A 56,028-nucleotide genomic window follows, 5' to 3' on the forward strand; every position below is an offset into this window, starting at 1 on the left:
TGATCTTCGCCCGCGGTTTTGCCTATCAGGATGATCCCGAACAGCCAATCGCTCATGTTGTTGGCACGTTCATGCGCATGGGCAAAAACATTAAAGGCGCCAAGGGTTTCGGCGGCGCCATCAAGAGTGAAGGCCAATGAGCAGCGACTTCAAGGATCAATTGCAACTGGCCCACGCGCAGGGCGACTACGCGCCGTTGCTTAAGTTGATCCCCTATGCCGGTCTGATCGGCATCGAGTGCTCGCGGGTCGGTGATGAACTGCTGTTCAAGCTGCCGGCGAACAAGGACAACATTGGTAACCCTTTATTGCCGGCGATCCATGGCGGGGTGATTGCAGGGTTCATGGAGCTGGCTGCAGCGCTGCATCTACTGATTTTTACCGGGGCGCCGGATGTGCCGAAGATCATCGACTTTTCTCTCGACTACCTGCGTGCCGGGCAGTTTCGTGATACGTGGGCCAAGTGTCAGGTCTGTCGTCAGGGGCGGCGAGTGGCCAACGTCGCCGTCACCGCGTGGCAAAGCACAGAGAGCGAACCGATTGCCACCGCCCGTGCGCACTTCAAAATCGATGAGCCCTTGAAATCCTGAACACTGCCCCAAACTCAGATGACAACCCGCCGCAGACCATTCAGGTCGCGGCCAATGCCATCTGATTGGAGTTTGATGACCATGAGTGTGGAAACTCAAAAGGAAACCCTGGGCTTCCAGACCGAGGTAAAGCAGCTGCTGCACCTCATGATCCATTCGCTGTATTCCAACAAGGAAATCTTCCTTCGCGAATTGATCTCGAACGCCTCTGACGCTGTAGACAAGCTGCGCTTCGAAGCCCTGGCCAAGCCGGATTTGCTCGAAGGTGGCGCTGATCTGAAAATCCGTGTGAGCTTCGATAAAGACGCCAAGACCGTCACCCTCGAAGACAACGGTATCGGCATGAACCGTGACGATGTGATCACCCACCTGGGGACCATCGCCAAATCGGGCACCGCCGATTTCATGAAAAACCTGTCCGGCGATCAGAAGAAGGATTCGCACCTGATCGGCCAGTTCGGCGTAGGTTTCTACTCGGCCTTCATCGTTGCCGACCAGGTTGACGTGTACAGCCGTCGCGCCGGCACTCCTGCCAGCGAAGGTGTGCACTGGTCGTCGAAAGGCGAGGGCGAATTCGAAGTCGCTACCATCGAAAAACCTGAGCGCGGCACTCGCATCGTTCTGCACCTGAAAGCGGCAGAAGACGAGTTCGCTGATGGCTGGCGTCTGCGTAACATCATCAAGAAGTACTCCGACCACATCGCGCTGCCGATCGAGCTGCCGAAAGAAGTCACCGCAGCCGAAGGCGAAGAAACACCAGCCGTTGAATGGGAAACCGTCAACCGCGCCAGCGCCCTGTGGACCCGTCCGCGCACTGACGTAAAGGACGAGGAATACCAGGAATTCTACAAGCACATCGCTCATGACTTCGAGAACCCGCTGGCCTGGAGCCACAACAAGGTCGAAGGCAAACTCGAATACAGCTCGCTGCTGTACGTGCCGGCCCGCGCACCGTTCGATCTGTACCAGCGCGAAGCGCCGAAAGGCCTGAAGCTGTACGTGCAGCGCGTGTTCGTCATGGATCAGGCCGAGTCGTTCCTGCCGCTGTACCTGCGCTTCATCAAAGGTGTGGTCGATTCCAACGACCTGTCGCTGAACGTGTCGCGGGAAATCCTGCAGAAAGACCCGATCATCGATTCGATGAAGTCGGCGCTGACCAAGCGCGTACTCGATATGCTGGAAAAACTGGCGAAGAACGAGCCTGAGCAATACAAAGGCTTCTGGAAAAACTTCGGTCAGGTCATGAAAGAAGGCCCGGCAGAAGACTTCGCCAACAAAGAGAAAATTGCCGGTCTGCTGCGTTTTGCATCGACCAACGGTGACGACGGCGAGCAGATCGTCGGTCTGGCCGATTACCTGGCACGCGCCAAGGAAGGTCAGGACAAGATCTACTACCTCACCGGCGAAACTTACGCGCAGGTCAAGAACAGCCCGCACCTGGAAGTCTTCCGCAAGAAAGGCATCGAAGTGCTGCTGCTGACCGACCGTATCGACGAGTGGCTGATGAGCTACCTGAGCGAATTCGACGGCAAGAGCTTTGTCGACGTGGCACGCGGTGACCTCGATCTGGGCAACCTGGACTCGGAAGAGGACAAGAAAGCCGCAGAAGAAGTTGCCAAGTCCAAAGAAGGTCTGGTTGAGCGTCTGAAAACGGCGCTGGGTGATTCCGTGGCTGAAGTGCGGGTTTCCCATCGTCTGACCGACTCGCCAGCAATTCTGGCCATCGGCGAGCAGGATCTGGGTCTGCAAATGCGTCAGATCCTCGAAGCCAGCGGCCAGAAGGTGCCGGATTCGAAGCCGATTTTCGAGTTCAACCCGGCTCACCCGCTGATCGAGAAACTCGACGGCGAGCAGAGCGAAGAGCGTTTCGGCGACCTGTCGCACATCCTCTTCGACCAGGCAGCCCTGGCTGCCGGCGACAGCTTGAAGGATCCGGCCGCGTACGTGCGTCGTCTGAACAAGCTGCTGGTTGAACTGTCGGTTTGATCACGTTGTAGAAAAACCCGCTTCGGCGGGTTTTTTCATTCTGGTGTTTAACCAATCAGGAGTCAGAAATGAGCCAAGTCACTGTACGTTCCGTGGTCTATGAGATTGACGGTCGGCCTTATGAAGGTCGTTTGGCGTTTAATGCCGAGCACAAGGACGCGCGCCCGGGTTTGCTGATGGCACCGAACTGGATGGGCGTCAGCGCTGGGGCTGAGGAAATCGCTAAATCAGTGGCGGCCAAGGGCTACGTAGTATTGATCGCCGACGTCTACGGCCAGGCCGTACGTCCGCAAAACGCTGATCAGGCCGGTGCGGCGATGATGCCGCTGAAGGATGATCGTGCACTGTTGCGCAAGCGCATGCAGGCAGCGTTCGAGCAGTTGCAGAAGCAGGGTGAAGCGGCGGTCGATCTCTCGAAACTGGCGGTGTTCGGTTTCTGCTTCGGCGGTTGCTGTGCACTGGATCTGGCCCGTACCGGCGCGCCGGTGAAGGCGGCGGTTTCGTTCCACGGTACGTTGGACTCGCCGAATCCGGCGGATGCCAAAAACATCAAAGGCTCGGTGCTGGTGCTGCATGGCGCGTCCGATCCATTGGTGCCGAAGGAGCAGTTGCCGGCTTTCGAAGACGAGATGAACGCGGCGAACGTGGATTGGCAACTGCTGAGCTACGGCGGTGCCGTGCACTCGTTTACCGATCCGCACGCCAATGTGCCGGGCAAGATGATGTACGACGCGAAGACCGCTGCACGGGCATTCAAGTCGATGCATGACTTGCTGGATGAAGTGTTCAAGGGCTGATTGCCCTCAGATCAAAAGATCGCAGCCTGCGGCAGCGCCTACATTGATCCCGTGGAGGCGCTGCCGCAGGCTGCGATCTTTTGTTTCTAATGTTTTAACGCGGCAATTCGATCCGCTCACTTTCCCCTGGCACCGTCGGCCAATCTCCAGCCGCCCATTTGCGCCGCGCCTCATCAATCGCCGCCGGATCGCTTGCGACAAAATTCCAGTTGATCCGCCGAGGCCCGTCCAGCGGTGCGCCGCCGAATACCACGGCGTGAACGTCACTCTCGGCAAACAGGCTCATCTCTTCCCCGGCCGGCAACACCACCAACGCATGCGGCTCGACTGCTTCGCCGTTCAACTGCGCATCGCCGCTTAATACATACAACGCACGTTCCTCATGCTCGGTGGGAATCAGCAGTGTGGTCGCCGTTTGCATCTTCACTTCGGCATACAGCGTAGGAGAAAGCACCGGCACTGGTGATTCCAGGCAAAAGCCTGAGCCGGCAATCATCCGAATCTGCACGCCGAGGTTATCGCTGACCGGCAAGGTCGCCGCCGGGTGATGACTGTAATGGCCGGGGCCTTGTTCGTGATCCTTGGGCGAAGCCAACCAGATCTGCAAGCCGTGCATCGTGAAGATCTGATCCCACAGCGGTTCGGGCGTGCGTTCAACATGAGCAATCGCGCTGCCGGCGGTCATCCAGCTGACATCACCGGCGCTGACCACTTGATCGGAGCCTAGGCTGTCCTTGTGCAGGAGTTGGCCTTCGAACAAATAGGTGAGGGTCGACAGACCGATGTGTGGATGCTGTCGGATGTTCATGCCTTTGCCCGTCGGATAAACCGTCTCAAGCATGTGATCAAAAAACACGAAAGGCCCGACGCTGCGGCATTTGGCTGACGGCAGCGGTCGCAGAATCGGCTGGCCTTCGACGTCTTCGACGCGCGGGCGGATGATCAGAGGTTGCGTGTCCATGGTGCATTCCAGGCTGAGCGGGTGATGCCAGAAGCATAACCCGCCGCTGGCATCAGGATGGTTATTGGCTGTCGAAGCCTTGTGGGGCGTGGGTTTCGATGCTGACTTCGCTGGTGGTCATCAGCTTGTGGATCGGGCAACGATCGGCCACGCGCAGCAATTCTTCGCGCTGGGCATCGGTGAGCACTCCTTTGAGGGTGAGCGTGACGTGCAGGGCGTATTTGCCTTTCTGCTCCTGGCTGTTGTCGCGTTTCACTTCGACACCCACGCCGGTCAGCGGGATGTCTTTTTTCTTCGCGTACATCTTCAGGGTCAAGGCCTTGCACGCACCGAGGGCGGCGTCGAAGTAGTCGTGCGGCTCTGGCGCCGAACCTTCGCCACCGGCAGCAACCGGCACGTCGGCAAACAATTCGTGGTCATCGATTTGTACGGTGTGACGAAAACCTTCAGCGGAGACGGTATTGACGGTAACAGTCATGGGAACCTCACTGGCAGTAGGAAAAGTCGTTCGATCAAAAAAGACCTTGCAGTTATAGAGCATTCCCACCGGCGCGCGTTCCACTTTCCTGCGGGATGAACCCTTGTTGTCAGGGCGGGGTCTAGGCTATGCCTACTTGTCGGAGATTACTTGTGTCCCTGTATCGTTTGAGTCTCGCCTGTCTTTTGCTGTTTGCGGGTACTGCCAGTGCCCGCGAATACACCTACAGCGATGCACACCTGCATTACGTGGATTTTTTCCAGGAAACCGCCGGCATGCCGAAACTGCTGACGGCGATGAAAGAAAACTCCATTGAGCACGTGATGATTTCCGGCATCCCCGTGGCGAAAAAGTGGCACGAAGACGAACCCAAGCGTCCGCGCTATTACGCCGGCGATGATGCCGATGCCTATTGGTACAGCGCCACGGATGTGATCGTCGCCGATGCGGTGCAAAAACTGACGCCTGAGCAGCGTCCGTACTTTCATCCGTTTCTCTCTGGCTTCAACCCCAACGACAAGAACTCCGCCGCGCATATCCAGCGCATGCTCGATCTGTATCCGGGGCTGTGGCAGGGCATTGGCGAAGTGTTTACCCGCCATGACGACCTCACGGCGCTGACCTCTGGTGATACGCCGCGCGCCAACAACGAGGCGATGACGAAGATCTATCATCTGGCGGCGGAAAATGATCTGCCGGTGATGCTGCATTCCAACATCACTTCCAAACGTGAGAAAAATCCGTTGTACCTGAAGGAAATCGAAGAGCCGCTGCGTAATCACCCGCACACACGGTTCATCTGGGCTCACGCTGGCACTAGCGCGGAAATCCATCGGCATCAAACACAGCTGGATTTTCTCCTGCCGACCCTCACGCGCATGCTTGAGGCGTATCCGAATCTGTTCATCGACTTGTCGTGGAGCATGCTCTCGCCGTATCTGCTGGACGAACAGGACCAGCCGCGTCCGGAATGGTTGGCGCTGGTCAAACGCCACCCTGAGCGCTTCATGATCGGTTCCGATGTTGTAGGGCGGTTCAACAAGCTCGGTAAGGAAATGCACAGCTTCAAACCGTTTCTGGACACTTTACCCGAAGACGTAGCGCGCAAAGTCGCGAAAGATAACTTTCTGGCGATCTTGCCGCGAACGGAGCTTAAGTCCGGCAAAACCACGCTGAATCGTTAATGCCGAGTGTTCGAAGTATTAAGGCCTTTTGATATCACCTTTTGGTCTTACGCAAATTTCAGCCGGGCCGATACCTTCTAAAGCAACCAGCTGCAGGGTTGATGCAGCGCTTTTGGAAGGAACCAGCGCAATGAGTATCCGTAGTCTCAATATTGCCCCGCGTGCGGGCCTCGGTTTTGGCTTGTTGGCCCTGATGGTGTTTGCCCTTGGGGCGTTCGCCCTGCTGCAAATGTCGAACATGCGTGCCCAGTCCGACGAGGTCGACAACAACTGGTTGCCCAGCGTGATGGCGGTCGGCGAAATGAGTCAGGACATGCTGCGCCTGCGTGCGCTGACCATGCGCCTGTTGCTCAACCGCGATGCGCAGGCACTGCAGCAGAATGTCGCCAAGCTCAATGAACTTCGGGGTGCGCTCAGTCAGGCTCAGCAGCGTTACGACGTGTTGATCGTGCTGCCCGAGGAGCGCCGACTGTTTGATCGCTTCAAGGTCGCCGAGCACAAATATCTGGAGCTTCAGGCGCAAGTCATGCAGTTGTCTGCTCAGAACCGGGTGGAGGAGGCGGCGGCCATCCTCAATGGCGAGATGAGCCCCTTGGCCGACGAGATTGCGGTCACCCTGCGTGAATTGGTCGAGCTGAATAAACATAATGCCAATCTCGCCACCGAGGCTGCGCGGCTGGTCTTCACCAATTCGCGTGTGTGGGTCGGGGTCATGATCGGCATAACGGCGATTGTCACCATCGGCCTGGCGCTGTTGCTGACCCGCAGTATCGTACTGCCGTTGGCGCAATCATTGGGCGTGGCGCAAGTGGTGGCGGGCGGTGACTTGACCGGCGACATCAGCATTTCCGGCAAGGATGAGCCGGCGCGGCTGCTGCAGGCGCTCAAGAGCATGCAGCACAATTTGCGCGACACCATTCGGAAGATCTCGGAGTCGTCGAGTCAATTGGCTTCGGCCTCGGAAGAACTGAGCTGTGTCACGGAAGACGCCACGCGAGGGTTGCATCAGCAGAGTCTGGAGATCGAGCAGGCAGCCACGGCGGTCAATCAAATGACTGCAGCGGTGGAGGAGGTGGCCAGCAACGCTGTGGCGACATCCGAGGCCTCGCGTGAATCCGATCGTATCGCCCAGCATGGTCGTGAGCAGGTGCGGCAGACCGTGACTTCAATCGAATCCCTCGCCGAGGACGTTACGGCCAATGCAACGCAAGTCGAAGACCTTGCACAGAAGGTTCATGGCATCAGTAAAGTTTTGGACGTGATTCGTTCGATTGCCGAGCAAACCAATTTGCTGGCGCTCAATGCGGCAATCGAGGCGGCGCGGGCCGGTGACGCCGGGCGTGGGTTTGCAGTGGTGGCGGATGAGGTGCGGGCATTGGCGCATCGTACTCAGCAGTCGACGCAAGAAATCGAGCAAATGATTGGCGGCATTCAGCAGGGCACCGATTCGGCGGTCAGTTCGATGCAGCGAAGCAATGTACGGGCGCGTTCGACGCTCGAATTGGCAAAGGCAGCCGGGACTGCGCTGGAGGAAATCGCCTCGGCGTTCACCTTGATCAATGAGCGCAATCTGGTGATTGCCAGCGCCTCGGAAGAGCAGGCAGCGGTGGCGCGAGAGGTGGATCGCAATTTGATGAATATTCGTGATTTGGCGATGCAGACGTCGGCGGGCGCCAATCAGACCAGTGCGGCGAGCCAGGAGTTGTCGCGGTTGGCGGTGGATTTGAACAGCATGGTGGCGAAGTTCTCGGTCTGAGTTGATCCCTGTAGGAGCTACGGCACGCTGCGATCTTTTGATGTTGATTTGCTGATCAAGGTCAAAAGATCGCAGCCTCGTTTCACTCGACAGCTCCTACAGGTCATAGCGAAGATTGCAGACCATAAAAAGCCCCGCATTTGCGGGGCTTTTCATATCAGTCGGATCAGCTGCCTTTGACAGCCTTGCCGTTGACCGTGCCGTCCTGGAGCATGATGTTGTACTCCTTGCCGTCGGTTTCAACCTGTTGCAGGCGAACCAGCAGGTAATCCCAATCCTTGGCGAACCACAGGACGGTGATGCGCTTGCTTTGTGTCGGGTCGCGTACGCGCTCGACCTTGATTGCATCGATCTTGCCGGCCTTGGTCTCGACTTTTTCCGAGCCCAGTACGCGGAAGTCGTAGGTATCGACTTCGCCGTCATCGACCACTTGGTAGCTCATGGTTTTCTTGCCAGCGGCGACGTCATGTTGCAGTGCCAACTGATAAGTGGATTTGTCGACCATGCCACGGTTCAGCGGGATCTTCACCGCGTCGCCACGGTCGGTGCCGGTGACCATTTTGCTGTTCCAGTCAAAATCCAGATCAGCCTTCTTGGCCTTGCCCAGACCGCCACGTTCAAAGTGGTAGGACTGTGGCAGCAAGGTGTCCTTGTCCAAAGTCAGGGTGCTTTCTTCACTCAGGCTGGCAATCATCATCGAGGCCTTGAAGCTGAGTTTCCAGACACCGTTGGCTTCCTTGGTCAGGCTGCGTTCGGCGGTGCCGCTCATGGGCAGCTGCTTCCAGTCGGCGGTGTAGCTGGCGGAGAACGGTTGAAGGTCTGCCGCCTGTGCGAAAGGCAGGGCGAGCAGTGCGCAAGCGAAGAGCAGGGCGCGACGCATAATATCTCCTAGTTTCGAATCAAGTGGCCGCTGGCCGCGAGTAACTGGCCGTCCAGTGAAGCACCTTGCTCACCGAGTGCCAGTCGCCCTTCGGCAAACCAGCGTACGGCCAGCGGGTAGATCAGGTGTTCCTGAACATGCACTCGCTGCGCAAGAGTCTGCGGCGTGTCGTGCAACTCTACCGGTAATACTGCCTGTACGACCAGTGGCCCGCCATCGAGTTCCTCGGTGACGAAGTGTACAGAGCAGCCGTGCTCCTTGTCGCCGGCCTCCAGCGCGCGCTGATGAGTGTGTAACCCTTTGTATTTGGGTAGCAGCGACGGATGGATGTTGAGCAGGCGACCCTGATAGTGGCGAACGAAGTCAGCGCTGAGAATGCGCATGAATCCGGCCAGCACCACGAGCTTGGGATTGAATTTGTCGATCAGTTCGATCAGAGCAGCATCGAAGGCCTCGCGACCTTCAAATGCCTTGTGATCCAGTGAGCGGGTGGCGATACCCGCGTCACTGGCGCGTTGCAGGCCGTAGGCGTCGGCGCGGTTGGAAATCACCGCAGCGATGCGGACCGGGCTGTCGCCGGTCCGCGTGCTGTCGATCAGAGCCTGCAAGTTACTGCCGGTGCCGGACAACAGCACCACGACATCACAGGTTGCGGACATTAATGAGCCTTAAGGTTCTGCAGTTCAACCTGAGCAGCGCCTTCGGCAGCGACAGCGATCTGACCGATGACCCAAGGCTGTTCGCCGGCGTCACGCAGGGTGTTCAGAGTCACTTCAACGTGCTCCTGAGCGACGCAGATGACCATGCCGACGCCGCAGTTCAGCACGCGGTGCATTTCGGTCTCGTCAACGTTGCCTTTCTCTTGGAGCCAGTCGAAGACGGCTGGTCGAGTCCAGCTGGCCACATCAACAACGGCCTGGGCGCCTTTTGGCAGAACGCGCGGGATGTTGTCGAGCAGGCCGCCACCGGTGATGTGGGCCATGGCTTTGACGGCGCCGGTGTCTTTGATCAGCTTGAGTAGCGGCTTCACGTAGATGCGGGTTGGGGCCATCAGCAGGTCGCTCAGCGGTTTGCCGTCGAGCTGGGTGTTTTCGATGTCGGCGCCGGAGACTTCGATGATCTTGCGGATCAGCGAGTAGCCGTTCGAGTGCGGGCCGGACGACGGCAGGGCGATCAGGGCGTCACCGGTGGCGACTTTCGAGCCGTCGATGATTTCCGATTTTTCCACGACGCCGACGCAAAAACCGGCCAGGTCGTAGTCTTCGCCTTCGTACATGCCTGGCATTTCAGCGGTTTCGCCGCCGACCAGCGAGCAACCGGACAGTTCGCAGCCAGCGCCGATGCCGGTTACAACCTGGGCAGCGGTGTCGACGTTGAGTTTGCCGGTAGCGTAGTAGTCGAGGAAGAACAGTGGCTCGGCGCCGCACACTACGAGGTCGTTGACGCACATGGCGACCAGGTCGATGCCGATGCTGTCGTGCTTGTTCAGGTTCAGGGCCAGGCGCAGCTTGGTGCCGACGCCGTCAGTACCGGAAACCAGCACAGGTTGCTTGTAGCCGGCCGGGATTTCGCAGAGGGCGCCGAAACCGCCCAGGCCGCCCATGACTTCCGGACGCGCAGTGCGCTTGGCGACGCTCTTGATGCGTTCGACCAATGCTTCACCGGCGTCGATGTCTACACCGGCGTCCTTGTAGCTCAGGGAGGGTTGCTTGCTCATGATCCAGGCCTTTAGGGGGGATTCAGGGGTAACGACCGAGTCCAGCGGGGCGCCGAAGTCGATGGGGCGATTGCCTCACGCGAGTTTCGAGGTGCCCGGCTGTTGCCGGTCTGCGAAGGCGCGCGATTTTATCAGGCTTGAGGGGCCGCGGCCATCCTCACGCCGACGGGCAGGGGCATATCAGCAGAAATTTTTTGCAATTGAGGCATGTGGGTGCCTGTATAAGGTGTCGCAATTAACCGTCTATCGTTATGACTGTGCAAAAACTTACCGCCGCCGTGTGAATGTTTTGCAACGGCCGATGGTCACAGCCTTGCTCAACCGGTTCACGCGGCCTGTTCCAGCCGCTCCTGTCGACGGGAATTCTCCATGCGTTTTTGTAAATTGTTGTTTGTGGGTTGTTTGTCTGTGGTCAGCCTGGCGAGTCATGCCGAAAACCTCAAAGGCCTTTATCAAGTGCGTCAGCCGGTCAGCAGCCAAGCCCCGGAAGAGCGCGATCGCGCCACTCAGGCCGCGCTGGATACTTTGGTGCTGCGCCTGACCGGCGATCCCAAGGCGCCGCAAAATCCGGGGCTGGCGGCAGTTCGCAAGGACCCGCAGCAGATCATCAGTCAGTTCGGTTTTGATGCCGGGCCGCCAGAGGTGCTGAAAGTCGACTTCGACCCGAGCAGCACCGAACAGGCATTGCGCCGCGCCGGGTTGTCTTTGTGGGGCGCCAGTCGGCCGTCGATTCTGAGCTGGTGGCTGAACGATTCCACCGAAGGTTCCAGTCTGGTCGGTGATGGCCAGGCCGCCGCCGCGCCATTGCGTACTGCCGCTCAACATCGCGGACTGCCGCTGCGTTTGCCGCTGGCGGATCTGAGTGAACAGCTTGTTGCCACAGCACCTGCGCTGGAAGGTGCTGATCCGGCGCCGTTGCGCGGTGCGTCCGAGCGCTATAACGCTGACGCCTTGCTGGCCGTGCATGCCCGCGAAGAGGGCGGGCAGTGGCAGGCCAAATGGCGCTTGTGGCTGGGTGATCAAAAAGAGGCGGGCAGTGTGCAAGGGGCCGATCAGGCTGCCGTGGCTGACGCCGTGATGCTGGCGGTGGCCGAGCGCCTGGCGCCACGTTTTGTTGCCAAGCCGGGTGCTTCGGGTCAGCAGACCCTGGAAGTGCAGGGCATGAATCTTGAGCATTACGCCGCACTGTTGCGGTTACTCGAACCGTTTGGCGTGCGTCTGCAGAGTGTCGATGGCGATCGCATCGTGTATCGGGTCAATGGCAGCGCCGATCAGATGCGCGCGCAGTTGTCGCTGGCGAAGTTGCAGGAGTTGCCCGCTGAAGCGCCGGCCCCGGTGGCCGCGCCGCAGCCTGCGGTGGCGGGAGCGGTGCCCGTTGCGCCTCCGGTCCCGACACCTGTTGCACCGTCGTTGCGGTTTCGCTGGTAAGTCTTTCTTTATATAGAAGCAGTAGGAGTGGTACATGGCCGATACGCGGCGTTGGTTCTGGCTCGGTGGGGTAGTCCTGCTTTGCGCGTTTGTGTGGTTGCTGCATCCGATCCTCACGCCGTTTCTGGTGGCGCTGCTGTTGGCGTATCTGTTCGATCCGCTGGTGGATCGGTTGGAGAAGCTCGGTTTGTCGCGCACTTGGGGCGTGATCGCGGTGTTTGCCTTATTCACCCTGATCGTCACGGCGCTGATGCTGGTGCTGGTGCCGATGCTCGCCAAGCAGTTGCTGCGTTTGTACGAACTGGCCCCGCAAATGCTCGACTGGTTGCAACACACCGCTGTGCCGTGGGCGCAGTCGAAACTGGGCTTGTCTGACGGGTTCTGGAAGTTCGACAAGGTCAAAGCGGCGATCAGCGAACACATGGGCCAGACCACCGATATCGTCGGTGTGGTGCTGAGTCAGGCAACCGCGTCGAGTCTGGCGCTGATCGGCTGGCTGGCCAATCTGGTGCTGATCCCGGTGGTGAGTTTCTACCTGCTGCGTGACTGGGACGTGATGATGGCCAAGATCCGCAGCCTACTGCCGCGTGATCGTGAAGAACGAGTGGTAGCACTGGCTGGCGAATGCCATGAAGTGCTTGGGGCGTTTGTACGCGGGCAGTTGCTGGTGATGTTGGCACTGGGCGTGATTTACGCGGCGGGGCTGATGATCGTCGGCCTGGAGCTGGGCTTGTTGATCGGCCTGATCGCGGGTCTGGCGGCGATTGTGCCGTACATGGGCTTTGTGATCGGCATCGGCGCGGCGCTGATCGCCGGGTTGTTCCAGTTCGGTGGCGATCTGTACCCGATGATCGGGATCGTCGCAGTGTTCATGGTCGGTCAGGCGTTGGAAGGCATGGTGCTGACGCCGTTGTTGGTGGGTGACCGGATCGGCCTGCATCCAGTGGCGGTGATCTTTGCGATTCTGGCTGGCGGTGAGCTGTTCGGTTTCACCGGTGTGCTGCTGGCGCTGCCGGTGGCGGCGGTGATTATGGTGCTGGTGCGCCACGTGCACGATTTGTACAAGGATTCCGACATCTATAGTGGTGTCGACGAACCGGAGTTGTAACTTCATCATGGACGGCCCGGCATTGCGCCGGGTTGGCCCGTGTTTTGCGGGCACTACTGGCACGGCAGCGTCAGAGAATCTGCCATAAAACCAGTATGTTAACGCAAACCTTTGATTTTGCTTGGACTCTGTCGCATTGTGCGCTCAGCTTCACGGGTATAAACTTCGCAAACTTTACACAGAGGCCACTAACGGTTCCTTGAGAACTGTTCAGTCAGCATGAAACCGATTCAGCTGCCCCTAGGTGTGCGTCTGCGTGACGACGCCACCTTCATCAACTACTACCCAGGCGCCAATGCCGCTGCACTCGGCTATGTCGAGCGCCTATGCGAAGCCGACGCCGGCTGGACAGAAAGCCTGATCTACCTGTGGGGCAAACATGGCGTAGGGCGTACGCATCTGTTGCAGGCAGCGTGTCTGCGTTTCGAGCAGATGGGTGAGCCGGCGGTTTACCTGCCCCTGGCGGAGTTGATGGATCGCGGCGTCGAGATTCTCGACAACCTCGAGCAGTACGAGCTGGTTTGCCTGGATGACTTGCAGGTGATTGCCGGCAAGGCTGACTGGGAAGAGGCGATGTTTCATCTGTTCAACCGCCTGCGTGACAGCGGTCGGCGTCTGCTGATCGCGGCATCCACTTCGCCGCGTGAACTGCCGGTCAAACTGGCTGACTTGAAATCACGCCTGACCCTGGCGCTGATATTCCAGATGCGCCCACTCTCCGATGAAGACAAGCTGCGTGCCCTGCAATTGCGTGCATCGCGTCGTGGTCTGCACCTGACCGATGAAGTCGGGCATTTTATTTTGACCCGCGGGACCCGCAGCATGAGCGCATTGTTCGACTTGCTCGAACAGCTCGATCAGGCCTCTTTGCAGGCTCAGCGCAAGCTGACAATTCCCTTCCTCAAAGAAACGCTAGGCTGGTAAATCCAAGGCTTTCAGCGGGTTTCGGCATATTTCAGGCGCCAGAAAATCCGCTTTCCTGCACGTTGTGCAGGCCGCGTTTCGATTCAAATGGGCTTAAGCGCTTAGATGTAAACGAGAAACCGAGAAGTCACAAAAAGATCGATTGAATTTGCAAATGAGGTTGATAGCGGGCATAGTCTCGGCTTCTTTACAACTATCAGCCACGGTCGTGCCCATGCTAAAGCGCTTCGCACCCCTCGTGCCTCTCGCACTCGTCACCCTGTTGTACGGTTGTGCTGCTCATTCTCCAGTCCAAGAGCAGCCTCAACAGGTTAAAAATTCTGCCACTGCCCAGTCTTCCGTTATTTACCAGGAAGAGCTGGACACCGAAAAAGAACTGTCGGACTTCAACAAGAAGCCTTACGAGCTTCCGGTTCTGGCCGACAGCATCCTCGAACGCGGCATGTCCCTGATCGGTACCCGTTACCGTTTCGGCGGTACCTCCGAAGCCGGTTTCGATTGCAGCGGTTTCATCGGCTATCTGTTCCGCGAAGAAGCCGGCATGAACCTGCCGCGCTCCACCCGCGAAATGATCAACGTTGATGCTCCGCTGGTATCGCGTAGCAATCTCGAGCCTGGCGATCTGCTGTTCTTCGCCACCAACGGTCGTCGCGGTCGTGTCAGTCACGCCGGGATCTACCTGGGTGACAATCAGTTCATTCACTCCAGCAGTCGTCGCAGCGGCGGTGTTCGCATAGACAGCCTGGGTGACAGTTACTGGAGCAAGACCTTCATCGAAGCCAAACGTGCTTTGGCGAACGCTCCTACTGTAGTGACTGCTCGCAAGTAATCTTCCCGTTGTCGCCGCATTCGCGGCGACAAAATACGGCTTCCGGTAACGGAGTAGACCTATACTTTACAAGGTGAAGTTAAAGTCTTACTTGAAGTTTGCCGCGTAGCCGCTAGAATCCTGAATCTATATTGATGGCAAACCGCCTGCGTGCCACGCAGGCGGTTTTGTTTTCTGTCCATTCGGCAGAGAAAGCCGCAGCCAGATCAGGATGTTCTGCTTATGACCATGTCGGCCCGCCTCGCATTGATGTTCTTCGCAGCGCTACTCAGTGCCTGCGCCAGTCGTACGCCGCCGCCTGCGCCAGTGGTTCGCGCGCCGGTGGTGTTTGGGCCTTCCCAAGCCTTTTCTCCCGCTGCTGAAGACGTGCTGTTCCGTGCGCTCGGCCTGGTCGGCACGCCTTATCGCTGGGGCGGCAATACACCGGACTCGGGATTTGATTGCAGTGGGCTGATCGGCTTCGTCTACCGTGATGCTGCCGGTATTTCTCTGCCGCGCTCCACGCGCGAGCTGATCGTCATGCAGGCGCCGAATGTCGGTAAGGAAGGATTGCAGACCGGTGATCTGATCTTCTTCGCCACCAATGGTGGTTCGCAGGTCAGTCATGCGGGGATTTACGTCGGGGAAGGGCGCTTCGTGCATGCGCCGGCAACTGGCGGCACGGTGAAGCTCGATAGCCTGTCGAAGGCCTATTGGCAGAAGGCGTATTTGAGTGCCAAGCGTGTGTTGCAGCCTGAGCATCTGGCGCGTAACCCGTAATTCAAGCAGCACATCACCCAATGTAGGAGTGAGCTTGCTCGCGATAGCATCGTGTCAGTCGACATCATCGTTGACTGAAACACCGCTATCGCGAGCAGGCTCACTCCTACAGTTGTTTTGGGGCAGGTCAAATTATTTGGTAGAAGAAACGCGCCAAACCTTGTTCCCCACATCATCCGCCACCAGCAAGCCACCTTGCTGGTCGATCACTACGCCTACCGGGCGACCCAGTGCGTTCTCGTCCTTGTCGAGGAAACCGGTCAGCACATCCACCGGTTGGCCCGTTGGCTTGCCTGCCGCAAACGGCACGAAAATCACTTTATAGCCGCTGTGCGGTTTACGGTTCCACGAACCATGCTGGCCGATGAACGCGCCTTCCTTGAACTGCGCCGGCAGGGTGTTGCCCTCGGCGAACGTCAGACCCAACGAAGCGGTGTGCGGGCCGACGGCGTAGTCCGGAGAGATGGCTTTGGCGACCAGGTCAGGATTCTGCGGCTCCACCCGCACATCGACGTGCTGGCCGTAATAGCTGAACGGCCAACCATAGAAGCCGCCATCCTTGACCGAGGTAATGTAGTCCGGCACCAGATCGCTGCCGATCTCGTCACGTTCGTTGACGGCTGTCCACAGCGCGCCACTGGTGGGCTCCCACGCCAGGCCGTTAGGGTTGCGAATGCCCGAGGCAAAGATCCGGTGATTGCCGGTCGCCCGGTCCACTTCCCAGATCGCCGCGCGACCTTCTTCCTGATCCATGCCGTTTTCGCCGACGTTGCTGTTCGAGCCGACGGTGACGTACAGCTTGCTGCCGTCCTTGCTGGCGATAACGTTTTTCGTCCAGTGGTGATTCAGCGTGCCACCGGGCAGATCCGTGACCTTGATCGGCTGTGTCTTGATCTCGGTCGCACCGGCTTCGTAGTTGAAGCGCAGCAAACGATCGGTGTCGGCGACATACAGATCATTGCCAACCAAGGTCATGCCGAACGGCGAGTTGAGGTTTTGCAGAAACACCGTGCGGGTTTCAGCTACGCCGTCGTGGTCGGCGTCACGCAGCAACGTAATGCGATTCGGGCTTGGTACGCCGGCTCCGGCCTTGCCCATGACTTGCTTCATCACCCAGCCTCGAACGCCTTTGCTGTCGTCAGGTTTCGGCGGGGCGTTGGTTTCTGCCACCAACACGTCGCCATTGGGCAGCACGTAGAGCCAGCGCGGATGATCGAGGCCTTCGGCAAACGCAGCCACTTGTGTGCCTGCCGCGGCAGTCGGTTTTGCGCCCTCGGGCCAGCCGATCGCCGGGGCGATATTCACCGTCGGGATCAGGGTTTTATTCGGTTCAGGCAGTTTCGGTGACGGGCCGGTGCCGTCGGTGACTTGCAGGCTGGAGGATTCACCACAGGCGGCGAGCCCTCCGGCGAGAGCGATGACGAGAGCGAGCTGGGACTTGCGCATTACTGATCTTCCCTATGAATGCATTGACCTAATCATAGAGAAGCGCGCAAGCCCGATGGTTCAACTGCTCAACCGCGGGCCTCTTTGAACAGCACGGCGATGCCCGGGTGATAGTTGCCGGTTTCACTGCGCAACTTGCGGTAGGCATAGGGGAAATACCAGGCGACGGCGCAGGTGTGTTCCTTCTGTAGGTCGTCGACCATGTCCTGCAGTTCTTCGGGGCTGGCGCTGTGCTGGGCTTTTTGCGGCGCGACAAACAGGCAGCCGAGCTTGAGGTCGCTGGCGAAGCTGATGCGTTTGGCGTCGCTGGTGATTTCCAGCAGGGCTTGGGTCAGGTTGAGGTTGTTGACCCGAGGCCAGCGTTGCGTGGCCTGAATGTAAGCGCGGTCTTCGCTGCCAGCGAGGAACAGATCGGCGCGGGCATTGCGTTCGCCTTCTTCGTTCTGCTTGCGCGTGGCCGTCTGTTCAAGCGTAACCAGTTCGGCCATCCAGGCTGCCGCCGAGAGCAGCCCTAGATTGGCTTTTTCGTCATGCCAGTAGGGCGTGTCGCTGTCGCCGCGCACGGCGTTGTAACGGTCGATACAGTCAAACCAGCGTTCCAGCACCGGACGCAGAAATTCCAGGCGCGGGTTGCTGATGATCATGCCTTGCATGTGGCTCACCTTATTCTTGTGTGATGTGAGATTGTGGCTCTTTGATATCACTCTTGAGACTGTGGCACAAGATTGGCGTCAGATAATTGATCGGCGGCAGTTATTCGCCCGTTGGCCCCCTCTTTAATTGACGCTCCACCCCCAACCCTCTAACCTTCGCGGCTTGTTTCAGGTGCTCTGTGGCTTGCGTCGACAGAGTGAAACAGGGAAGCCGGTGAGGGTTGTCTTCAGAGCAAGTACGACCACGATCCCGGCGCTGCCCCCGCAACGGTAAATGAGTGAAAACTGCGTCTTGTGCCACTGCTCAACAGCGGGAAGGCGCGCAGTCCGGCGAACGCCGCTCATGAGCCCGGAGACCGGCCTGATCCATCCAGCGGCATCACGGTGGGCGATGCCAGGCTTTTTGCCGTCTATTCTTGTGCCTGCCCGCCGTTATCCAGCCTCAACGGAGAGCTCCCCCATGACTGATTCCCCCGAGCGTGACGAACGCCATCTGGCGCGTATGCAGCGCAAAAAAGCCGTGATCGATGAACGCATCGCCAACTCGCCTGACGAGTGCGGCCTGGTGCTGGTCCTGACCGGCAACGGCAAAGGCAAAAGCAGTTCGGCGTTCGGCATGCTCGCCCGCGCCATGGGCCACGGCATGCAGTGCGGCGTGGTGCAGTTCATCAAGGGACGCCACAGCACGGGCGAAGAGTTGTTCTTTCGCCGCTTCCCCGAGCAAGTGCGTTTCCACGTCATGGGCGAGGGCTTCACTTGGGAAACCCAGGATCGTCAGCGCGACATCGCCGCCGCCGAAGCCGCGTGGGAAGTGTCCCGTGAACTGCTGCGCGATCCGTCGATCGGTCTGGTGGTGCTGGATGAATTGAACATTGCCCTCAAGCACGGCTACCTCGATCTTGATCAGGTGCTCAGCGACTTGCAGGCGCGTCCGCCGATGCAGCATGTGATCGTCACCGGTCGCGGCGCCAAGCCGGAAATGATCGAGATGGGTGACACCGTCACCGAAATGGGCATGCTCAAACACGCTTTTCAGGCTGGCATCAAAGCGCAAAAAGGCGTCGAACTTTGAATCAACCACGTCACTGCCCGGCGGTACTGATCGCCGCGCCGGCCTCCGGTCAGGGCAAGACCACCGTCACCGCCGCGCTGGCCCGTTTGCATCGCAATCAGGGGCGCAAGGTGCGCGTGTTCAAGTGCGGGCCGGACTTTCTCGATCCGATGATTCTCGAGCGCGCCAGCGGTGCGCCGGTGTATCAATTGGACATGTGGATGGTTGGCGAGCAGGAGAGCCGTCGCCTGTTGTGGGAAGCCGCCGCTGAAGCTGATCTGATTCTGATTGAAGGCGTGATGGGCCTGTTCGACGGCACGCCGTCGAGCGCGGATCTGGCGCGGCATTTCGGCGTGCCGGTGCTCGGCGTGATCGACGGTACGGCCATGGCCCAGACCTTTGGTGCGTTGGCGCTGGGCTTGGCGAAGTATCAGCCGGACTTGCCGTTCGCTGGAGTTTTGGCCAACCGGGTCGGCACATTGCGGCATGCGCAGTTGTTGGAAGGCAGTCTTACCGAAGGTTTGCGCTGGTACGGCGCGTTGTCCCGCGAGACTGGCATCGAATTGCCGAGCCGTCACCTCGGCCTGGTTCAGGCCAGTGAACTCAATGACCTCGATATGCGCCTCGACGCTGCTGCCGAAGCGCTTGCCAGCAGTTGCGAGGTAGCGCTGCCACCGGCCGTGGAATTTGCCGCGCCTGAGGTCATCACTGCAGAGCCGTTATTGAAAGGTGTACGAATTGCCATCGCCCGCGATGAAGCCTTTGCCTTCACCTATGGTGCGAGCCTCGATCTGTTGCGAGCGATGGGCGCTGATTTGAGTTTCTTCTCGCCGATTCGCGACACGCAATTACCTGAGGCGGACAGCCTTTACCTGCCCGGCGGTTACCCGGAACTGCATCATGTGGCGCTGGCGCAGAACACCGCGATGCTCGACGCGATTCGCGCACACCATGCGGCGGGCAAACCGTTGCTCGCCGAGTGTGGCGGCATGCTGTATCTGCTCGATTCGTTGACCGACGTTGAAGGCACTCGTGCTGAACTGGTGGGGCTTCTGGCGGGTGATGCGGTGATGCAAAAGCGTCTGGCCGCTCTGGCGCTGCAAGCGGTGGATCTGCCAGAAGGTTCGCTGCGCGGCCACACTTATCACCATTCCCTGACGACCACTGAGTTGACGCCGATAGCCCGGGGCCTGAGCCCGAATGGCGGGCGCGGGGCAGAGGCGGTTTATCGGGAAGGGCGGATGACGGCTTCGTATGTGCATTTTTATTTCCCGTCGAATCCTGTGGCTATCGCTGCGCTGTTTGCGGCTGACTCCGAAGTCGCCTTCGCGAGCAGGCTCGCTCCCACAGTTGAAACGGTGGTGACTGAAGAAATGCGATCCCTTGTGGGAGCGAGCCTGCTCGCGAAAGGGCCATGACAGACAACGCATTTTCCGAAGCCGAACGCGCAGCGGTCTACAAAGCCATCGCCGAACGCCGCGACATGCGCCACTTCACCGGTGGCACCGTCGCGCCCGAACTGCTGAGCCGCTTGCTCGAAGCCGCGCACCAGGCGCCAAGCGTCGGCCTGATGCAGCCGTGGCGATTCATCCGCATCAGCGACCGTACCCTGCGCGGGCAGATCCAGAATCTGGTGGAAGAAGAGCGCATCCGCACTGCCGAAGCGCTCGGCGAGCGCAGCGATGAGTTCATGACACTCAAGGTCGAAGGCATCAATGATTGCGCGGAAGTGCTGGTCGCCGCGCTGATGGACGATCGAGAAAAACACATCTTCGGTCGCCGCACGCTGCCGGAAATGGACATGGCGTCGCTGTCCTGTGCGATCCAGAACCTTTGGCTGGCCTCGCGCGCCGAAGGCCTGGGCATGGGGTGGGTCTCGCTGTTCGAGCCGCAAGCGCTGGCTGATCTGTTGAAGCTACCGGCGGGGGCCAAGCCGTTGGCCGTTCTTTGTCTTGGCCCGGTCAAGGAATTCTATCCGGCGCCGATGCTGGTACTCGAAGGGTGGGCGCAGGCGCGTCCGCTCAATGAGTTGCTGTATGAAAATTATTGGGGAGTGAGTCAATGAGTGTGGCGTTGTTGAGTGTCGCCGCAGTGGCGCTGGATGCGCTGCTGGGTGAACCGAAACGCTGGCATCCGCTGGTGGCGTTCGGCAATTTTGCCGGGCGCATCGAGCAACGTTTCAACGCCGGTGGCCGTGGCTGGCGCAGTCATGGCGTCACCGCGTGGGTGATCGCGGTGCTGCCGCTGACGTTGCTCGCCACCGCGTTTTCCTGGGCGCCGTACGTGGGCTGGATCGTCGAGATTCTCGCGCTGTATTGCGCCCTCGGCATGCGCAGCCTCGGCGAGCACGTCGAGCCAGTGGCCAAGGCGTTGCGCGCTGATGATCTGGACGAGGCGCGTAAGCGTGTCGGCTATCTGGTCAGTCGCCAGACCAGCGAACTCGACAGCACCGCCGTCGCTCGTGCCGCCACCGAATCGGTGCTGGAAAACGGCAGCGACGCGGTGTTCGCCGCGTTGTTCTGGTTTGCCGTGGCGGGCGCGCCGGGCGTCGTCCTCTACCGTTTGAGCAACACCCTCGACGCGATGTGGGGTTATCGCAACGAACGCTTCGAGCGTTTCGGCTGGTGCGCGGCAAAAATCGACGACGTCCTCAACTACATTCCCGCACGCCTTGTGGCTTTGACCTACGCAGTGCTGGGCAAAACCCGACTGGCCTTGAAGTGCTGGCGCACGCAGGCGCCGAAATGGGACAGCCCCAATGCCGGCCCGGTGATGGCGGCCGGCGCCGGTGCGCTCGGTGTGGAGCTGGGTGGCCCGGCGATTTACCACGGTGAATTGCATGAGCGTCCGCAACTGGGCGAAGGCGTTCAGGCCGATGCCGACTCTATTGATCGTGGCTGGCAATTGGTTCAGCGCGGCGTATGGTTGTGGCTGCTGATTCTCTGCGTGGGGGCTGAATTCTATGCTTGAGCACGGTGGCCGGCTGCGCAAGGCTGCACTCGATTACGGTATCGCCGAGGCCGACTGGCTCGATCTGTCCAGCGGTCTGGCGCCGTGGCCGTTTGCGATCCCGGAAATCCCGCTGCGCGCCTGGGCACGCTTGCCGGAAACCGATGACGGTCTGGAGCAGGCGGCGTGCGATTACTACGGCGCATCGCAAGTTCTGCCGGTAGCGGGTTCACAGATGGCCATCCAGTTGCTGCCGCGTTTGCGTCGGGCCGGCAAGGTCGGTGTGCTGTCGCCGTGTTATGCCGAGCACGCCGAAGCCTGGCGCCGCAGCGGCTACATCGTGCGCGAAGTGCTGGAGCAGGAAGTCGAGTTCTTTCTCGACAGCCTCGACGTGCTGGTGGTGGTCAATCCGAACAACCCGACCGGCCTGAGCCTGACCCCGGCGCGCCTGCTCGACTGGCATGCACGACTGGCCCCGCGCGGCGGTTGGCTGGTGGTTGATGAAGCGTTCATGGACAACACTCCGCAGCTGAGTCTGGCTGCGCACACCCATCAGATAGGTCTGATTGTGTTGCGCTCGTTCGGCAAGTTCTTCGGTCTGGCCGGGGTGCGACTGGGTTTTGTACTGGCCGAGCGCAAGTTGCTCAAGCTGCTCGCCGAACAGGTCGGGCCGTGGGCCGTCAGCGGGCCGACGCGGGTGCTGGGCCAAGCCTGTCTGCAAGACACCGAAGGCCACACACGCCAGCGGATTCGCAGCGATGAGGCCAGCGAACGGCTGGCGCTGTTGCTGGAACGCTACGGTTTCAAACCGCAGGGTGGTTGCGCGCTGTTTCAGTGGCTGATCACCGAGCACGCGCAAGCGCTGCACGAATTCATGGCCCGACGGGGGATTCTCCTGCGCATCTTCCCCCACAACAGCAGTGTGCGTTTCGGCCTGCCCCCCAACGCCGCTGAAGAATCCCGTCTCGAACAAGCGCTGCAAGCGTTCGCCAAGGAAATCCAATGACAACGCTGATGGTGCAAGGCACCACGTCCGACGCCGGCAAAAGCACACTGGTGACGGCGCTGTGCCGCTGGGCGACCCGGCAGGGCGTGGCGGTGGTGCCATTCAAGCCGCAGAACATGGCGCTCAACAGCGCGGTGACCGCCGACGGTGGCGAGATCGGCCGCGCGCAAGCGGTGCAGGCGCAAGCCGCGAACCTTGAGCCGCACACCGACATGAACCCGGTGCTGCTAAAACCCAATAGCGATACCGGCGCGCAAGTGATCATCCATGGCCGCGCCGTCACCAGCATGAACGCCGTTGCCTATCACGACTACAAAGCTATCGCGATGAAAGCGGTGCTCGCCTCCCACGAGCGACTCAGCGCCGCGTATCCGCTGGTGATGGTCGAGGGCGCCGGCTCGCCGGCGGAGATCAATCTGCGTGCCGGCGATATCGCCAACATGGGCTTTGCCGAAGCAGTCGATTGCCCGGTGCTGCTGATCGCCGACATCAATCGTGGCGGCGTTTTCGCTCATCTGGTGGGCACGCTGGAACTGCTCTCGCCGAGCGAACAGGCACGGGTCAAAGGCTTCATCATCAACCGTTTTCGCGGCGACATTGCCTTGCTGCAGCCGGGCCTCGACTGGCTGGAACAGCGCACCGGCAAACCGGTGGTCGGCGTGCTCCCTTATGTGATGGATCTGCATCTTGAGGCCGAGGACGGCATCGATCAGCGCCAGACCGACAAGGCCGAGCAGGTGTTGAAAGTGGTGGTGCCGGTGCTGCCGCGCATCAGCAACCACACCGATTTCGATCCGCTGCGCTTGCATCCACAAGTGGATCTGCAATTTGTCGGCCCGGGGCAAGCGATTCCGCCGGCTGACCTGATCATCCTGCCGGGCTCGAAAAGCGTGCGCAGTGATCTGGCCTATCTGCGCGCCAATGGCTGGGACACGGCGATCAGTCGCCATTTACGTTACGGCGGCAAAGTGCTGGGGATTTGCGGCGGTCTGCAAATGCTTGGTGAGCAGGTGCACGATCCGCTGGGTCTGGAAGGCGCGCCGGATTCCAGCGCCGGGCTCGGTTTGCTCGCGTTCGAAACTACGCTGGAAGCCGAGAAGCAACTGCGCAATGTGCGCGGGCGTCTGACGCTGGAAGATGCCGAGGTCAGTGGCTATGAGATTCATGCCGGTGTAACCACCGGGCCGGCGCTGGAGAATGCAGCGGTGCAGCTCGATGATGGTCGTTGCGACGGTGCGCAGAGTGTTGACGGGCAAGTGTTCGGCACCTATCTGCATGGCCTGTTCGAGTCGCCGGCGGCCAGTGCGGCGTTGCTGCGCTGGGCCGGGTTGAGCGATGTGCAGGAGGTGGATTACCACGGGTTGCGCGAGCGTGATATCGAGCGCCTGGCGGATCTGGTGGAGAAGCATCTCGATACCGATCTGTTGCGTCAGCTCTGTGGGATTTGAGTTGCCTATGGCTGCTCGAGATCCTTTGTAGGAGTGAGCCTGCTCGCGATAGCGCCAGTTGCCTCACCACATAACTTTCAGGATGTCCCCATGCTCCAACTGATCCTCGGCGGCGCCCGCTCCGGCAAAAGTCGTCTGGCCGAAAAACTCGCCACTGACAGTGCGCTGGCCGTGACCTACATCGCCACCAGCCAACCGCTGGACGGCGAGATGAACGACCGCGTCGCCCATCACCGCGCCCGTCGTCCTGCCGAATGGGCACTCATCGAAGAACCGCTCGAACTGGCCCGTGTCCTGCGCGAAAACGCCAGCGTCACGCAATGCTTGCTGGTCGATTGCCTGACCCTGTGGCTGACCAACCTGCTGATGCTCGATGACGCCGAGCGTCTCGCCGCCGAACGCGATGCCTTGCTCGACTGCCTGGCGACACTGCCGGGTGAAATCATTTTTGTCAGCAACGAGACCGGAATGGGTGTCGTGCCGCTGGGCGAATTGACTCGCCGCTATGTCGATGAAGCCGGTTGGCTGCATCAAGCTTTGGCTGAGCGCTGTCAGCGTGTTGTCCTGACCGTTGCCGGCCTGCCCCTGACTTTGAAAGGATCTGCGTTATGACCCAAACCTGGTGGCTGAACCCCTGCAAACCGGTGCATGCCGATATCGTCGAGCAAGCGGCAGCGCGGCAACAGCAACTGACCAAGCCGGCCGGTTCGCTGGGGCGGCTTGAGTCGGTGGCGGTGCAACTGGCCGGTCTGCAAGGGCAGGTGAAGTCGACGCTTGAGCAGGTCTGGATTGCGATTTTTGCCGGTGATCATGGCGTGGTCGCCGAAGGCGTATCGGCGTATCCGCAGGAAGTCACTGGGCAGATGCTGCTCAACTTCGTCAGCGGCGGCGCGGCGATCAGCGTGTTGGCGCGACAGCTCAATGCACAACTGGAAGTGGTGGATCTGGGTACGGTGACGCCGTCGCTGAATCTGCCGGGCGTGCGTCACCTGAACATCGGCCTGGGCACTGCGAACTTTGCGCAGGGTTCGGCAATGACGCAGGCCCAAGGTGAACTTGCATTGCAGGCCGGTCGCGACAGCGTGTTGCGAGCCAAAGCCGCAGGCGCGCAGTTGTTCATCGGCGGCGAAATGGGCATCGGCAATACCACTGCGGCCAGTGCGCTGGCCTGTGCCTTGCTCGACTGCCCTGTCGCGCACCTGACCGGCCCCGGCACCGGGTTGAATGCCGAGGGCGTCAGCCATAAGGCGCAAGTGATCGAGCGCGCATTAGCCTTGCACGCAGCTCAGCGTGGCGATGCCTTGCAGACTTTGTTCAACCTCGGCGGTTTCGAGGTTGCGGCGTTGGTCGGCGCGTACCTGGCGTGTGCGCAGGAAGGTATTGCGGTGCTGGTCGACGGCTTTATCTGCACAGTCGCCGCGTTGGTGGCGGTGCGCTTGAATCCGGCTTGCCGCGAGTGGCTGCTGTTCGGCCATCGCGGTGCCGAGCCGGGCCACCGTCATGTGCTGGAGACGCTGAACGCCGAACCGTTGCTGGAACTCGGCCTGCGCCTGGGTGAGGGCAGCGGTGCGGCGTTGGCGGTGCCGTTGTTGCGTCTGGCCTGTGATCTGCACGGGCAGATGGCAACGTTCGCCGAAGCCGCTGTGGCGGATCGTCCGGCATGACCTTGCATCTGGATCTGCTACGCCACGGCGAGACTGAACTGGGCGGCGGTTTGCGCGGCAGTCTCGACGATGCGCTCACTGAAAAGGGCTGGGCGCAGATGCGCGAAGCCGTGATCGCGGGCGGGCCTTGGGATCGACTGGTCAGTTCGCCGTTGCAGCGTTGCGCGCGGTTCGCCGCTGAGCTTGGCGAGCAACTGAATCTGCCGGTGCAACTGGACAAAGATCTGCAAGAGCTGCACTTCGGCGCTTGGGAAGGGCAGAGCGCCGCCGCGTTGATGGACACTGATGCCGAGGCGTTGGGGCTGTTCTGGGCTGATCCGTATTCGTTCACGCCACCGCAGGGTGAGCCAGTCAGCGACTTTTCTGCGCGAGTGTTGGCAGCGGTTGCGCGGTTAAACGCGGCGTATGCGGGTGAACGGGTGCTGTTGATCAGTCATGGCGGTGTGATGCGACTGTTGCTGGCGCAGGCTCGGGGTTTGCCGCGTGAGCAATTGCTCAATGTCGAGGTGGGTCACGGCGCGTTGTTTTCACTCACGGTCGCCGTTGATGGTTCGCTCAAGGAAGGTCACTGACATGTTGCCGCTGTGGATCGCCCTGCAATTTCTCAGCAGTTTGCCGATTCGATTGCCCGGAATGCCGGAGCCTGAACAACTTGGGCGATCGCTGCTGTTTTATCCTCTGGTGGGGTTGCTGTTCGGCGTGATTCTGTGGGCGCTGAACTTGGTGTTGGCCGGTGCGCCATTGCTGCTACACGCAGCGTTGCTGTTGACGGTGTGGGTGTTGCTCAGCGGCGCGTTGCACCTTGATGGTCTGGCCGACAGCGCCGATGCCTGGCTCGGCGGGTTTGGTGATCGTGAGCGCACGCTGACGATCATGAAAGATCCGCGCAGTGGGCCGATTGCGGTGGTGACGCTGGTGTTGGTGTTGTTGCTCAAGTTCGCCGCATTGTTGGCGTTGATTGACCAGCAGCAGGCGGTGGCGCTGATCATCTTGCCGTTGCTCGGGCGGGCGGCGCTGCTGGGGTTATTTCTGACCACTCCGTATGTGCGTGCAGGTGGGTTGGGGCAGGCATTGGCCGATCATCTGCCGCGCAGGGCGGGGTGGTGGGTGCTGGGGATCAGCGCCTTGGCTTGTGTGGTCATCGCCGGGCTCAAGGCAATTGTTGCGCTGCTGGTCGCTGTTGGTGTGTTTGTCTGGTTGCGGCACTTGATGGTGCGGCGGTTGGGCGGGACGACCGGGGATACGGCGGGGGCTTTGCTGGAATTGCTGGAGATGGCGGTGTTGGTGGGGTTGGCGTTGTTTTAAAAGCAAAAGATCGCAGCCTTCGGCAGCTCCTACATGGGATTGCGTACCCTGTGGGAGCTGCCAAAGGCTGCGATCTTTTGATCTGTAACTTGATTTAACACAGTCACGGGTATATACACGCACCATGCTTCCTTCTCAGTGTTTATGCACCAACCTGCGTCGCGCCGCTCGTGGCGTCAGCAGGCATTACGACGGCGCTCTCGATGGCTTCGGGATCAACGTTGCCCAGTATTCTTTGCTGTGCAATCTGCAACGTCTGGATCAACCGAGCATTTCTGAACTGGCCGAAGCCATGGGCCTGGATCGCAGCACCCTCGGGCGCAATCTGCGCGTGCTCGAAGGCGAAGGGCTGGTGGCGCTGGCTGAGGGCGAAGACATGCGCAACCGCATCGTCAAGCTCACCGATACCGGTGTGCAGCGCCTGGCGGCAGCTTTGCCGGCGTGGGAAGCGGCGCAGCAGCGGTTGATCGACCGCTTGGGTGCCGAGAAGCGTGAGACCTTGCTCAGACTGCTGGACGAACTGGCATAGCGCCGGTTTTTTCGGATTCAAGCGGGTATATACCCGCGACTGGAGAATAACAATGACATCGATGTGGCGTACGTGCGGTTGGGTGTTGCTGGGGAGTGCGCTGATCCTGGCGTTGTCATTGGGCGTGCGGCACGGTTTCGGTCTGTTTCTGTCGCCGATGAGCGCGCAGTTCGGCTGGGGGCGTGAAGTGTTCGCCTTCGCCATCGCCTTGCAGAACCTGATCTGGGGCCTGGCCCAGCCGTTCACTGGTGCGCTGGCCGACCGTTTCGGTGCGGCGAAAGTGGTATTGGTCGGCGGTGTGCTCTACGCCTTGGGCCTGGTGTGCATGGGCTTGTCCGACTCGGCGGTGACTCTCTCGCTGAGCGCCGGTTTGCTGATCGGTATCGGTTTGTCCGGCACCTCGTTCTCGGTGATCCTCGGCGTGGTCGGTCGCGCCGTGCCACCGGAGAAACGCAGCATGGGCATGGGCATTGCCAGCGCTGCGGGTTCTTTCGGCCAGTTCGCGATGTTGCCGGGTACGTTGGGGCTGATTGGCTGGCTCGGATGGTCCGCCGCGTTGCTGGTGTTGGGCCTGTTGGTGGCGATGATCGTGCCGCTGGTGAGCATGCTCAAGGACAAGCCGCTGCCGGTGCTCGGCCATGAGCAAACATTATCCGAGGCCCTGCGCGAAGCCTGTTCGCATTCCGGGTTCTGGCTGTTGGCGTTGGGCTTTTTTGTCTGTGGATTTCAGGTCGTTTTTATCGGTGTGCATCTGCCGGCGTATCTGGTCGATCAACACCTGCCGGCCACAGTCGGCACCACGGTGCTGGCGCTGATCGGCCTGTTCAACATCTTCGGCACCTACACGGCCGGATGGCTGGGTGGGCGCATGTCCAAGCCGCGCTTGCTGACGGCGCTGTATTTGTTGCGGGCAGTGGTGATCGTGTTGTTCTTGTGGTTGCCGGTGACGACGACAACGGCCTATCTGTTCGGCATGGCCATGGGGTTCTTGTGGCTGTCGACGGTGCCGTTGACCAACGGTACGGTGGCGACCTTGTTTGGCGTGCGAAACCTGTCCATGCTCGGTGGCATCGTGTTCCTGTTCCATCAGCTCGGTTCGTTCCTCGGCGGCTGGCTGGGCGGAGTGGTGTATGACCGTACCGGGAGTTATGACTTGATCTGGCAAGTGGCGGTGCTTCTGAGCCTGCTGGCGGCCGCGTTGAATTGGCCGGTGCGCGAGCGTCCGGTCGAGCGCCTGCAAGCGAGCGCCGTATGAGCCGACTCTGGCCACGTATTGCCGTCATCGCACTCGGCGGCGCCCTGCTGGCGCTGGTGTGGTGGGGCTGGCATCAGGGTGGTCTGGCCTTGATGCAGTTGGGCATGAGTATTTGCTAGAAAGAAGCCCGGCGAGTAACTTCATGGTTTGAAGACTTCTCAAGGATGCCCGACATGCTCAAGCGCTGGTGTGCTGTTCCCGCGTTGCTGATGGCGTTGACTGGCCTGGCTCAGGCCGCTGACTGTCCGGAATTGTTGCAAGGCTCGCTGCCCAAATTGCGCGCCAAGGAATCCATCGATCTGTGTCAACGCTATGCCGATAAACCGCTGGTAGTGATCAATACCGCCAGCTTCTGTGGTTTTGCGCCACAGTTCGAAGGCCTTGAGGCGCTCAATCAGCGCTACAAGGCGCAGGGGCTGGAAATGCTCGGCGTACCGTCGAACGACTTCAAACAAGAGTCCAAGGACAGCGCCGAGACCGCCAAGGTCTGCTACGCCAACTACGGCGTGACGTTCGCCATGACCGAGCCGCAAAAAGTACGCGGTGATGACGCCACGCATCTGTTCCAGGTGCTCGCTGCGCAGAGCAGTGCGCCGAAGTGGAATTTCTATAAGTACGTGGTCGATCGTCAGGGTAAAGTGATCGCCAATTTCTCCAGCCTGACCAAGCCCGATGATCCGGAATTTATTGCGGCGATCGAGAAGGCTATCGCTTCAAAACCACTGAAACCCTGATCGGCGCCCATGAAAAAGCCCCGCCTCTGCAAAGAGAGCGGGGCTTTTTAGTGGGCGAGGGATCAGCCTCGCCCAACAGCATCAGAAGCGGTAAGTAGCGCCGACACCGAAACCGTTTGCCGAGTTTTCATACTTGGAGTTGTAAGTCTGGCCACGATCGTTTTCGTTGCGAATGTTGACCGACTCTTCCTTCAGGTACGAGTAAGCGACGTCGATGGTCAGGTCTTCGGTCGGGCTCCAGCCAGCGCCGATGCTGAAGATGGTCCGGTCGCCGGTAGGGATGCGTGGCGAACGGTCGACGTTGTTGGTTGGCGACTGGTCGAAGGTCAGACCGGTACGCAGTACCCATTCCTTGTTCAACTGATACGAAGTACCGATTGCATAGGCCCAGCTGTCATGCCAGTTCTGGTCTTCGTTGATCTCGCCGAACTGGCCGGCCAGCGCCGGCTGTACGCCGGAGTTCTTGACGGTGATCTTCTCCAGCTGGCTCCAGCGGGTGAAGGTAGTACCGGCATAAACGTTCCAGCGGTCGTTGATCGCCTGGGTGACCGAGAGGTCGACGGACTCAGGTGTGGTGATCTTCAACGAAGCATCGTACTTCTGGCTCGGGTTCAGACCGGCCAAGGCCAGTACACCGTAGTTGACCTTGGTGTTGCCTTCGAGCTTGTAGTCGACTTTCGAGTGGTACGTCAGACCCACGCGGGTAGAGTCGGTGGCTTGTACCAGCAAGCCAACGTTGTAGCCCAGTGCGGTGTCGTCACCCTTGATCTTGACCTTGCCGTCTGGCGCTGCCTGAGTGATCGACAGGTTGGATTCCAACGAACCGTCGATGCGGTTGATGGTCGGGCCGAAACCGATCGACACCTTGTCGTTGAAGGCGTAGCTGACGGTTGGCTGGAAGGTGATGACTTGTACTTCGGACTTGCTGCCGAAGTAACGGCCGGCAAAGCCGTTTTCATAATCAGTGATCAGGCCGAACGGCACATAAACGCCGAGGCCGAATGCCCAATGATCATCAATCGGTTTGACGTAGAAGCCCATAGGTACAGCTGTGAAGGGCACCATGTCGCCTTTGTTGCTGCCGCCGTTGGGGCTGGAGCTGGCATTGCTGATATCGGTATGAGCATCGACAACGGCTACACCGCCGGTAACTTGTTCGCGCTTGATGCGCGACATGCCGGCGGGGTTGCCATAAACAGTACTTGCGTCGTCTGCAGAAGAAGATCGCCCGGCAAAACCAGTCCCCATCCCACTGATGCTTTGTTCGTTGAGGGCAAAGCCGGCCGCGAAAATTTGAGTGGAGGCAAGGGTAACGGCAAGGCTAAGGGTGGTTTTGAGCATGACTTTTTTCATTATTAGAACTCCTGGTGATCACCGGGGCGAAAATTACCAACATTTTCGCCTCAGCGCTATAGTCTGTATGCCTTGAGTTAGAGCGGTTTTGTAGGACAATCAGACCAAAATCACGACCGGTTGAGCGATCTTGTGAAACTGCTCGGTCAGCAAGCGACCTGATTCAGCGGTGAAACACAAGTTTGCCAGGCGTACGTGAAGTCACGCAGACGACCCTGAGGCTGGAAGGTCTGACGCCAGATGCGCGCCATGCCGAGCAGATCGTTCGGTTCGGGGAGGGTGGGGTTTTGTTCTTCTACCAATAGCCAGGCGATGGCTGTGGCGTAACGTAGATTGACGGTCAGTTCCAGGTGCGGGCCGCTTAGAAAGGCATGTTGACTGGCGAGCCCGCGAACCAGGCTGGCACGCTCCGGATCGAGCGCGAGGTAATCATCCCAGAGTGCCTGATGACGATGCTCGGCGATGCGATAGAGGCCGTGGCCACGGCGGTCATGCAGGGCTGATCCGAGGGCGGACTGGCTGGCGGCAATGCCCAGCAAAAGGGATTCGGCGGTTGCGCAGTGACGTCCCAGATAAATCAGCGTAGGACGGATCACATAGCGACACAGTTCGCTGGCAGCGATACCCATAAATCCCTCGGATCTTGTTATTGGGCGGCGAAACCTGAAGGGGGCCTTGGCAGCGGTGGATCGACTCAGGCTCGCCGGAAGCGGATCACGCCGCTTGAGTTGAAGTGTAGTGTCATATTCGCGACGTAAAGGCCTGTTTTTAAAATATTTCCGGCTGCGAGTTATAACCCTTATATCCGATGGTGCTTATGCGCCAAGAGTAAAAAGTGAAATATCAGGCAATAAAAAGCCCCGCGTTTTAAGCGAGGCTTTTGCTTTTGCTTTTGCTTTTGCAGCCTTTGCGGCTCTCAGGCAATCAATGCCTGACGGGTACGGTCGATCACGGCCTGCAGCGGTTCGGCGCTGGAGTATTGATCGGGGTACAGACGCTCGCTGTGGCGGGCGATCCCGTGTTCATTGACTACGGTGAAGCTGAAGCAACCTTTGCGAGCGGCCATGATCAGGCAGTTCATTGGAGCAAAAGCATTGGTTAGGGTGCGAATGGCATCCTGAGTATGGATTTGAGTAGACATAGTTATTAGGTGTTCCTACAAATGACACGGATAAGAACCGTGCAACGTTAAAACGTTCCAGTAATGTCGACCACCATTGGTCGAACAAAGAACCCGACTGGAACAAAGCAGCCAGTTTGAAGCGCTGATAATTTGGCGCGCTTGGGCTGGCAGGTAGGTACTTAGGAGGGCAGGCAACACATCAAGGGCAAAGGTTCTGGGCCCGGGGTGAAGATCCTGATCAATTTGCAGGTTGGTTCGGTCAGAGTAAGTAGCCTTCGCAACACCCTTTGCATTCATTCAAAGGCGGTGTCGTCGCAAGATTTACCTGGAAACCATCGAGGGGTCGTTCCCGCTTTTTTCGGTGAAGGCTTCTGTGAAGAAGATTGACCGTGGGGATGTGTTCGACCGGAATTGACTTTCAGCTTGGTACTAACGCCGCGGATACTAACGGATCGAAATGGGTAAAGCAAACTCTGCGGTGAAAAATATTGCAGGCGGGGGACAGATCTGCCTTGCGAGACGCTGGACTGCCCCGAACTGGCTCACATCTCGACCGTTGGTCGGTGAGGGATTTTTTGTAAAACCACGCGACAGAGCGGCTTATCCCCAGGATTACTGCCAAAACGACCCGAAAAAGCGCACCGATATAACCGGGTAACAGGTACTTGTGCACATTAGTTGCGCGCGCTGTAACGGCGCTGTCACATCAATCCTGACTCCGGTGGCTGCCTGTAACGAAAGTTTAAGTCAATGAAAAACATCGCTTTTTTTTGTTGGTGAAAAAATCGTCAGTTTGACTGCGAGCCCCATTCTACAAGGCTTTGCGACGGTTGGAGGGCGGTTGTCCACTGAGTTATCCACAGCTTCTGTGGATTGTCCCGAGCGCTTGCTCTAGGACGGGCGTGCCGGGTTATTTTTCGACTTTACCTGTAAGAAAAAGAGAGTAGAGTGGCGCGCCTTCCGATCTGTCCCACAGTGCTTTATGAAGTTTCGCTCAGTATCAGACTCTGTTACCTCAGAACCTCCCCGTGTTACCTCCCCTAAGCGATTTTCCGTGCGCGTTGCCGAGTGGCTGCTCGACAGCCCGCGCCTGAGCGACAGCCATAATGCCAAACACCTGGCCGGCCGCTTGCTCAAGCAACCGGCGCGCGAAGGCGTGGTCGCTGCGCAAAGCCGTCTCGGCCAGTTGATGTGCCGCGAGTGTGGCAATGCCCGGGATCGCCGGATCGGTCAGGATCTGTTACGCCAGGCCGCCCGCGCCGGCGATCACCGTGCGCAACAGGAACTTGGCCTCATCGAAGACTGAGCTGTCCAAGTTCTGACACCTTGGTTAACCTTCAGACTTTATCGGATCGGCAGGAGTGGCTATGGCTATGGACTTGACCAGCGTGCTGCTCGGTCTCGCAGGGGCGGGGCTGCCGCTGCTGGCGTTGGCCTGGCAACTGCAACGCCGGGCGAGCGACCGACAAGCCGAGGTGGCGTTGCTTGAAGAGCGGCTGGCCATGGCGCAACTGGCGCAGGACGGGCTCAACGCTCAACTCGATGCCAGCCGTGACGAAGTTGCCGATCTCGGCCAGGCCAACGCGGCCAAGCAAGCTGACCTGGCGGCTCTGCGCCGCGAAGTCGAGTTGCTGCAAATCGAGCGCGACGACGCCCGTGATGCCTCTCACGCCTGGAACCTCGAACGCGCCAACAAAGAGGCGGAACTGCGTCGCCTCGACGCTCAGGCGGCTTCGCTGAACGCCGAGCTGCGTGAACAACAGGAAAGCCATCAACAACGCCTCGACGACCTGCAAGGTTCGCGCGATGAGCTGCGTGCGCAGTTCGCCGAGCTGGCAGGCAAGATCTTCGACGAGCGCGAACAGCGTTTCGCCGAGACCAGTCAGCAGCGCCTTGGCCAGTTGCTCGATCCGTTGAAAGAACGCATTCAGTCTTTCGAAAAGCGCGTGGAGGAAAGCTATCAGGCCGAAGCCCGAGAGCGCTTCTCGCTGGCCAAGGAACTGGAGCGCTTGCAGGCGCTCAACCTGCGCCTGAGTGACGAAGCGACCAACCTGACCCGTGCACTGAAAGGCCAGAAAACCCAGGGCAACTGGGGCGAGCTGATCCTTGAGCGCGTGCTGGAACACGCAGGTCTCGAGAAGGGCCGCGAGTACCAGACCCAGGTCAACCTCAAAGGCCCGGATGGCGAGCGCTTCCAGCCGGATGTGATCATTTATCTGCCGGCCGACAAACAAGTGGTGGTCGACTCCAAGGTCAGCCTCACGGCGTATCAACAGTACGTTGCCGCCGACGACGACACGCTTGGGCAGATCGCGATCAAACAGCACGTGCTGTCCCTGCGCAATCACGTCAAAGGCCTCGCCGGCAAGGATTACAAGCGCCTGGAAGGCCTGCACAGTCTCGATTTCGTCTTGCTGTTCGTACCGATCGAAGCGGCGTTTTCGGCGGCATTGCAGGCCGAGCCTTCGTTGTTTCAGGAGGCGTTCGATCGCAACATCGTCATTGTCAGCCCGACCACGTTGCTGGCGACACTGCGCGTCATCGACAGCCTGTGGAAGCAGGAGCGCCAGAGTCAGAACGCCCGGGAAATCGCCGAGCGCGCCGGTTGGCTCTACGACAAGTTCGTGCTGTTCATTCAGGATCTGGACGAGGTCGGCAATCGCCTGCAACAACTGGACAAAGCCTACAGCTCAGCACGCAACAAACTGACAGAAGGGCGCGGCAACCTGGTCAGCCGCAGTGAGCAGCTCAAACTGCTGGGCGCACGGGCTAGCAAGAGCTTGCCGGCGGATCTGCTCGAGCGGGCGATGACGGATGTCGATGGGCTGGTTGAGTTGCCGGAATAAAGATCTTGTGCTTTTAAAGCGGCAAATACCGACTCAACAACGCCCGCAACGCCGCCGGCTTCACCGGTTTGGCCAGATAATCCAGACCCGCTGCATGCACCTGCGCGACCATCTCTGGTCGCCCATCGGCACTGATCACCACACCCGGCACCGGCTCACCCAGACGCGTACGCAACCACGCCATCAGTTCGGTGCCGGTATCGCCGTGATCCAGGTGATAGTCGACCAACGCCAGTTGCGGCCGCACCCCGTCACTGAGCAGCGCCTCACATTCCTCGCGATTGCGCGCTGTCCAGACCTGACAGCCCCAGCGACTCAACAGACTGTTCATGCCGATCAGAATGCTGTCTTCGTTGTCGATACACAGCACCCGTGCGCCGTTCGGCAACTTGCCATTCAACTCGACAGCAGCGCTCGCCGGCAGAGTCTGCGTGCGAGCCAGCGGCACACTGACACTGAACACGCTGCCGCGCCCTGGCCATGAACGTACACGCAGGGTATGGCCGAGTACGCGACACAAACCATCAGCGATCGCCAAGCCCAGTCCCAGACCTTTTTCGGCGCGGGTCTGATGGCTGTCGAGGCGTTTGAACTCTTCGAAAATCACCTGCTGCTTGTCTTCCGGAATACCCGGCCCGCGATCCCATACCTCCAGACACAACTCCCCACCACGTCGCCGCACACCCAGCAGCACCGGGCCTTTGGCGTAGCGGAAAGCGTTGGTCAGGAAGTTTTGCAGAATCCGCCGCAGCAACTTGATGTCGCTGTCGATGCGCAAATGGCTGCCACGCACACGGAAGCTCAAACCTTGTTCCTGCGCCAGCGCCTTGAACTCGGCACCTAGGGTGTCGAACAGCTCATTGACCACAAACGCCTTGCAATCCGGGTTGATCTTGCCGTTTTCCAGGCGGGAAATGTCCAGCAGATCACTGATCAGGTCTTCAGCTGAACGCAACGAGCTGTCGAGGTGGTGAACCAGTTTCTGCGCCTCGCTGCTCAAACCGTCGTCCTGATGGGAGAGGGCGGCAGAGAACAGCCGCGCGGCGTTCAACGGTTGCATCAAGTCATGGCTGACTGCCGCGAGAAAGCGGGTTTTCGACTGGTTGGCGGCCTCGGCGGTGCCCTTGGCTTCGGTCAAGGCGACGTTGAGTTGCGAGAGCTCTTGAGTCCGCTCACTGACCCGTTGCTCCAGCCCCTCGTTGGCCTCGGTCAGCGCCTGCTCGGCTTCACGGAACGCGGTGATGTCGGTAAAACTCATGACGAAACCGCCGCCGGGCATCGGGTTGCCGATCAGCTCGATCACCCGGCCGTTGGGGAACAGTCGTTCAGACGTATGCGCGCGGCCTTGACGCATCCAGTGCAGGCGTCGGGCGACGTGGACTTCCGCTTCGCCGGGGCCGCACAAACCGCGTTCGGCGTTGTAGCGAATGATGTCGGCGATTGGCCGGCCGACGCTGATCAGGCCGTCCGGGTAGTTGAACAGCTCCAGATAGCGCCGATTCCACGCCACCAGTTTCAGCGACTGGTCGACCACGCTGATGCCCTGGGTGATGTTCTCGATGGCGCCTTGCAGCAGGGCGCGGTTGAACTGCAACACTTCCGAGGCTTCGTCAGCAATTCGGACGACATCCTCCAACTGCATTTCCCGACCTTCGATGGCGGCTTTTACTACAGCTCTTGTCGAAGAGGCGCCGAGGACACCCGCCAGCAATCGCTCGGTGTGGGCGATCCATTCACCGTCGGCGTTCTGATTCGGGTTGAAGCCTTTGCCTTGGCGGTAAGCGAAACGGATAAAGCTTTGCCGCGCGCGTTCTTCACCGACAAAGCGTGCTGCCAGTTGCAGCAAATCATCAATCTGCACCGCCAGCATCGAGCGCGCACTCGGCCGGGCGCTGATTTCCTGGCCGATGAAACGCCCGGCCTGCCAGTGCTCCGACACACGTGTGCGAGACAGCACCGAAACCCAGGCGAACAACGTGAAGTTGCCCGCCAGCGACAGCACCACGCCTTGGGTCAACGGCGTGATTGGCAGATTCAACGGGTTGCTGTGCAGCCACGCCAGACCGGGGAACGTGTCCAGCGGCCAGCCGAGGCTGCGCGCGGCAATCGGCAGGATCAATGTGTAAAACCACAAGAAGGTGCCCGTAGCGAGACCGGCAAACACGCCGCGACGGTTGGCTTGTTTCCAGTACAGTGCGCCGAGCATGGCCGGGGCCAGTTGCGTCACCGCGGCGAAGGCGATCTGGCCGATGGTCGCCAGGCTGGCGGTGGAGCCGAGCAAGCGATAGGCGACGTAAGCCAGCAGCAGAATCACTACGATGCTGACTCGGCGCACCGACAGCATCCACTGGCGGAACACTTCAAACGGGCGCTCGGCGTTGTTGCGCCGCAATAGCCACGGCAACAGCATGTCGTTGGAGACCATGGTCGACAGCGCCACGCTGGCGACGATGACCATGCCGGTCGCCGCCGAAGCGCCGCCGATAAACGCCAGCATCGCCAGCGCCGGATGGGCCTGGGCCAGTGGGAGGCTGATCACGAACGAGTCCGGCAGCACATCGCTCGGCAGCAGCATCTGACCGGCGAGGGCGATAGGGACTACAAACAGCGCGGCCAAGGCGAGGTAAGCCGGAAACACCCATTTGGCCAGGCGCAGATCCTGCGGGTCGATGTTCTCGACCACCGTGACGTGAAACTGTCGTGGCAAACAAATGATCGCCATCATCGCCACGCCGGTCTGTACCACCATCGACGGCCAATTAATCGTTTCCTTCCAGTATTCCTCAAGGCGCGGGGCGAGCATCGCCTGATTGAACAAATCGTCGAAGCCGTCATACAGGCCATAAGTGACGAAGGCGCCGACGGCGAGAAACGCGAACAGCTTGACCAAAGACTCAAAGGCAATCGCCAGCACCATGCCACGGTGGTGTTCCGTGGCGTCGAGGTTGCGCGTGCCGAAGACGATGGTGAACAGCGCCAGCACCAGCGACACGATCAGCGCGGTGTCCTGGGCGCGGGTGCCCATCGCGTCGGCACCGGCGCCGATCAACAGGTTTACGCCGAGGACGATGCCTTTGAGTTGCAGGGCGATATAGGGGAGGACGCCGACCAGGCAGATCAGCGCCACGACTACCGCCAGCGATTGCGATTTGCCGTAGCGTGCGGCGATGAAGTCGGCGATGGAGGTTATGTTCTCCTGCTTGCTGATCATCACCATTTTTTGCAGAACCCACGGCGCGCCGACTAACAGCAAAATCGGCCCGAGGTAAATCGGCAGGAATGACCACAACTGTTCGGCGGCCTGACCAACCGCGCCGAAGAATGTCCAACTGGTGCAATAAACCGCCAGCGACAGGCTGTACACCCAGGCACGCACTCGCGGCGGCAGCGGCGCACTGCGACGGTCGCCGTAGAAGGCGATGGCGAACATGATGGCCATATAGGCCAGGGCGACGACGGCGATCAGCCCGGTGGACAACGGCATGCAACACTCCCGACAGAAGACTCCCCGGCACTCCTGCCCGGGCGGACAGTCTCGCATGAGTGCGGCGGTTAGTCAGTGTCGACCAAGGTCGTGGCGTGGCGGGGTGTCGCAGGTTTACAACCGGGTGATTTTTGGGGTGACCGGGCGGGGCTCTTCGCGAGCAGGCTCGCTCCCACAGAGTTCAGCATCGTTCACAAAATCTCTGTAGGAGCTGTCGAGTGAAACGAGGCAGCGATCTTTTGGTCTTCAAAATCAAGATCAACAGATCGCAGCGTGCCGCAGCTCCTACATGGCTATCGAGTCAATCCTGCTGCAATGCAATATCAATCAACCGATGCAGCTCTTCCACCTCCAGCGCCGACGCTGAAAACAGAATCCGGAACACCACCGGCGCCACCACCAGATTGATCAACCGATCAACACTCGGCGCCGTTTCATCGGGGTGCCGTTCGATGATGGTCTGCAACTGCGCCCCGATAATCGTCACGCAATACCCCGGCGTCGCGCTCGCCTGCACGTCGCGCATCATGTTGCGGCCCGGCTCCGAACTCATCTCGTCGAGGTATTGCTCGGCCCACGCGCGGACATCGCTACGCAGGCTACCGGTTTGCGCCGGCTCGCTGTCGGGACGCATGCGGGCGAGGGCGACGTCGGCCAGCAACGCCGCCAGATCACCCCAGCGCCGATAAATCGTCGACGGCGTCACCCCGGCGCGCGCCGCGATTTGCGGCACGGTCACAGTTGAACGCTCTTGTTCTTGCAGAAGCGCGCGGACTGCCGAGTGAATCGACTCTTGCACTCGGGCACTGCGACCGCCCGGGCGTAAACCTTCTTTAATAGCCATGCGGCAGACCTTAACACAAAGAATTTGCTTTAAGCGTTGGGCGGTAGCACACTCCGCAAAAGCAAAAAATTAGCTTTTGCGGAGTGTGCACATGAATAGTCCCGTTTCCCATCGCTCGAACCTGTGGTTTCTGGCGATCACCTTACTCAGTTTTCTCGCCGCTTCCACCGCGCCGACGCCGTTGTATCACCTGTATCAGGATCAACTGCACTTCTCGGCAGCGGTGCTGACCCTGATTTTCGGTGTCTACGCGTTGAGCCTGCTGGCGGCTCTACTGACCGTCGGTTCGCTCTCGGATCATTTGGGACGCAAACCGGTGATCTTCACCGCGGTGCTGCTCAATGCGCTGGCGATGTTGCTGTTTATCTATGCCGACAGCGTCAGTTGGTTGATCGGAGCGCGGGTACTGCAAGGTTTTGCCACCGGCATGGCCACTGCGGTGTTAAGTGCGACGCTGCTCGATACTGACCGCCAGCACGGGCCATTGATTAATAGCGTTGCCCCGTTGCTCGGGATGGCATTGGGGGCAATGGGCTGTGGTTTGCTGGCCGAATTTGCCCCGGCGCCGTTGCAACTGACTTACTGGCTGCTGCTCGCGCTGTTTGTGGGGCAGGCGTTGTACGTCTGGCGCCTGCCGGAAAGCATTACGCCGCAAGTCGGGGCGTGGGCCTCGTTGCGGCCGACTTTGCATGTACCGGTTCAGGCCCGTGCCACGTTGTGGCGAGTGCTGCCGCTGAACACCGCGACCTGGGCGCTCGGCGGTTTTTATGCATCGCTGGCGCCATCGCTGGTGCGCACCGCCACCGGTTCCACCTCCAACCTGATCGGTGGCGCGACCGTGGCGGCGTTGACAGTGACTGGTGCGCTGATGATTTTCACCTTGCGTAATGGTGCCGCCACTCGGGCTTTGCAGATAGGTGCAAGCTTGCTGCCGAGCGGTCTGGTGCTGATTCTGCTGGGTGTGCACAGCGCCAGTCTGTCGCTGTTTTTCCTCGGTACGCTGGTCGCCGGTTGTGGTTTTGGTTCAGGCTTCCTCGGCGCGGTACGCAGCCTGGTGCCGCTGGCATTGCCCCATGAACGGGCCGGGTTGATGTCGGCGTATTACGTGTTGAGCTATCTGGCGTTTTGCTTACCGGCTCTGCTGGCAGGACATTTCACCCATAGCCTCGGACTGCTTGCCATGACCGATGTGTATGGCGGGGTACTCATCGTACTGGCCGTCGGTGCTTTGTTGCTCAGTCTGCGTCCGCAACCGGCCAAGGTGTGCGGCGCTCCATAACCGCAGCGCTTTCGGTTAGCCTTGCCCCAGTCATTCTGTTCTCGGATCCACTCATGAAGATTATTCGCAGCAAGGCCTTCACCGCCGACCGAGCCTGGGGCGCACTCGATATCGCCAACATGAACGGCATCACCACACGTCTGCACTGGACCGATCAACCGTATAAATGGCACATCAATGACGGCGAAGAAGTGCTCGTGGTGCTCGATGGGCAAGTACAGATGCGCTATCGCGAAAACGGTGAGGAAAAGCAGACGTTGCTCGAAGTCGGAGACATCTTCCACGCCTCGGTCGGCACCGAACACGTCGCCCATCCGCAGGGCGCGGCGCGGATTCTGGTGATCGAGAGCGAAGGCAGCGTCTGACTGCTTATCTATAAAACAGATAACAGTTAGAGAAATTACCCGTTATATAGATATTCGATTCAGATCTACCATGGACTCAACCTCACCAGAGGACAGGAGTTCATGATGACTTGCCCTAACAGCGTTAAACCCGGCATCAAGCCGTTCAGCCAACTTCAGCATCCGCGCGAAGTGATCCGCCAATTCACCCCGAACTGGTTTGCCGCCACCATGGGCACCGGCGTGCTGGCTCTGGCGTTGGCGAATTTACCGGTCGCGATTCCGGGTTTACACGCCGTGGCCGAAGGGCTATGGCTGTTCAACATTCTGTTGTTCACGTTGTTTACCGCTGCCTATGCCGCCCGCTGGATACTGTTCTTCGATGAAGCGCGGCGGATTTTTGGCCACTCCACTGTGTCGATGTTCTTCGGCACCATTCCCATGGGCCTGGCGACAATCATTAACGGCTTTCTGCTGTTCGGCCTGCCGCGCTGGGGCAATGGCGTCATCCATCTCGCCGAAGTGCTGTGGTGGATTGACGTGGCGATGTCGCTGGCCTGTGGCGTGTTGATCCCCTACATGATGTTTACCCGTCAGGAACACAGCATCGACCAGATGACGGCCGTTTGGCTGTTGCCCGTGGTAGCCGCAGAAGTAGCTGCGGCCAGCGGTGGATTGCTCGCACCACACCTGAGCGATGCCCACTCGCAACTGGTGGTGCTGACCACAAGCTACGTGCTCTGGGCATTTTCCCTACCGGTCGCGTTCAGCATTCTGACGATCCTGTTGCTGCGCATGGCCCTGCACAAACTGCCCCACGAAAACATGGCCGCATCGAGCTGGCTGGCCCTGGGCCCGATCGGCACCGGTGCGCTGGGCATGCTGCTGCTGGGCGCTGATGCGCCGGCCATCTTCGCCGCCAACGGTTTGCCGGGCATTGGTGAAATCGCTGCGGGCCTTGGTTTGGTGGCCGGGATCACGCTGTGGGGTTTCGGTCTCTGGTGGATGCTGATGGCGCTGCTGATCACTGCTCGTTATCTGCGAGACGGCATTCCGTTCAACCTCGGTTGGTGGGGCTTTACCTTCCCGTTGGGCGTTTATTCGCTGGCAACGCTGAAACTTGCCAGCACCTTGAACCTCGGCTTTTTCAGTGTGGTTGGCTGCGTGCTGGTGGCGTTGCTGGCGGTGATGTGGCTGATTGTGGGCAAACGGACGGTGCAAGGTGCGTGGCGTGGCGAGCTGTTTGTCTCGCCCTGCATTGCAGGTTTGAAGAAATAACCTGAAAAGTTTAGGTAAGGTGTGGCCTGGATCGCGGTTCGAGATTCCAATACAAGAACCCAGGCCTCACTACCCAACATCAGGGAAACACGGAAGATGAGTCACCCCTCACAGTTCAACCTGCTGCGCACCCGGCGTTTCTTGCCGTTTTTCATCACGCAGTCGCTCGGTGCGTTCAACGACAACGTGTTTAAGCAGTCGCTGATCCTTGCCATTCTCTATCGGCTGACCATCGAGGGTGACCGCTCCATCTGGGTCAACTTGTGTGCGTTGCTGTTTATCCTGCCGTTCTTTCTGTTCTCGGCGCTGGCCGGGCAGTTCGGCGAGAAGTTCGCCAAGGACGCGCTGATCCGTCTGATCAAACTCGCGGAAATCGCGATCATGGCGGTAGGATCGGTCGGCTTCCTGTTCGATCATCTGTCGCTGATGCTGGTGGCGCTATTCGCCATGGGCACCCACTCGGCGCTGTTCGGGCCGGTGAAGTATTCGATCTTGCCGCAGGCGTTGCGTGAGGAAGAGTTGGTCGGCGGCAACGGTCTGGTGGAAATGGGCACATTCCTGGCGATTCTCGCCGGGACCATCGGCGCCGGGATCATCATGTCCTCGACCCACTACGCGCCGCTGGTGTCGATCGCCATCGTCGGCATTGCCGTGCTGGGTTATCTGGCCAGCCGCAGCATTCCCCGCGCAGCGGCGTCATCGCCCGAAATGCGCCTGAACTGGAATGTTTTCAGTCAGTCCTGGGCCACATTGAAACTAGGTTTGGGCCAGACGCCTGCGGTGTCGCGTTCGATTGTCGGCAACTCGTGGTTCTGGTTTGTCGGGGCGATTTATCTGACGCAGATCCCGGCCTACGCCAAGGAGTGGATGCACGGCGACGAAACCGTGGTCACCCTGATTCTAACGGTGTTCTCGGTGGGGATCGCGCTGGGCTCGATGCTTTGCGAGAAGCTCTCCGGGCGCAAAGTCGAGATCGGTCTGGTGCCATTCGGCTCGTTCGGTCTGACTGTGTTCGGTTTGCTGCTGTGGTGGCATTCCGGTGGAATTCCCGACAGCGTCACCGGCCATAGCTGGACCGAAGTGCTTGGCTTTGGCCACACCTGGGCGGTACTGGTCGACATCCTCGGCCTCGGTATTTTCGGCGGTTTCTACATTGTGCCGCTGTATGCATTGATCCAGTCGCGCACCGCCGAGAACGAGCGGGCGCGGGTGATCGCGGCCAACAACATTCTCAACGCGCTGTTTATGGTGGTGTCCGCCATCGTTTCAATCGTGCTGTTAAGCCTGGCCAAGCTGTCGATCCCGCAACTGTTCCTCGTGGTGTCGCTGCTGAACATCGGCGTCAACGCCTACATCTTCAAGATCGTCCCCGAGTTCAGCATGCGTTTCATGATCTGGCTGCTCAGCCATTCCATGTACCGCGTCGAGCATCGCAACCTTGAAGCGATCCCGGATGAAGGCGCGGCGTTGCTGGTGTGTAACCACGTGTCGTTTGTTGATGCGCTGTTGATTGGCGGCGCGGTGCGTCGGCCGATTCGCTTTGTCATGTACTACAAGATCTACAACCTGCCGGTACTGAACTTTATCTTCCGCACGGCGGGGACTATTCCGATTGCCGGACGCAACGAAGACATCCAGATCTACGAAAAGGCCTTCACCCGGATCGCCCAATATCTGAAGGACGGTGAACTGGTGTGCATTTTTCCGGAGGGCAAGTTGACGGCCGATGGCGAGATCAACGAGTTCAAGGGTGGGTTGACGCGGATTCTCGAGGAAACGCCGGTGCCGGTGATTCCGCTGGCATTGCAGGGGTTGTGGGGGAGTTTCTTCAGTCGCGATCCGAACAAGGGCGTGTTCCGCCGGTTGTGGTCGCGGGTGACGTTGGTGGCGGGAACGCCGGTGACGGTTGAGGCGGCAGAGCCATTGAGGTTGCAGGGGTTGGTGGGGGAGTTGCGGGGCACTGTTAGATAGTTGTCGCCTGATCTGGCCTCTTCGCGAGCAAGCTCGCTCCCACAGTTGGAATGCGTTCCCCTGTAGGAGTGAGCCTGCTCGCGATAGCGGTAGAGGCCTAAGCGCTGACCTTGAGCCCGATCAACCCGGTGATGATCAACGCCACACTGGCCAGCCGAATCAACGCCATTGACTCACCAAACAGAATGATCCCGGCAATCACCGTACCCACGGCACCCACGCCGGTCCAGATCGCGTAGGCCGTGCCCAGCGGCAATTCCTTCATCGCAAGGCCGAGCAGGCCAAGGCTGATGGCCATGGCCGCAACGGTCAGTGCAGTGGGAAGTGGACGGCTGAAGCCATCGGTGTATTTCAGGCCGACAGCCCAGCCAACTTCGAACAGGCCGGCGAAAAACAGAATGATCCAGGACATGAGAGACCTCCATCGATTGACGGGGTCGTCCCCAGATTAAAAAACTCGATCGAGCCGCGAGGTCGTCCCCGCGTTGCGCAATAGAGTGCCGCGCATTAACCCGGGGATCAAGTTTCCCGATCAGTCCGTAGCTCGTTGAGCCAGCGCCTGTTCATCTTCTTTCTCGCTCATCCGCCGGAAATAAGTGGAGAGCAACGCTCCGGAAATGTTGTGCCAGACGCTGAACAACGCGCTTGGCACCGCTGCCAGTGGCGAGAAGTGTGCGCTGGCCAGTGCGGCACCCAACCCCGAATTCTGCATGCCGACTTCCAGCGCCAGCGATTTGCGCTGAGCCAGCGGCAATTTGAATAGACGTCCGGTGAAGTAGCCCAGCAAGTAGCCGAAGCTGTTGTGCAGCATCACCACGGCCATGATCAGCAAACCGGATTCGGCGATTTTTGCCTGACTGGCGGCGACCACCGCAGTGACGATGATCACGATGCTGACCACCGACACCAGCGGCAATACATCCACCGCGTGACGCACCTTGTCACCGAGCAACCGTTGCGCCACCACGCCAAGGATGATCGGCAGCAGCACCACTTGCAGGATCGACCAGAACAGCTCCATGAACGATACCGGCAGCCACGCCGAAGCCAGCAGCCAGATCAGCGCCGGGGTCAGCAGCGGGGCGAGGAGGGTGGTGACGGCGGCGATGGCCACCGACAGTGCCAGATCACCGCGAGCCAGCCACGTCATCACGTTGGAAGAGGTGCCGCTTGGGCAGCAACCGACCAGAATCACGCCGACGGCGATTTCCGGGGGCAGGTGAAACACCTGGCAAAGCAACCACGCCACGCCGGGCATGATCACGAAGTGCGCAACCACGCCCAGCGCCACACGCAATGGATGGCGGGCGACAGCGGCGAAGTCGTCGAGTTTGAGCGTCAGACCCATGCCGAACATCACCAGTCCGAGCAGCGGCACGATCGCGCTTTTCAAGCCGAGGAACCACGAAGGTTGCAGGAAGGCCACGACGGCGAAAATCAGAACCCAGTAAGCGAAGGTATTGCCGACAAAGCGGCTGAGTGCAGCCAGTGCGCGCATGGCTTGTTCCTTGTTATGTGAAAGCGTTAGGAAGCTAAGCATACGGTGCTTGCAAAAAGATCGCAGCCTTCGGCAGCACCTACAGGAAAATGCATTCCAAATGCAGGCGCTGCCGAAGGCTGCGATCTTTTTTCAGGCACCCTCTATAGAAGAAGGTGCTTGCGAGAGGCTTTAGATCCCTTGCGGAGTCTCTTCACCACCCAACGCTTCAACCAGCGCCGGCAGGAAGTCGCCGAACGTCAGCATCATCAGGGTGAAGCTGGCATCCAGTTGGCCCAGGGCTTCGTCGCCGCCGTCCTGTTCCGCCTGATCCTGCAACAGATCTTCGAACTTCAGGCGCTTGACGGTCATCTTGTCGTCGAGCATGAACGACAATTTGTCCTGCCAGGCCAGCGACAGTTGAGTGACCACTTTGCCGGTACTCAGGTGCAGCTGGATTTCTTCGCTGGTCAGGTCCTGACGCTTGCAACGGACGATGCCGCCGTCTTCGTGGGTGTCGCGCAGTTCGCACTCGTCCAGCACGTAGAAGTCGTCAGCGGCTTTCTGCGTGGTAACCCAATCCGTCATGACCGCCGTTGGAGCCATCTTCACAGTCAGTGGGCGAACGGGCAGGGTGCCGATCACTTCACGCAAGGTCGACAGCAGGTCTTCGGCGCGTTTCGGGCTGGCCGAGTTGACCAGAATCAGCCCTTGCTTCGGCGCGATGGCGGCGAAGGTCGACGAGCGGCGGATAAAGGCGCGCGGCAGGAACGCCTGGATGATTTCATCCTTGATCTGGTCGCGTTCTTTCTTATAGACCTTGCGCATCTGCTCGGCTTCGATTTCTTCGACCTTTTCCTTGACCGCGTCGCGCACGACGCTGCCCGGCAGAATGCGTTCTTCTTTACGCGCAGAAATCAGCAGGAAATCACCGCTGATGTGCACCAGTGGAGCATCTTCGCCTTTGCCGAACGGCGCGACGAAGCCGTAGGTGGTCAACTCCTGGCTTGCACATGGACGCGCCAGTTTGGTGGCCAGTGCAGTTTCCAGCGCCTCGGCGTCGACAGGCAGGTCTTGGGTCAGGCGATAGATAAGCAGGTTTTTGAACCACATGGGGTGAGTCTCTCCTTTATACAAAGGGGGGCATTATTGTCTTCGCCGTGGCATAGGCCAACCCTTCTCTAAGCCTTTGGAAGGCCTGAGAAAATTATTTAAAAAAGTGCTTGCCAGAGGTGGGGTCGCTCCGTAGAATGCGCGCCACACCGAAGCGAAGGGTGATTAGCTCAGCTGGGAGAGCGTCTGCCTTACAAGCAGAATGTCGGCGGTTCGATCCCGTCATCACCCACCATTCGTTTCATGTGTTACGCGCAGCGGTAGTTCAGTCGGTTAGAATACCGGCCTGTCACGCCGGGGGTCGCGGGTTCGAGTCCCGTCCGCTGCGCCATATTCGGTAACCTGGAACGCTGAACGCCAGGTCACCACGGAAAAACCCGCTGAGGCGGGTTTTTTTCTGTCTCAAGTTTGTACGTTGTACCCGCGGGATGTGTCGTTTCATCGGTTTTCAGGTTTTTTTGAAAAAAACTTCAATTAAATCAACACTTTATGAAAACTTGTGGCATAATACGCCCCGTAACGAAGCGAAGGGTGATTAGCTCAGCTGGGAGAGCGTCTGCCTTACAAGCAGAATGTCGGCGGTTCGATCCCGTCATCACCCACCATTCGTTTCAAGCGTTTCGCGCAGCGGTAGTTCAGTCGGTTAGAATACCGGCCTGTCACGCCGGGGGTCGCGGGTTCGAGTCCCGTCCGCTGCGCCATATTCGGTAATCTGGAACACTGAACGCCAGATCACCACAGAAAGCCCGCCTAGTGCGGGCTTTTTGCTGTCTGGCGTTTGGGGTTTTTTCGCTGCATATATCTATGTAGTGCCTGCCAGACGTGCCACTTTCGGACAATGGGCAATGTTATTCGCTTGCTCAAGGCCTTGAGCAAAAAATCAGCGCCGGCGCTGTGAGTCCGCAAATGTTTGTCGACAAAGCCGCCAACGCCGGAATCCTCAGCGTTCTTCTTCCGAGCAAAACCTGGCCGCGTGTCGGAAAGGTTGCGGCATCATCCGCTGTGAAGAACGTACCGGCCAGGCATTGATCATTCGCCGTTACGCTGGTGGCGATAGTCGCTGACCGCTTCGTACACCGCTTTACGCAGTCGGTTGATTCCGCCTATCGGGCGATGTGCTTCGATGCCAAACCATGGGTTGAACGAAAGGTTGTCGCATAGGAGATTTTGCTGTGGTGTATCGAAATCCTGAGGTGGCAGGGTGATGCGGGCCACGGATTCGAACGGTGCATCTTGCTCGCGCCACTCGATGCTGGTGTCCTCGATCGGCATGTATTTATTGGCATCCTGGCGCTGGATCTGCAGCACGTAACAAGCAGGCACGCGATCCGTTGATAACTGCTGATTCAGGGCACCGCGCAGGAAGTTCGGCAAGTCGTGGTTCTGCTTGGGCAAGGTGTAGGTTGGGCAATTGTCCGGATCGGGCGTTACCCGAAATTTCACATTGGCCTCACCCAACTTGTAGGGCGATACCGAGAAGTAAGTCGTCCCGGTCGGACTGTCCGGCGGCGGCGACAGTGTTGCCAGCGCAATAAACAGATGGCGGATCTGCCAAGTGCGTGGATCCCATCCCGGAAAAAACGCCATGACCTTTTTACCGTCAGCCTGCGCCGCCACATTCTGACGATACTCGGCGACATCGCTGACAAAGAAGTTCGGGTGACTGAACATCACGAAGTCTTGTTCGCGCTGTTGCTGGCGGTTACCGAGCAGTTGCATGCCCGGCACGTCGAGCAACTTGATCGCCATGCCACGGGCGTCGCGCATGCTGTCGAACTGCGGATAGGCATTGCCATTGGACAGTCGAATCATCGCCTGCCAGGTTTTACCCGGCTCACTGAAGACACCCTGTCGCAATGACTGTGCCAGTTGCGGCAGAACCTGCACCTGCGCTTTCACACAACCATGGGCCTTGGCGTGAGCGTCGCGTAAATAGCGAGTGCCTTCGCGGTGTTGATCGACGATGCGCACGGCCGTCTGGATCACATCCTGAGTCATGGCCGACTCGTCTGGCGGAATCTGCTCCAGTGCTGAAACCGGGCCACGGTGCTGCCAGGCAAACCACGCCGTGGCGACGGCCCAGCCGAGCAGTCCGATGGCGAACACGATCAACAACGTTTTGCCCAGCAATCGTCCCAGCCACAACCAGACTCTGGCCAACAAAGGCAATTCTTTCTTGAAGGTCGAGATCATGGCAATTGCGCCTCGAGCGGGCCGCCCAGAACTTTCAGGTATTCCAGCAATGCCCAGCGTTCTTCGGGCTGCAACAGCCGGCCGATAACGCCATTGCCGCGCTCGCCGGCGCGGAATTCATGGCCGCTGTTGTGGTTGCCGGTAACCCGCGTGTCGAACACAAAACCATTGGTGAAGGCTTCGGTGCGGTAGCCCAGATGTCGCGGGTCGTATTCGAAGGTGCCTTTATAGAAGGTGGTGGCGCGCTCATCCTGCGGCGACAGCAATTGATAAATGCTTGGTACCGAACCGTTGTGCAGAAACGGCGCGGTAGCCCAGATGCCGGCCAGTGGGCGCGCCTTGTAGGCAACTTGTTCGCGAACGCCGATCGGCAGACCAAAACCGTCGAGCCCGGGTTTCTCCTCAGGCGTCACCTTCGCTTCGCGATAAGCGCGGTTTTCGACGAATGCGGTGACGTAAGCCAGGCCTTTAGCCACTGACAACTGGCTCAGATCGAGCGGTTGCGTCGGTGTTGGATGCAGCTTTACGTCCATCTTTTCCAGCTCTTTCAGATCCCATTGCAGCGCCGTCAGGTCGAAGCGGTGGGTGGCGATGTTGTTGGCGGCGTTCGGGTCGGTGCCGATGACATCCACGGGCACCATGCGCAAATGCTGCACCCATCGTTCGCCTTCCTGGGTTTTGCGTGGGACGTGGCAAGCGGCGCAGTTCTCTGTAAACAGCGCGCGTCCCTTGGCTGCCTGCGATCTGTCGACGGTGCCAAACAGAGCTTCCGGCCAGGCGGGTGGTTGTAGGCGTTGCAGGGTTTCTTCGATCTTGTGCAGGTCGCGTACACGGACGCTGGAAGCGTAACGGTCATCGCCTTGCAACGGCTGACCGTTGGCGTTGAAGAACTGCAGCGTGGCACCCACCCCCAATGCCTCGCCGATGTTGCGCGCCATAGGTTGTTGCGCCGAACCGTTCCACTGCACCCAGTCGAACGTCCACATATCCCATAGCTGCGGGTAGTCCACCGGCGCGTTGGCCACGCGATAGTTGGCGGGGGAGATGGCATCGCCGAACGTCGCGTTGGCAATCCGCCCGAAGGCATCGGCGCGGCCCGGGCCTTCCTCGGTGGGGTAGAGGCCGCGATGCGTGTCGTTCCACGCGACTTTCAGAAAGGTGTACAGCGAGCTTTTGAAATCCTTGCGCAATTGCTCGTGGCGGGCGTCGTAGTCATCGCCCAGCACCTGTTGGGCAAAGCGTTCGAATTTCCATGGGTTGAGGTAAGTCGAGGTCAGACTGGCGACCAATGCCTGTCCGAAACTGCCACCGCGTAGCGTAGGAACACTCGACGGCAGTACGTGCTGTGCCGAACCACCGTCAATGCGCACGGCCTGGCCGTTGAAGCGCAGTTCACCGGTGTGGCAAGCGGCACAAGTTATATCCAGATATTGCTCGGTGCTCCCGGGATTCTGGTGTCGCGCAAAGCCGACGGGCAGGTTGCCGGGATTGCCCGGCGTGGCTTTCTGTTGCGGATCGACGAGAAAACCGAAGCGCGCGAGGTATTCGGGGGCGGCGAAACGTTGCTGCGAAAAGGGCAACTCCAGCGCCTGAAACCACTCATAGCGCAGCCCTTTGACTTGCGTGCCCTGGGGCGTGAAGTAATAGGTCTGTCGTTCTTCTTCCGCCCACTGATTCAGGTAATGCACCTGCTGCGCGGGGGTGTAGAAGGGCATTTTCGGATTGGCCACGTAGTACAAAACCACCGCGAGGACGAGTCCCAGCAGCACGACGACCAGAGCCAGCACGCGGAATAAAAGGCGCAAGATAAACATCCTTGTCGAATTGTTGCGCTGTTATGCCTGAGCATGACCCTGCGTGGCAAGTGGCCATTACGCCAGATGTTGGGGGAATGTAAGTCGGTCGTTGTCGCGACCAGATGACATAAGCTTCATCATTGCTTTGCCCAAATGCGTTTTAATCCCTGAACTTATCGCAGGTTTACTGCTCTCATGCCGGTAGCCATTGGTCGTGGCGGCCTGATAAGCTCGCGGCTTTACTCGATTGCCCTTTCGGCGCATGAACAAGGAAATAGCATGAAACAGCATCGGTTGGCGGCGGCGGTAGCCCTGGTTAGCCTGGTCCTCGCGGGTTGTGATTCGCAGACCAGCGTAGAGCTGAAAACCCCGGCGCAAAAAGCTTCCTACGGTATCGGCCTGAACATGGGCAAGAGCCTTGCTCAGGAAGGCATGGATGATCTGGACTCCAAAGCGGTAGCCCAGGGCATCGAAGATGCCGTCGGCAAGAAAGAACAGAAGCTGAAAGATGAAGAGCTGGTCGAAGCCTTCGCCGCGCTGCAAAAGCGTGCTGAAGAGCGTATGGCCAAGATGAGCGAAGAGTCGGCATCCGCTGGCAAGAAATTCCTCGAAGAAAATGGCAAGAAGGCTGGTGTGACCACCACCGCTTCGGGTCTGCAGTACGAAGTCGTCAAAAAGGCCGACGGCCCACAGCCTAAGCCGACTGACGTAGTGACCGTTCACTACACCGGCAAGCTGACCAACGGCACCGTATTCGATAGCTCCGTCGAGCGCGGCAGCCCGATCGATCTGCCAGTAAGCGGCGTGATCCCGGGTTGGGTTGAAGGTCTGCAATTGATGCACGTTGGTGAGAAGTACAAGCTGTACATCCCTAGCGATCTGGCTTACGGCGCTCAATCGCCAAGCCCGGCAATCCCGGCCAACTCGGTTCTGGTTTTCGACCTGGAACTGATGGCCATCAAGGATCCAGCCAAAGAAGGCGCCGCGGCCAAGTAATTAGCCAAGGCTTCGACAACAACGCCTCGCTTATGCGGGGCGTTGTTGCATCTGGACCTTGGCAAGGGTAAACAGAGCGAACCGATGGCGGTCGGGGGAGTCATAGCCTTTGAGGTTGCTCGCTAGACGCCCTCAGCCGCCAAGTCAATGAAATATTGGGTTTTTTTATGTGAGTAAAAAACGCCCGATCTGAGCGTAGCCCTTATGAAACGGGGCTTTCAGCGCTGAAATGCAGCTCTGTTCACAAGGTTATCCACAATTTGTGTGGATAACATTTCAACGGGAGGAATAGATGAAAGCTCCGTGGAATTTCGCTCGATTCCTGCCTCTGGCCGGCCGTCTGCTGGCTCGCGGTCGCCTGCCGACGCTGCTGTTTGCCGTGGCCAGCAAAGGCGCCGCGCAAGGCAATAGACTCGGCAAACTCAAAGATGATCTTCGTATACTTCAGGCCTTGTGCCTGGCCTACTGGCGCGGTGAGTACCGGGCGATCAGCCCGAAAGCCTTGGTTTCGGTGGTGGCGGGGTTGATGTATTTCCTCAGCCCGGTGGATGCTATCCCGGATTTTATCCCGGTATTCGGCATGCTAGACGACATCGCCGTCCTCGCCTGGCTGATGAAAACCCTCGACGATGAACTCAACGCCTTCCGACTTTGGCGCAACCGCTTGCAACCGGAAAAACTGGCAGTCGTCGAACGTCTGCCCGATACCCCCGAGCAACTGCAACTCCAGGGCCCGAAAAAGCCCTGATTGTCGAAGTCCGCTTACAGATAGATACCCCCCGCGACCTTGGCCGCTGTTAGGATTACACTTCTAAGGAAAAGTGCCGACTCGCTAAGTGTTGTTGTCCTACGGGGTAGTCATGGATATTCAGATAATTGCACGCGATGGCGAACCCGAATATGCGGTTTTGCCATGGGCTCAGTATCAGTCTCTACTGAAAGCAGCAGGCATCAAAGAAGCACCGCCACAGCAGGCGTCAGCGCCGCTCGTGGCAACACCGGACCCGATTCTTCCAGGTCTGGATCAACTAAGCAGTTTGCGCGAAGGGAAGGGCATCGCCGTCGAGGCGCTGGCCCGCACGGTAGGCATCAGCCCGTCTTATCTGGCCATGATCGAAAGTGGCGAGCGTCTGCCCGACGCCGCGATTCGCCGCAGTCTGGCCTGGGAGCTGACGGTGCCAGGGTGGAGGGAAGAATCGTGAGCGTACGCATCAGTCGTCAACATTGGGACGGATTGCTGGGGGAGCTGGATCAGGCGCGCAGGCAGCGCCATCTGTTGACCTATCGGGCCTTGCTCGAACGTTTGCAATTGCCGACACCGGCTATGCAAACCTTGACGGCCGCGTTGGAGCATCTGGCCGCGCTGGATGCCAAGGCCGAACAACCATTACGCAGTTCGCTGGTGATAAGTCAGGGCGCCAGTCGCCTGCCGCGTACCGGTTTTTTTGAATGCGTCGAGCGCCTGGGGCGTTTTTCCGGGCCGTCCGATGGCGTCGCCGCAGCGTCATGGCATGCTTCGGAGGTCGTCAGAGTCTTCGAATACGAATACCCGGAATCGGCGGAGGCTTGAGTGTTTTTACGACTCAAGGCGCGAGCCGGTTACTGGCTGGCTCGCCGGCTGTTTCACTGGTCGTGGTTTGTTCGCCAGCCCCGAGGCTGGCGCTGGCTTGAAGGCCAGTTTGCGCGTATGGCTACCCTCGGCGATGTCGGCGCGCAAAGCTTCTACGGCCACATCCTGACCTTTCGCGGTGTAGGGTTGGGAGCGCGTGAAGAGGGCGTGCGACTGTTGCGGCTGGCGGCACTGGCCGGCGATGGCAAAGCGGCTTATCAGGTCGGGGTGATCAGCCTGACGGGTACACCGAGCAAAGCGCCTGACCCTGCTGAGGCCGCACGCTGGTGGAGCATGGCTGCCAAGGCCGGGCATCCGTTGGCCGAGCATAAGTTGAAAGAGTTGAGTGCGCGGGATTCAACGCAGTAAGTCTATCTGTGTCCGCTCAATAAACGTGGCGTGAGGGAAACCTCACGCCACGTTTGCGTTTTCGCCTGCCTGTTTGTTTTTTTGGATAGTTTGAGGATTAGTCCTACATCTATTGCCTACTCGCCTGACTTCTTTCCTGATTGATCCCCCGCACAGTTCCCGCGCCTAATTTTTGCGCGAGGGAACGTTCATGCTCGACCCGGTTATTCAGTCCACCCCGCACCCAAGCGTGCGTTGATGGAAGCCATCACCCGTATCGAGCAAGCACTCGACAGCTTCCCTGACACCCTCAGCCTCTACCGCGAGCAGCTCAAACACTGGGCCAGCCGTGCCGCCGACACAGTCAGCCATGCCGCAGATCTTCCGTCGCTGATGGGCATCGAGCGGATCATCCGCTTTGGTGAGAGCAGTACCGCCGTCAGCAGTAGCGACGACCAGTTTTTCTCCAACGTCGTGCAGTGCCCGAAGGGCGGGCTGATGCTGATCGAGAGCAAGTTCGAGTCGGTGTATGACATCCCGCTCGGCAACATCGTGGTCGATGTGGTGGCAGTGGATGGTGGCGAAACGACGCCCATCACTCTGGATGCTCAAGGCAAGGGGCAGTTCAAGGGCACAGAGGGCAAGTTCTACCGGGTGCAAGTGCACGGTGCTGTCAGCCCGGAACAGGTTGAAGATCTTTTTGAGTCCTACGATGGCCTGACCGTTGAACTGGATGATTGGCTGCGTAGCGAATGGCAGGGGTTCAAGCCACAGTGGTCGCAGTCGGTGGCGACGGCGGCGGGTAACGGCATGCTGGCCGGGAGCTGGGCGGCGATCGAGGGGGTGTGGGACAGCATTGGATTGTTGTCGGAGATTCTCCAGGATCCGGGCAAGTTTGCCCAACGGTTGGGAAGTGGCGCAACTGATCTGATCAATCTGGCAGCTACCGCGCCTGAGGTGATGGAGCAGCTTCAACTGCTGGTCAGTGACGAGGCGGCCCTGTGTTTGCTGCTACGCACGGCGAGTCTCTGGCTGGAGATGTTGCCGCCCAGTGAGATCGCCGGCAAAACTGCTGAAGCGGCGTCGATGATGATCGTGCAATTGCTGATCGATGTGCTGATCAGCGTTGTGCTGACTTTCGCCAGCGGCGGCGCAGGGATCGCGTATCTGACGCTGCGTCTGGCGGATCGCGCAGTTCAATTGCTGTCAGCGGTGACGCGGTTGGTGAAGGCGCTGTTTGCCATCGTCCACGGCTTCATCAAGTACGTTGATCAGTACAAAACCGTTGCCGCGCGCGGCATAGCGGCCGGCGTGAAAAAAGGCCGGATGCAACTGCGCTGGAATGCCAAGCGCAACGCCTCGCTGAAGAAAGACGAACCTCACGACGATAAGCCCGATCAGGCTAAAAACCCCAACGGCGACAGCGCCGACTGTGTGCCCTCGACCTGCACCAACGGCTGCCCGGTGTCGATGGTCACCGGTGAGGAACTGCTGACCCTGACTGACGGCACGCTCGATGGATTGCTGCCGTTTGAGTTCACCCGCTTGTATCGAACCAGTGCCGCCGAAATCGATGTCGGCTTGGGGTTTGGCTGGAGCCATTCGCTGGCGCATCGGCTGGAGTTCGATGGCGATTTTGTTGTTTGGGTCGACCATGAGAACCGGCGCACGCGGTTTCCAGTGCCGAGTGCTGAACGGCCGGCGATTCACAACAGTCTGTCGCGGGCGGCGATTTTTCTGGGGGATGAACCTGAGGAACTGATTCTTGCGCTGGCGGGGGACACGGCGCGGTTTTATCACTTTCGGGCCGGGCGGCTAACGGCGGTCAGTGATGGGTATGGCAATCGTCTGCGCATCTCTCGGGATCGTCAGGATCGTATTGAGCGGCTGGATAACGGGGCGGGTCGATCGCTATTACTGCGCTACGACCGCCAGCATTTGGTGGCCGTCGATTATCAGTCGTTTCAGTTGGCTGAATGGACGACTGAACAAACCCTCGTCAGTTATCGCTACGACGCTTATCAACACCTGATCGAAGCGTGTAACGCCGTTGGCGACAGCGAGCGTTACGACTACGACGATCAGCACGTCATCCTCCAGCGTCAGCTGACCGGTGGGGCGAGTTTCTTCTGGGAGTGGGAACGGGCCGGAAAATCGGCGCGCTGCGTGCGGCACTGGGCGTCGTTCTCGCAGATGGACACCCGCTACGTCTGGGATGACGACGGCAGCGTCGCGGTGCATTACGTCGATGGCACCGAAGAAACCTACGTGCACGACGAGCGCGCGCGGCTGGTGCGCAAGGTCGAGGCCGACGGTGGCGAGCACCTCAAGGCCTACGACGACGCGGGGCGTTTGATCGCCGAGCAGGATCCGCTCGGCGCGGTCACCGAATACCGATACGACGACGTCGGACGCCTGATTGCGCTGCTTCCACCGGACGATGAGCCGACGTCCTACGAGTACCGCAACGGTTTCCTGCACAGCCGCTCTCGCGGCGAGGCGGTGTGGACGTACCGGCGCAATGCCCAGGGTGATGTT

The 56,028-nt window shown here is 59.4% G+C and carries 54 protein-coding genes, 4 tRNA genes and 1 riboswitch (2 of these 59 cut by a window edge); of the genes, 41 read left to right on the forward strand and 17 right to left on the reverse strand.

All coding sequences use genetic code 11. From position 1 onward, the window contains the following. The 4 genes from ACA074_RS08280 to ACA074_RS08295 form a co-directional block, all read left to right on the forward strand. Positions 1-140, forward strand: the final stretch of a protein-coding gene (locus ACA074_RS08280) for a PaaI family thioesterase (protein WP_401269936.1). Its footprint begins 337 nt before the window's first position; 140 of the gene's 477 nt are visible here — the last part of the coding sequence; its start codon lies off the left edge, out of view; its stop codon occupies positions 138-140. Further along, positions 137-589, forward strand: coding sequence for a PaaI family thioesterase (locus tag ACA074_RS08285; RefSeq protein WP_489878545.1), 453 nt, complete (start codon positions 137-139; stop codon positions 587-589). The genes ACA074_RS08280 and ACA074_RS08285 overlap by 4 nt, the downstream gene beginning before the upstream one ends. A gap of 81 nt (positions 590-670) precedes the next feature. Then, positions 671-2,575, forward strand: coding sequence for a molecular chaperone HtpG (gene htpG / locus ACA074_RS08290; protein ID WP_187677442.1), 1,905 nt, complete (start codon positions 671-673; stop codon positions 2,573-2,575). A 68-nt stretch (positions 2,576-2,643) separates the two neighbouring features. Continuing rightward, positions 2,644-3,372 carry a dienelactone hydrolase family protein gene (locus tag ACA074_RS08295; RefSeq protein ID WP_489878546.1) on the forward strand — a complete coding sequence of 243 codons (729 nt, stop codon included), beginning with the start codon at positions 2,644-2,646 and terminating at the stop codon, positions 3,370-3,372. 94 nt (positions 3,373-3,466) lie between these two features. Here the strand turns inward: ACA074_RS08295 and ACA074_RS08300 are convergent, their stop codons facing one another. Continuing rightward, entirely contained in the window at positions 3,467-4,333 is an 867-nt protein-coding gene (locus ACA074_RS08300; RefSeq protein WP_497678756.1) for a pirin family protein, read from the reverse strand. 61 nt (positions 4,334-4,394) lie between these two features. Continuing rightward, entirely contained in the window at positions 4,395-4,811 is a 417-nt protein-coding gene (locus ACA074_RS08305) for an OsmC family protein (RefSeq protein WP_187677445.1), read from the reverse strand. Between the two features lie 128 nt (positions 4,812-4,939). Here ACA074_RS08305 and ACA074_RS08310 point away from each other — a divergent pair, with 128 nt between their 5' ends. Next, complete coding sequence (locus ACA074_RS08310) at positions 4,940-5,995, forward strand: amidohydrolase family protein (RefSeq protein ID WP_497678757.1); 1,056 nt, start codon at positions 4,940-4,942, stop codon at positions 5,993-5,995. Positions 5,996-6,125: 130 nt separating this feature from the next. After that, complete coding sequence (locus ACA074_RS08315; RefSeq protein ID WP_497678758.1) at positions 6,126-7,751, forward strand: methyl-accepting chemotaxis protein; 1,626 nt, start codon at positions 6,126-6,128, stop codon at positions 7,749-7,751. Between the two features lie 166 nt (positions 7,752-7,917). Here the strand turns inward: ACA074_RS08315 and ACA074_RS08320 are convergent, their stop codons facing one another. Genes ACA074_RS08320 through purM form a run of 3 tightly spaced genes read right to left on the reverse strand, consistent with a single transcriptional unit; the run spans position 7,918 to position 10,348 of the window. Further along, positions 7,918-8,631: a DUF3108 domain-containing protein gene (locus ACA074_RS08320; protein WP_166220242.1), complete on the reverse strand. Its 714-nt coding sequence runs from the start codon at positions 8,629-8,631 to the stop codon at positions 7,918-7,920. Positions 8,632-8,639: 8 nt separating this feature from the next. Then, positions 8,640-9,290, reverse strand: a complete 651-nt coding sequence (gene purN, locus ACA074_RS08325; RefSeq protein ID WP_497678759.1) for a phosphoribosylglycinamide formyltransferase — start codon at positions 9,288-9,290, stop codon at positions 8,640-8,642. After that, on the reverse strand, positions 9,290-10,348 hold the full coding sequence (gene purM, locus ACA074_RS08330; protein WP_401269917.1) for a phosphoribosylformylglycinamidine cyclo-ligase: 1,059 nt from the start codon (positions 10,346-10,348) through the stop codon (positions 9,290-9,292). Before purM ends, purN begins: the two co-directional genes overlap by 1 nt. A 369-nt stretch (positions 10,349-10,717) precedes the next feature. Between purM and ACA074_RS08335 the strand changes: the two genes are divergently transcribed. The 5 genes from ACA074_RS08335 (at position 10,718) to ACA074_RS08355 (ending at position 15,396) form a co-directional block, all read left to right on the forward strand. Then, positions 10,718-11,776 carry a DUF2066 domain-containing protein gene (locus ACA074_RS08335; RefSeq protein WP_497678760.1) on the forward strand — a complete coding sequence of 353 codons (1,059 nt, stop codon included), beginning with the start codon at positions 10,718-10,720 and terminating at the stop codon, positions 11,774-11,776. A 34-nt stretch (positions 11,777-11,810) separates the two neighbouring features. Continuing rightward, the gene (locus ACA074_RS08340; RefSeq protein ID WP_187677451.1) at positions 11,811-12,884 is read left to right on the forward strand and encodes an AI-2E family transporter; all 1,074 of its coding nucleotides are present in this window, start codon (positions 11,811-11,813) and stop codon (positions 12,882-12,884) included. Positions 12,885-13,103: 219 nt separating this feature from the next. Continuing rightward, a complete protein-coding gene (gene hda / locus ACA074_RS08345) occupies positions 13,104-13,808 on the forward strand; it encodes a DnaA regulatory inactivator Hda (protein ID WP_007919828.1) in 705 nt (234 codons plus the stop codon). 214 nt (positions 13,809-14,022) lie between these two features. Further along, on the forward strand, positions 14,023-14,637 hold the full coding sequence (locus ACA074_RS08350; protein WP_187677453.1) for a C40 family peptidase: 615 nt from the start codon (positions 14,023-14,025) through the stop codon (positions 14,635-14,637). A gap of 222 nt (positions 14,638-14,859) precedes the next feature. Further along, a complete protein-coding gene (locus ACA074_RS08355; RefSeq protein WP_401269912.1) occupies positions 14,860-15,396 on the forward strand; it encodes a C40 family peptidase in 537 nt (178 codons plus the stop codon). Between the two features lie 132 nt (positions 15,397-15,528). Here the strand turns inward: ACA074_RS08355 and ACA074_RS08360 are convergent, their stop codons facing one another. After that, positions 15,529-16,842 (reverse strand): PQQ-dependent sugar dehydrogenase, encoded by a 1,314-nt coding sequence (locus tag ACA074_RS08360; protein ID WP_489878552.1) that lies wholly within the window; start codon positions 16,840-16,842, stop codon positions 15,529-15,531. Positions 16,843-16,910: 68 nt separating this feature from the next. Next, positions 16,911-17,495 carry a hypothetical protein gene (locus ACA074_RS08365; protein WP_489878553.1) on the reverse strand — a complete coding sequence of 195 codons (585 nt, stop codon included), beginning with the start codon at positions 17,493-17,495 and terminating at the stop codon, positions 16,911-16,913. Positions 17,496-17,648: 153 nt separating this feature from the next. Then, a riboswitch (cobalamin riboswitch) is annotated at positions 17,649-17,874 on the forward strand. 81 nt (positions 17,875-17,955) lie between these two features. Here ACA074_RS08365 and cobO point away from each other — a divergent pair. The 14 genes from cobO to ACA074_RS08435 all read left to right on the forward strand — a co-directional run bounded on the left by cobO (position 17,956) and on the right by ACA074_RS08435 (position 29,436). Then, entirely contained in the window at positions 17,956-18,567 is a 612-nt protein-coding gene (gene cobO / locus ACA074_RS08370; protein ID WP_187677457.1) for a cob(I)yrinic acid a,c-diamide adenosyltransferase, read from the forward strand. Next, entirely contained in the window at positions 18,564-19,964 is a 1,401-nt protein-coding gene (locus ACA074_RS08375) for a cobyrinic acid a,c-diamide synthase CobB (RefSeq protein ID WP_497678761.1), read from the forward strand. The genes cobO and ACA074_RS08375 overlap by 4 nt, the downstream gene beginning before the upstream one ends. Beyond that, positions 19,961-20,611, forward strand: a complete 651-nt coding sequence (gene bluB, locus ACA074_RS08380; protein WP_401269898.1) for a 5,6-dimethylbenzimidazole synthase — start codon at positions 19,961-19,963, stop codon at positions 20,609-20,611. Before ACA074_RS08375 ends, bluB begins: the two co-directional genes overlap by 4 nt. Further along, positions 20,608-21,516 (forward strand): adenosylcobinamide-phosphate synthase CbiB, encoded by a 909-nt coding sequence (gene cbiB / locus ACA074_RS08385; protein WP_187677460.1) that lies wholly within the window; start codon positions 20,608-20,610, stop codon positions 21,514-21,516. Before bluB ends, cbiB begins: the two co-directional genes overlap by 4 nt. Next, positions 21,509-22,501, forward strand: coding sequence for a threonine-phosphate decarboxylase CobD (gene cobD, locus ACA074_RS08390; protein ID WP_497678762.1), 993 nt, complete (start codon positions 21,509-21,511; stop codon positions 22,499-22,501). Before cbiB ends, cobD begins: the two co-directional genes overlap by 8 nt. Then, positions 22,498-23,949, forward strand: coding sequence for a cobyric acid synthase (locus ACA074_RS08395; protein WP_497678763.1), 1,452 nt, complete (start codon positions 22,498-22,500; stop codon positions 23,947-23,949). Before cobD ends, ACA074_RS08395 begins: the two co-directional genes overlap by 4 nt. Before the next feature lie 90 nt (positions 23,950-24,039). Beyond that, entirely contained in the window at positions 24,040-24,561 is a 522-nt protein-coding gene (cobU, locus tag ACA074_RS08400) for a bifunctional adenosylcobinamide kinase/adenosylcobinamide-phosphate guanylyltransferase (RefSeq protein WP_401269891.1), read from the forward strand. Next, positions 24,558-25,613 carry a nicotinate-nucleotide--dimethylbenzimidazole phosphoribosyltransferase gene (cobT, locus tag ACA074_RS08405; RefSeq protein WP_497678764.1) on the forward strand — a complete coding sequence of 352 codons (1,056 nt, stop codon included), beginning with the start codon at positions 24,558-24,560 and terminating at the stop codon, positions 25,611-25,613. Before cobU ends, cobT begins: the two co-directional genes overlap by 4 nt. Beyond that, entirely contained in the window at positions 25,610-26,185 is a 576-nt protein-coding gene (gene cobC, locus ACA074_RS08410; protein ID WP_187677465.1) for an alpha-ribazole phosphatase family protein, read from the forward strand. The genes cobT and cobC overlap by 4 nt, the downstream gene beginning before the upstream one ends. A 1-nt stretch (position 26,186) precedes the next feature. Next, entirely contained in the window at positions 26,187-26,918 is a 732-nt protein-coding gene (locus ACA074_RS08415) for an adenosylcobinamide-GDP ribazoletransferase (protein WP_497678765.1), read from the forward strand. A gap of 124 nt (positions 26,919-27,042) precedes the next feature. Next, the gene (locus ACA074_RS08420; RefSeq protein ID WP_187677467.1) at positions 27,043-27,447 is read left to right on the forward strand and encodes a MarR family winged helix-turn-helix transcriptional regulator; all 405 of its coding nucleotides are present in this window, start codon (positions 27,043-27,045) and stop codon (positions 27,445-27,447) included. 52 nt (positions 27,448-27,499) lie between these two features. Continuing rightward, complete coding sequence (locus tag ACA074_RS08425) at positions 27,500-28,702, forward strand: MFS transporter (protein WP_401269883.1); 1,203 nt, start codon at positions 27,500-27,502, stop codon at positions 28,700-28,702. Beyond that, positions 28,699-28,821, forward strand: coding sequence for a hypothetical protein (locus ACA074_RS08430; protein WP_305442146.1), 123 nt, complete (start codon positions 28,699-28,701; stop codon positions 28,819-28,821). The genes ACA074_RS08425 and ACA074_RS08430 overlap by 4 nt, the downstream gene beginning before the upstream one ends. Before the next feature lie 54 nt (positions 28,822-28,875). Further along, positions 28,876-29,436 carry a glutathione peroxidase gene (locus ACA074_RS08435; RefSeq protein WP_497617147.1) on the forward strand — a complete coding sequence of 187 codons (561 nt, stop codon included), beginning with the start codon at positions 28,876-28,878 and terminating at the stop codon, positions 29,434-29,436. An 81-nt stretch (positions 29,437-29,517) separates the two neighbouring features. Here ACA074_RS08435 and ACA074_RS08440 read toward each other — a convergent pair whose 3' ends face one another. The 3 genes from ACA074_RS08440 to ACA074_RS08450 all read right to left on the reverse strand — a co-directional run bounded on the left by ACA074_RS08440 (position 29,518) and on the right by ACA074_RS08450 (position 31,930). Then, on the reverse strand, positions 29,518-30,789 hold the full coding sequence (locus ACA074_RS08440) for an OmpP1/FadL family transporter (RefSeq protein ID WP_187677470.1): 1,272 nt from the start codon (positions 30,787-30,789) through the stop codon (positions 29,518-29,520). Positions 30,790-30,935: 146 nt separating this feature from the next. Continuing rightward, positions 30,936-31,418, reverse strand: a complete 483-nt coding sequence (locus ACA074_RS08445) for a hypothetical protein (protein WP_401269879.1) — start codon at positions 31,416-31,418, stop codon at positions 30,936-30,938. 287 nt (positions 31,419-31,705) lie between these two features. Continuing rightward, positions 31,706-31,930, reverse strand: coding sequence for a hypothetical protein (locus tag ACA074_RS08450; RefSeq protein WP_003223079.1), 225 nt, complete (start codon positions 31,928-31,930; stop codon positions 31,706-31,708). Positions 31,931-32,894: 964 nt separating this feature from the next. Between ACA074_RS08450 and ACA074_RS08455 the strand changes: the two genes are divergently transcribed. Both ACA074_RS08455 and ACA074_RS08460 read left to right on the forward strand, forming a co-directional pair. After that, positions 32,895-33,218: an SEL1-like repeat protein gene (locus tag ACA074_RS08455; RefSeq protein ID WP_305442149.1), complete on the forward strand. Its 324-nt coding sequence runs from the start codon at positions 32,895-32,897 to the stop codon at positions 33,216-33,218. Positions 33,219-33,393: 175 nt separating this feature from the next. Then, the gene (locus tag ACA074_RS08460; protein WP_497679310.1) at positions 33,394-34,758 is read left to right on the forward strand and encodes a DNA recombination protein RmuC; all 1,365 of its coding nucleotides are present in this window, start codon (positions 33,394-33,396) and stop codon (positions 34,756-34,758) included. A gap of 13 nt (positions 34,759-34,771) precedes the next feature. Here the strand turns inward: ACA074_RS08460 and ACA074_RS08465 are convergent, their stop codons facing one another. Further along, the gene (locus ACA074_RS08465) at positions 34,772-38,242 is read right to left on the reverse strand and encodes a hybrid sensor histidine kinase/response regulator (protein ID WP_497678766.1); all 3,471 of its coding nucleotides are present in this window, start codon (positions 38,240-38,242) and stop codon (positions 34,772-34,774) included. A gap of 301 nt (positions 38,243-38,543) precedes the next feature. Continuing rightward, on the reverse strand, positions 38,544-39,086 hold the full coding sequence (locus ACA074_RS08470) for a TetR/AcrR family transcriptional regulator (RefSeq protein WP_497678767.1): 543 nt from the start codon (positions 39,084-39,086) through the stop codon (positions 38,544-38,546). A gap of 91 nt (positions 39,087-39,177) precedes the next feature. Between ACA074_RS08470 and ACA074_RS08475 the strand changes: the two genes are divergently transcribed. The 4 genes from ACA074_RS08475 (at position 39,178) to ACA074_RS08490 (ending at position 43,958) form a co-directional block, all read left to right on the forward strand. Then, on the forward strand, positions 39,178-40,365 hold the full coding sequence (locus ACA074_RS08475; protein WP_401269870.1) for an MFS transporter: 1,188 nt from the start codon (positions 39,178-39,180) through the stop codon (positions 40,363-40,365). 53 nt (positions 40,366-40,418) lie between these two features. Next, positions 40,419-40,730: a cupin domain-containing protein gene (locus tag ACA074_RS08480; RefSeq protein WP_497678768.1), complete on the forward strand. Its 312-nt coding sequence runs from the start codon at positions 40,419-40,421 to the stop codon at positions 40,728-40,730. A 105-nt stretch (positions 40,731-40,835) separates the two neighbouring features. Next, positions 40,836-41,987, forward strand: a complete 1,152-nt coding sequence (locus ACA074_RS08485; protein WP_497678769.1) for a TDT family transporter — start codon at positions 40,836-40,838, stop codon at positions 41,985-41,987. A gap of 96 nt (positions 41,988-42,083) precedes the next feature. Continuing rightward, entirely contained in the window at positions 42,084-43,958 is a 1,875-nt protein-coding gene (locus ACA074_RS08490; protein WP_497678770.1) for an MFS transporter, read from the forward strand. A 97-nt stretch (positions 43,959-44,055) separates the two neighbouring features. On the opposite strand, the gene sugE is transcribed toward ACA074_RS08490, so the two are convergent. From sugE to rdgC, 3 genes are all read right to left on the reverse strand, one after another. Next, complete coding sequence (sugE, locus tag ACA074_RS08495) at positions 44,056-44,370, reverse strand: quaternary ammonium compound efflux SMR transporter SugE (RefSeq protein WP_008077894.1); 315 nt, start codon at positions 44,368-44,370, stop codon at positions 44,056-44,058. 120 nt (positions 44,371-44,490) lie between these two features. Further along, the gene (locus tag ACA074_RS08500) at positions 44,491-45,456 is read right to left on the reverse strand and encodes a bile acid:sodium symporter family protein (protein ID WP_497678771.1); all 966 of its coding nucleotides are present in this window, start codon (positions 45,454-45,456) and stop codon (positions 44,491-44,493) included. A 171-nt stretch (positions 45,457-45,627) separates the two neighbouring features. Next, positions 45,628-46,548: a recombination-associated protein RdgC gene (rdgC, locus tag ACA074_RS08505; protein ID WP_122593573.1), complete on the reverse strand. Its 921-nt coding sequence runs from the start codon at positions 46,546-46,548 to the stop codon at positions 45,628-45,630. Positions 46,549-46,707: 159 nt separating this feature from the next. Between rdgC and ACA074_RS08510 the strand changes: the two genes are divergently transcribed. From ACA074_RS08510 to ACA074_RS08525, 4 genes are all read left to right on the forward strand, one after another. After that, positions 46,708-46,783, forward strand: a tRNA-Val gene (locus ACA074_RS08510). A gap of 19 nt (positions 46,784-46,802) precedes the next feature. Next, positions 46,803-46,879 (forward strand) — tRNA-Asp (locus ACA074_RS08515). A 198-nt stretch (positions 46,880-47,077) separates the two neighbouring features. Beyond that, a tRNA-Val gene (locus tag ACA074_RS08520) sits at positions 47,078-47,153 on the forward strand. A 19-nt stretch (positions 47,154-47,172) separates the two neighbouring features. Next, positions 47,173-47,249 (forward strand) — tRNA-Asp (locus ACA074_RS08525). Between the two features lie 328 nt (positions 47,250-47,577). Here ACA074_RS08525 and ACA074_RS08530 read toward each other — a convergent pair. Together ACA074_RS08530 and ACA074_RS08535 are read right to left on the reverse strand one after the other, a co-directional pair. Then, positions 47,578-48,711, reverse strand: a complete 1,134-nt coding sequence (locus ACA074_RS08530) for a catalase family protein (protein WP_497659629.1) — start codon at positions 48,709-48,711, stop codon at positions 47,578-47,580. A 26-nt stretch (positions 48,712-48,737) separates the two neighbouring features. Next, entirely contained in the window at positions 48,738-50,546 is a 1,809-nt protein-coding gene (locus ACA074_RS08535; RefSeq protein WP_497658978.1) for a di-heme-cytochrome C peroxidase, read from the reverse strand. Between the two features lie 270 nt (positions 50,547-50,816). Between ACA074_RS08535 and bamJ the strand changes: the two genes are divergently transcribed. The 6 genes from bamJ to ACA074_RS08565 form a co-directional block, all read left to right on the forward strand. After that, positions 50,817-51,533 (forward strand): BamJ family beta-barrel-assembly machinery protein, encoded by a 717-nt coding sequence (gene bamJ / locus ACA074_RS08540; protein ID WP_187677481.1) that lies wholly within the window; start codon positions 50,817-50,819, stop codon positions 51,531-51,533. 292 nt (positions 51,534-51,825) lie between these two features. Continuing rightward, entirely contained in the window at positions 51,826-52,281 is a 456-nt protein-coding gene (locus ACA074_RS08545; protein ID WP_497678772.1) for a YkvA family protein, read from the forward strand. Between the two features lie 112 nt (positions 52,282-52,393). Next, the gene (locus ACA074_RS08550; protein ID WP_497678773.1) at positions 52,394-52,735 is read left to right on the forward strand and encodes a helix-turn-helix domain-containing protein; all 342 of its coding nucleotides are present in this window, start codon (positions 52,394-52,396) and stop codon (positions 52,733-52,735) included. Then, entirely contained in the window at positions 52,732-53,103 is a 372-nt protein-coding gene (locus tag ACA074_RS08555; protein WP_003223109.1) for a hypothetical protein, read from the forward strand. Before ACA074_RS08550 ends, ACA074_RS08555 begins: the two co-directional genes overlap by 4 nt. After that, positions 53,104-53,511, forward strand: coding sequence for an SEL1-like repeat protein (locus ACA074_RS08560; RefSeq protein ID WP_187677484.1), 408 nt, complete (start codon positions 53,104-53,106; stop codon positions 53,509-53,511). Positions 53,512-53,748: 237 nt separating this feature from the next. Next, a protein-coding gene (locus ACA074_RS08565; protein WP_497678774.1) for an RHS repeat-associated core domain-containing protein crosses the window boundary here: on the forward strand, positions 53,749-56,028 show its 5' portion. The gene runs 2,409 nt beyond the window's last position; only the first 2,280 of its 4,689 coding nucleotides appear in the window; the start codon lies at positions 53,749-53,751; its stop codon lies off the right edge, out of view.

The organism is Pseudomonas sp. LBUM1655, assembly GCF_059716085.1.

Coding starts and splice junctions, on each gene's coding strand:
- ACA074_RS08285 (WP_489878545.1), top strand. CDS start 137: ATGAGCAGCGACTTCAAGGATCAATTGCAACTGGCCCACGCGCAGGGC.
- ACA074_RS08455 (WP_305442149.1), top strand. CDS start 32,895: ATGAAGTTTCGCTCAGTATCAGACTCTGTTACCTCAGAACCTCCCCGT.
- ACA074_RS08295 (WP_489878546.1), top strand. CDS start 2,644: ATGAGCCAAGTCACTGTACGTTCCGTGGTCTATGAGATTGACGGTCGG.
- ACA074_RS08310 (WP_497678757.1), top strand. CDS start 4,940: ATGCCTACTTGTCGGAGATTACTTGTGTCCCTGTATCGTTTGAGTCTC.
- ACA074_RS08435 (WP_497617147.1), top strand. CDS start 28,876: ATGCTCAAGCGCTGGTGTGCTGTTCCCGCGTTGCTGATGGCGTTGACT.
- ACA074_RS08545 (WP_497678772.1), top strand. CDS start 51,826: ATGAAAGCTCCGTGGAATTTCGCTCGATTCCTGCCTCTGGCCGGCCGT.
- ACA074_RS08485 (WP_497678769.1), top strand. CDS start 40,836: ATGACTTGCCCTAACAGCGTTAAACCCGGCATCAAGCCGTTCAGCCAA.
- ACA074_RS08450 (WP_003223079.1), bottom strand. CDS start 31,930: ATGTCTACTCAAATCCATACTCAGGATGCCATTCGCACCCTAACCAAT.
- cobT (WP_497678764.1), top strand. CDS start 24,558: ATGACCCAAACCTGGTGGCTGAACCCCTGCAAACCGGTGCATGCCGAT.
- ACA074_RS08430 (WP_305442146.1), top strand. CDS start 28,699: ATGAGCCGACTCTGGCCACGTATTGCCGTCATCGCACTCGGCGGCGCC.
- ACA074_RS08425 (WP_401269883.1), top strand. CDS start 27,500: ATGACATCGATGTGGCGTACGTGCGGTTGGGTGTTGCTGGGGAGTGCG.
- cobC (WP_187677465.1), top strand. CDS start 25,610: ATGACCTTGCATCTGGATCTGCTACGCCACGGCGAGACTGAACTGGGC.
- ACA074_RS08365 (WP_489878553.1), bottom strand. CDS start 17,495: ATGCAAGGCATGATCATCAGCAACCCGCGCCTGGAATTTCTGCGTCCG.
- ACA074_RS08420 (WP_187677467.1), top strand. CDS start 27,043: ATGCTTCCTTCTCAGTGTTTATGCACCAACCTGCGTCGCGCCGCTCGT.
- sugE (WP_008077894.1), bottom strand. CDS start 44,370: ATGTCCTGGATCATTCTGTTTTTCGCCGGCCTGTTCGAAGTTGGCTGG.
- cbiB (WP_187677460.1), top strand. CDS start 20,608: ATGAGTGTGGCGTTGTTGAGTGTCGCCGCAGTGGCGCTGGATGCGCTG.
- ACA074_RS08490 (WP_497678770.1), top strand. CDS start 42,084: ATGAGTCACCCCTCACAGTTCAACCTGCTGCGCACCCGGCGTTTCTTG.
- ACA074_RS08500 (WP_497678771.1), bottom strand. CDS start 45,456: ATGCGCGCACTGGCTGCACTCAGCCGCTTTGTCGGCAATACCTTCGCT.
- ACA074_RS08360 (WP_489878552.1), bottom strand. CDS start 16,842: ATGCGCAAGTCCCAGCTCGCTCTCGTCATCGCTCTCGCCGGAGGGCTC.
- ACA074_RS08440 (WP_187677470.1), bottom strand. CDS start 30,789: ATGAAAAAAGTCATGCTCAAAACCACCCTTAGCCTTGCCGTTACCCTT.
- purM (WP_401269917.1), bottom strand. CDS start 10,348: ATGAGCAAGCAACCCTCCCTGAGCTACAAGGACGCCGGTGTAGACATC.
- ACA074_RS08445 (WP_401269879.1), bottom strand. CDS start 31,418: ATGGGTATCGCTGCCAGCGAACTGTGTCGCTATGTGATCCGTCCTACG.
- ACA074_RS08475 (WP_401269870.1), top strand. CDS start 39,178: ATGAATAGTCCCGTTTCCCATCGCTCGAACCTGTGGTTTCTGGCGATC.
- ACA074_RS08335 (WP_497678760.1), top strand. CDS start 10,718: ATGCGTTTTTGTAAATTGTTGTTTGTGGGTTGTTTGTCTGTGGTCAGC.
- ACA074_RS08465 (WP_497678766.1), bottom strand. CDS start 38,242: ATGCCGTTGTCCACCGGGCTGATCGCCGTCGTCGCCCTGGCCTATATG.
- ACA074_RS08550 (WP_497678773.1), top strand. CDS start 52,394: ATGGATATTCAGATAATTGCACGCGATGGCGAACCCGAATATGCGGTT.
- bluB (WP_401269898.1), top strand. CDS start 19,961: ATGACAGACAACGCATTTTCCGAAGCCGAACGCGCAGCGGTCTACAAA.
- ACA074_RS08350 (WP_187677453.1), top strand. CDS start 14,023: ATGCTAAAGCGCTTCGCACCCCTCGTGCCTCTCGCACTCGTCACCCTG.
- ACA074_RS08355 (WP_401269912.1), top strand. CDS start 14,860: ATGACCATGTCGGCCCGCCTCGCATTGATGTTCTTCGCAGCGCTACTC.
- ACA074_RS08305 (WP_187677445.1), bottom strand. CDS start 4,811: ATGACTGTTACCGTCAATACCGTCTCCGCTGAAGGTTTTCGTCACACC.
- ACA074_RS08320 (WP_166220242.1), bottom strand. CDS start 8,631: ATGCGTCGCGCCCTGCTCTTCGCTTGCGCACTGCTCGCCCTGCCTTTC.
- hda (WP_007919828.1), top strand. CDS start 13,104: ATGAAACCGATTCAGCTGCCCCTAGGTGTGCGTCTGCGTGACGACGCC.
- cobU (WP_401269891.1), top strand. CDS start 24,040: ATGCTCCAACTGATCCTCGGCGGCGCCCGCTCCGGCAAAAGTCGTCTG.
- ACA074_RS08340 (WP_187677451.1), top strand. CDS start 11,811: ATGGCCGATACGCGGCGTTGGTTCTGGCTCGGTGGGGTAGTCCTGCTT.
- purN (WP_497678759.1), bottom strand. CDS start 9,290: ATGTCCGCAACCTGTGATGTCGTGGTGCTGTTGTCCGGCACCGGCAGT.
- cobO (WP_187677457.1), top strand. CDS start 17,956: ATGACTGATTCCCCCGAGCGTGACGAACGCCATCTGGCGCGTATGCAG.
- ACA074_RS08480 (WP_497678768.1), top strand. CDS start 40,419: ATGAAGATTATTCGCAGCAAGGCCTTCACCGCCGACCGAGCCTGGGGC.
- htpG (WP_187677442.1), top strand. CDS start 671: ATGAGTGTGGAAACTCAAAAGGAAACCCTGGGCTTCCAGACCGAGGTA.
- ACA074_RS08470 (WP_497678767.1), bottom strand. CDS start 39,086: ATGGCTATTAAAGAAGGTTTACGCCCGGGCGGTCGCAGTGCCCGAGTG.
- ACA074_RS08300 (WP_497678756.1), bottom strand. CDS start 4,333: ATGGACACGCAACCTCTGATCATCCGCCCGCGCGTCGAAGACGTCGAA.
- bamJ (WP_187677481.1), top strand. CDS start 50,817: ATGAAACAGCATCGGTTGGCGGCGGCGGTAGCCCTGGTTAGCCTGGTC.
- rdgC (WP_122593573.1), bottom strand. CDS start 46,548: ATGTGGTTCAAAAACCTGCTTATCTATCGCCTGACCCAAGACCTGCCT.
- ACA074_RS08395 (WP_497678763.1), top strand. CDS start 22,498: ATGACAACGCTGATGGTGCAAGGCACCACGTCCGACGCCGGCAAAAGC.
- cobD (WP_497678762.1), top strand. CDS start 21,509: ATGCTTGAGCACGGTGGCCGGCTGCGCAAGGCTGCACTCGATTACGGT.
- ACA074_RS08315 (WP_497678758.1), top strand. CDS start 6,126: ATGAGTATCCGTAGTCTCAATATTGCCCCGCGTGCGGGCCTCGGTTTT.
- ACA074_RS08415 (WP_497678765.1), top strand. CDS start 26,187: ATGTTGCCGCTGTGGATCGCCCTGCAATTTCTCAGCAGTTTGCCGATT.